The sequence below is a fragment of the Saccharothrix sp. ALI-22-I genome (assembly GCF_001984175.1).
In the GTDB taxonomy this organism is placed as follows: Bacteria; Actinomycetota; Actinomycetes; order Mycobacteriales; family Pseudonocardiaceae; genus Actinosynnema.
Map to the genome: position 1 here is coordinate 1 of NZ_MTQP01000044.1, position 57,103 is coordinate 57,103.

Annotated in this window: 54 protein-coding genes, 2 tRNA genes and 3 pseudogenes (1 of these 59 cut by a window edge); 31 read left to right on the forward strand and 28 right to left on the reverse strand. The window is 70.3% G+C overall.

All coding sequences use genetic code 11. From position 1 onward, the window contains the following. The coding region (locus tag ALI22I_RS06845; protein WP_143532015.1) for an RICIN domain-containing protein at window positions 1-661 on the forward strand (661 nt) is incomplete at its 5' end. A gap of 245 nt (window positions 662-906) precedes the next feature. Next, on the forward strand, window positions 907-1,125 hold the full coding sequence (locus tag ALI22I_RS06850) for a hypothetical protein (RefSeq protein WP_238598165.1): 219 nt from the start codon (window positions 907-909) through the stop codon (window positions 1,123-1,125). 393 nt (window positions 1,126-1,518) lie between these two features. Here the strand turns inward: ALI22I_RS06850 and ALI22I_RS06855 are convergent, their stop codons facing one another. From ALI22I_RS06855 to ALI22I_RS06865, 3 genes are read right to left on the reverse strand one after another with little or no spacing between them, the layout of a single operon-like run. After that, window positions 1,519-2,517 carry an ABC transporter permease subunit gene (locus ALI22I_RS06855; protein WP_077004656.1) on the reverse strand — a complete coding sequence of 333 codons (999 nt, stop codon included), beginning with the start codon at window positions 2,515-2,517 and terminating at the stop codon, window positions 1,519-1,521. After that, a complete protein-coding gene (locus tag ALI22I_RS06860) occupies window positions 2,514-3,395 on the reverse strand; it encodes an ABC transporter ATP-binding protein (protein WP_083751508.1) in 882 nt (293 codons plus the stop codon). The genes ALI22I_RS06855 and ALI22I_RS06860 overlap by 4 nt, the downstream gene beginning before the upstream one ends. 5 nt (window positions 3,396-3,400) lie before the next feature. Next, window positions 3,401-3,793 (reverse strand): GntR family transcriptional regulator, encoded by a 393-nt coding sequence (locus tag ALI22I_RS06865; protein ID WP_238598166.1) that lies wholly within the window; start codon window positions 3,791-3,793, stop codon window positions 3,401-3,403. A gap of 227 nt (window positions 3,794-4,020) precedes the next feature. Between ALI22I_RS06865 and ALI22I_RS06870 the strand changes: the two genes are divergently transcribed. Further along, complete coding sequence (locus ALI22I_RS06870) at window positions 4,021-4,617, forward strand: TetR/AcrR family transcriptional regulator (RefSeq protein ID WP_077004659.1); 597 nt, start codon at window positions 4,021-4,023, stop codon at window positions 4,615-4,617. Between the two features lie 201 nt (window positions 4,618-4,818). Here ALI22I_RS06870 and ALI22I_RS06875 read toward each other — a convergent pair whose 3' ends face one another. Further along, entirely contained in the window at window positions 4,819-6,018 is a 1,200-nt protein-coding gene (locus tag ALI22I_RS06875; protein WP_179118132.1) for a glycosyltransferase family 87 protein, read from the reverse strand. A gap of 358 nt (window positions 6,019-6,376) precedes the next feature. After that, window positions 6,377-6,709 carry a carbohydrate ABC transporter permease gene (locus ALI22I_RS48810; protein ID WP_077004661.1) on the reverse strand — a complete coding sequence of 111 codons (333 nt, stop codon included), beginning with the start codon at window positions 6,707-6,709 and terminating at the stop codon, window positions 6,377-6,379. A 118-nt stretch (window positions 6,710-6,827) separates the two neighbouring features. Here ALI22I_RS48810 and ALI22I_RS48815 point away from each other — a divergent pair, with 118 nt between their 5' ends. The 6 genes from ALI22I_RS48815 (at window position 6,828) to ALI22I_RS52190 (ending at window position 11,506) form a co-directional block, all read left to right on the forward strand. Continuing rightward, on the forward strand, window positions 6,828-7,112 hold the full coding sequence (locus ALI22I_RS48815) for a hypothetical protein (protein WP_143532016.1): 285 nt from the start codon (window positions 6,828-6,830) through the stop codon (window positions 7,110-7,112). A 284-nt stretch (window positions 7,113-7,396) separates the two neighbouring features. Next, the gene (locus ALI22I_RS48820) at window positions 7,397-7,585 is read left to right on the forward strand and encodes a hypothetical protein (protein ID WP_143532017.1); all 189 of its coding nucleotides are present in this window, start codon (window positions 7,397-7,399) and stop codon (window positions 7,583-7,585) included. Continuing rightward, window positions 7,582-9,924 (forward strand): ATP-binding protein, encoded by a 2,343-nt coding sequence (locus ALI22I_RS06890; RefSeq protein WP_077004663.1) that lies wholly within the window; start codon window positions 7,582-7,584, stop codon window positions 9,922-9,924. The genes ALI22I_RS48820 and ALI22I_RS06890 overlap by 4 nt, the downstream gene beginning before the upstream one ends. A gap of 41 nt (window positions 9,925-9,965) precedes the next feature. Next, on the forward strand, window positions 9,966-10,190 hold the full coding sequence (locus ALI22I_RS06895) for a hypothetical protein (RefSeq protein ID WP_077004664.1): 225 nt from the start codon (window positions 9,966-9,968) through the stop codon (window positions 10,188-10,190). A 67-nt stretch (window positions 10,191-10,257) separates the two neighbouring features. Continuing rightward, window positions 10,258-11,292: a LacI family DNA-binding transcriptional regulator gene (locus ALI22I_RS06900; RefSeq protein WP_179118133.1), complete on the forward strand. Its 1,035-nt coding sequence runs from the start codon at window positions 10,258-10,260 to the stop codon at window positions 11,290-11,292. 25 nt (window positions 11,293-11,317) lie between these two features. Next, on the forward strand, window positions 11,318-11,506 hold the full coding sequence (locus ALI22I_RS52190) for a hypothetical protein (RefSeq protein WP_077004665.1): 189 nt from the start codon (window positions 11,318-11,320) through the stop codon (window positions 11,504-11,506). On the opposite strand, the gene ALI22I_RS06910 is transcribed toward ALI22I_RS52190, so the two are convergent. The 4 genes from ALI22I_RS06910 to ALI22I_RS06925 form a co-directional block, all read right to left on the reverse strand. Next, a complete protein-coding gene (locus tag ALI22I_RS06910) occupies window positions 11,488-11,961 on the reverse strand; it encodes a hypothetical protein (protein ID WP_179118134.1) in 474 nt (157 codons plus the stop codon). The two genes, ALI22I_RS52190 and ALI22I_RS06910, sit on opposite strands and share 19 nt — an antisense overlap. An 84-nt stretch (window positions 11,962-12,045) precedes the next feature. Continuing rightward, complete coding sequence (locus ALI22I_RS06915) at window positions 12,046-12,438, reverse strand: GatB/YqeY domain-containing protein (RefSeq protein ID WP_338013470.1); 393 nt, start codon at window positions 12,436-12,438, stop codon at window positions 12,046-12,048. A 172-nt stretch (window positions 12,439-12,610) separates the two neighbouring features. After that, a complete protein-coding gene (locus ALI22I_RS06920; protein WP_077004667.1) occupies window positions 12,611-13,282 on the reverse strand; it encodes an expansin EXLX1 family cellulose-binding protein in 672 nt (223 codons plus the stop codon). Between the two features lie 159 nt (window positions 13,283-13,441). After that, on the reverse strand, window positions 13,442-14,317 hold the full coding sequence (locus ALI22I_RS06925) for a hypothetical protein (RefSeq protein ID WP_143532018.1): 876 nt from the start codon (window positions 14,315-14,317) through the stop codon (window positions 13,442-13,444). A gap of 333 nt (window positions 14,318-14,650) precedes the next feature. On the opposite strand from ALI22I_RS06925, the gene ALI22I_RS06930 reads away from it, so the two are divergent. Continuing rightward, window positions 14,651-17,440: an AfsR/SARP family transcriptional regulator gene (locus tag ALI22I_RS06930; RefSeq protein ID WP_077004668.1), complete on the forward strand. Its 2,790-nt coding sequence runs from the start codon at window positions 14,651-14,653 to the stop codon at window positions 17,438-17,440. Here the strand turns inward: ALI22I_RS06930 and ALI22I_RS06935 are convergent. Continuing rightward, window positions 17,433-18,461, reverse strand: a complete 1,029-nt coding sequence (locus ALI22I_RS06935; protein WP_077004669.1) for an NADP-dependent oxidoreductase — start codon at window positions 18,459-18,461, stop codon at window positions 17,433-17,435. The genes ALI22I_RS06930 and ALI22I_RS06935 overlap by 8 nt on opposite strands. A 141-nt stretch (window positions 18,462-18,602) precedes the next feature. Here ALI22I_RS06935 and ALI22I_RS06940 point away from each other — a divergent pair, with 141 nt between their 5' ends. Then, complete coding sequence (locus tag ALI22I_RS06940; RefSeq protein ID WP_077004670.1) at window positions 18,603-19,490, forward strand: helix-turn-helix domain-containing protein; 888 nt, start codon at window positions 18,603-18,605, stop codon at window positions 19,488-19,490. Between the two features lie 152 nt (window positions 19,491-19,642). Here the strand turns inward: ALI22I_RS06940 and ALI22I_RS47465 are convergent. Beyond that, a pseudogene (locus tag ALI22I_RS47465) lies at window positions 19,643-20,268 on the reverse strand (alpha/beta hydrolase). Between ALI22I_RS47465 and ALI22I_RS55040 the strand changes: the two are divergent. The 5 genes and pseudogenes from ALI22I_RS55040 to ALI22I_RS06970 form a co-directional block, all read left to right on the forward strand. Beyond that, window positions 20,219-20,712: pseudogene (locus tag ALI22I_RS55040) on the forward strand (LuxR C-terminal-related transcriptional regulator); the annotation flags it as partial. The pseudogenes ALI22I_RS47465 and ALI22I_RS55040 overlap by 50 nt on opposite strands. Further along, a pseudogene (locus ALI22I_RS53240) lies at window positions 20,711-20,857 on the forward strand (SAM-dependent methyltransferase); the annotation flags it as partial. The pseudogenes ALI22I_RS55040 and ALI22I_RS53240, both read left to right, overlap by 2 nt. Window positions 20,858-21,030: 173 nt before the next feature. Further along, window positions 21,031-21,726: a response regulator transcription factor gene (locus ALI22I_RS06960; RefSeq protein WP_077004672.1), complete on the forward strand. Its 696-nt coding sequence runs from the start codon at window positions 21,031-21,033 to the stop codon at window positions 21,724-21,726. Beyond that, a complete protein-coding gene (locus ALI22I_RS06965; protein WP_077004673.1) occupies window positions 21,719-22,846 on the forward strand; it encodes a sensor histidine kinase in 1,128 nt (375 codons plus the stop codon). The genes ALI22I_RS06960 and ALI22I_RS06965 overlap by 8 nt, the downstream gene beginning before the upstream one ends. Window positions 22,847-23,006: 160 nt before the next feature. After that, on the forward strand, window positions 23,007-23,654 hold the full coding sequence (locus tag ALI22I_RS06970; protein WP_077004674.1) for a hypothetical protein: 648 nt from the start codon (window positions 23,007-23,009) through the stop codon (window positions 23,652-23,654). 130 nt (window positions 23,655-23,784) lie between these two features. Here the strand turns inward: ALI22I_RS06970 and ALI22I_RS06975 are convergent, their stop codons facing one another. Beyond that, on the reverse strand, window positions 23,785-24,345 hold the full coding sequence (locus ALI22I_RS06975; RefSeq protein ID WP_077004675.1) for a hypothetical protein: 561 nt from the start codon (window positions 24,343-24,345) through the stop codon (window positions 23,785-23,787). A gap of 288 nt (window positions 24,346-24,633) precedes the next feature. Next, window positions 24,634-24,912, reverse strand: coding sequence for a hypothetical protein (locus ALI22I_RS48825; RefSeq protein ID WP_143532019.1), 279 nt, complete (start codon window positions 24,910-24,912; stop codon window positions 24,634-24,636). A 125-nt stretch (window positions 24,913-25,037) separates the two neighbouring features. On the opposite strand from ALI22I_RS48825, the gene ALI22I_RS06980 reads away from it, so the two are divergent. The 5 genes from ALI22I_RS06980 to ALI22I_RS07005 all read left to right on the forward strand — a co-directional run bounded on the left by ALI22I_RS06980 (window position 25,038) and on the right by ALI22I_RS07005 (window position 29,609). Beyond that, entirely contained in the window at window positions 25,038-25,694 is a 657-nt protein-coding gene (locus tag ALI22I_RS06980; RefSeq protein ID WP_238598168.1) for a DUF1062 domain-containing protein, read from the forward strand. A gap of 125 nt (window positions 25,695-25,819) precedes the next feature. After that, entirely contained in the window at window positions 25,820-26,818 is a 999-nt protein-coding gene (locus tag ALI22I_RS06985; RefSeq protein ID WP_077004676.1) for an NAD(P)-dependent alcohol dehydrogenase, read from the forward strand. Between the two features lie 84 nt (window positions 26,819-26,902). Further along, window positions 26,903-26,976, forward strand: a tRNA-Ala gene (locus ALI22I_RS06990). Between the two features lie 243 nt (window positions 26,977-27,219). Beyond that, window positions 27,220-28,446, forward strand: coding sequence for an SDR family NAD(P)-dependent oxidoreductase (locus ALI22I_RS07000; RefSeq protein ID WP_238598169.1), 1,227 nt, complete (start codon window positions 27,220-27,222; stop codon window positions 28,444-28,446). A gap of 5 nt (window positions 28,447-28,451) precedes the next feature. Continuing rightward, window positions 28,452-29,609, forward strand: a complete 1,158-nt coding sequence (locus tag ALI22I_RS07005) for a ribonuclease inhibitor (protein ID WP_077004677.1) — start codon at window positions 28,452-28,454, stop codon at window positions 29,607-29,609. Here the strand turns inward: ALI22I_RS07005 and ALI22I_RS07010 are convergent. Then, window positions 29,585-31,444, reverse strand: coding sequence for an AAA family ATPase (locus ALI22I_RS07010; protein WP_077004678.1), 1,860 nt, complete (start codon window positions 31,442-31,444; stop codon window positions 29,585-29,587). The genes ALI22I_RS07005 and ALI22I_RS07010 overlap by 25 nt on opposite strands. After that, window positions 31,441-32,790, reverse strand: coding sequence for a vWA domain-containing protein (locus ALI22I_RS07015; protein WP_238598170.1), 1,350 nt, complete (start codon window positions 32,788-32,790; stop codon window positions 31,441-31,443). Before ALI22I_RS07015 ends, ALI22I_RS07010 begins: the two co-directional genes overlap by 4 nt. Before the next feature lie 103 nt (window positions 32,791-32,893). On the opposite strand from ALI22I_RS07015, the gene ALI22I_RS07020 reads away from it, so the two are divergent. Continuing rightward, window positions 32,894-32,969 (forward strand) — tRNA-Cys (locus ALI22I_RS07020). Window position 32,970: 1 nt separating this feature from the next. On the opposite strand, the gene ALI22I_RS07025 is transcribed toward ALI22I_RS07020, so the two are convergent. After that, window positions 32,971-33,807 carry a hypothetical protein gene (locus ALI22I_RS07025; protein WP_202970823.1) on the reverse strand — a complete coding sequence of 279 codons (837 nt, stop codon included), beginning with the start codon at window positions 33,805-33,807 and terminating at the stop codon, window positions 32,971-32,973. A 269-nt stretch (window positions 33,808-34,076) separates the two neighbouring features. Here ALI22I_RS07025 and ALI22I_RS07030 point away from each other — a divergent pair, with 269 nt between their 5' ends. Together ALI22I_RS07030 and ALI22I_RS07035 are read left to right on the forward strand one after the other, a co-directional pair. Then, complete coding sequence (locus tag ALI22I_RS07030) at window positions 34,077-35,459, forward strand: FAD-binding oxidoreductase (RefSeq protein ID WP_077004681.1); 1,383 nt, start codon at window positions 34,077-34,079, stop codon at window positions 35,457-35,459. A gap of 263 nt (window positions 35,460-35,722) precedes the next feature. After that, window positions 35,723-36,487, forward strand: a complete 765-nt coding sequence (locus ALI22I_RS07035) for a DUF4184 family protein (RefSeq protein ID WP_077004682.1) — start codon at window positions 35,723-35,725, stop codon at window positions 36,485-36,487. A 150-nt stretch (window positions 36,488-36,637) separates the two neighbouring features. On the opposite strand, the gene ALI22I_RS48830 is transcribed toward ALI22I_RS07035, so the two are convergent. The 8 genes from ALI22I_RS48830 to ALI22I_RS07065 all read right to left on the reverse strand — a co-directional run bounded on the left by ALI22I_RS48830 (window position 36,638) and on the right by ALI22I_RS07065 (window position 43,477). Next, a complete protein-coding gene (locus ALI22I_RS48830) occupies window positions 36,638-36,844 on the reverse strand; it encodes a hypothetical protein (protein ID WP_143532020.1) in 207 nt (68 codons plus the stop codon). Window positions 36,845-37,279: 435 nt separating this feature from the next. After that, window positions 37,280-38,164 (reverse strand): alpha/beta hydrolase, encoded by an 885-nt coding sequence (locus tag ALI22I_RS07040; RefSeq protein WP_238598171.1) that lies wholly within the window; start codon window positions 38,162-38,164, stop codon window positions 37,280-37,282. Between the two features lie 128 nt (window positions 38,165-38,292). After that, window positions 38,293-38,835, reverse strand: a complete 543-nt coding sequence (locus ALI22I_RS07045) for a hypothetical protein (RefSeq protein WP_202970825.1) — start codon at window positions 38,833-38,835, stop codon at window positions 38,293-38,295. After that, window positions 38,832-39,122 (reverse strand): hypothetical protein, encoded by a 291-nt coding sequence (locus ALI22I_RS52195; RefSeq protein WP_202970827.1) that lies wholly within the window; start codon window positions 39,120-39,122, stop codon window positions 38,832-38,834. Before ALI22I_RS52195 ends, ALI22I_RS07045 begins: the two co-directional genes overlap by 4 nt. Before the next feature lie 51 nt (window positions 39,123-39,173). Further along, window positions 39,174-40,529, reverse strand: a complete 1,356-nt coding sequence (locus ALI22I_RS07050) for a hypothetical protein (protein ID WP_143532021.1) — start codon at window positions 40,527-40,529, stop codon at window positions 39,174-39,176. 130 nt (window positions 40,530-40,659) lie between these two features. Then, window positions 40,660-41,775 carry a Gfo/Idh/MocA family protein gene (locus ALI22I_RS07055; RefSeq protein ID WP_077004685.1) on the reverse strand — a complete coding sequence of 372 codons (1,116 nt, stop codon included), beginning with the start codon at window positions 41,773-41,775 and terminating at the stop codon, window positions 40,660-40,662. Beyond that, window positions 41,772-42,542, reverse strand: a complete 771-nt coding sequence (locus ALI22I_RS07060; protein ID WP_077004686.1) for a cupin domain-containing protein — start codon at window positions 42,540-42,542, stop codon at window positions 41,772-41,774. Before ALI22I_RS07060 ends, ALI22I_RS07055 begins: the two co-directional genes overlap by 4 nt. Then, the gene (locus ALI22I_RS07065) at window positions 42,539-43,477 is read right to left on the reverse strand and encodes a PmoA family protein (protein ID WP_077004687.1); all 939 of its coding nucleotides are present in this window, start codon (window positions 43,475-43,477) and stop codon (window positions 42,539-42,541) included. Before ALI22I_RS07065 ends, ALI22I_RS07060 begins: the two co-directional genes overlap by 4 nt. A 347-nt stretch (window positions 43,478-43,824) precedes the next feature. Here ALI22I_RS07065 and ALI22I_RS07070 point away from each other — a divergent pair, with 347 nt between their 5' ends. From ALI22I_RS07070 to ALI22I_RS07080, 3 genes are all read left to right on the forward strand, one after another. Continuing rightward, window positions 43,825-44,931 (forward strand): zinc-binding dehydrogenase, encoded by a 1,107-nt coding sequence (locus ALI22I_RS07070; RefSeq protein ID WP_143532022.1) that lies wholly within the window; start codon window positions 43,825-43,827, stop codon window positions 44,929-44,931. Between the two features lie 321 nt (window positions 44,932-45,252). Then, on the forward strand, window positions 45,253-46,263 hold the full coding sequence (locus tag ALI22I_RS07075; RefSeq protein WP_077004688.1) for a LacI family DNA-binding transcriptional regulator: 1,011 nt from the start codon (window positions 45,253-45,255) through the stop codon (window positions 46,261-46,263). Window positions 46,264-46,419: 156 nt separating this feature from the next. Then, the gene (locus tag ALI22I_RS07080; protein ID WP_077004689.1) at window positions 46,420-48,258 is read left to right on the forward strand and encodes an RICIN domain-containing protein; all 1,839 of its coding nucleotides are present in this window, start codon (window positions 46,420-46,422) and stop codon (window positions 48,256-48,258) included. Between the two features lie 238 nt (window positions 48,259-48,496). Here ALI22I_RS07080 and ALI22I_RS07085 read toward each other — a convergent pair whose 3' ends face one another. After that, on the reverse strand, window positions 48,497-50,209 hold the full coding sequence (locus tag ALI22I_RS07085) for an RICIN domain-containing protein (RefSeq protein ID WP_143532023.1): 1,713 nt from the start codon (window positions 50,207-50,209) through the stop codon (window positions 48,497-48,499). Between the two features lie 419 nt (window positions 50,210-50,628). Here ALI22I_RS07085 and ALI22I_RS54510 point away from each other — a divergent pair, with 419 nt between their 5' ends. Both ALI22I_RS54510 and ALI22I_RS07090 read left to right on the forward strand, forming a co-directional pair. Continuing rightward, window positions 50,629-50,751, forward strand: a complete 123-nt coding sequence (locus ALI22I_RS54510; RefSeq protein WP_274522760.1) for a hypothetical protein — start codon at window positions 50,629-50,631, stop codon at window positions 50,749-50,751. Window positions 50,752-50,826: 75 nt separating this feature from the next. Continuing rightward, on the forward strand, window positions 50,827-51,642 hold the full coding sequence (locus ALI22I_RS07090) for an SAM-dependent methyltransferase (RefSeq protein WP_077004727.1): 816 nt from the start codon (window positions 50,827-50,829) through the stop codon (window positions 51,640-51,642). Window positions 51,643-51,797: 155 nt separating this feature from the next. Here the strand turns inward: ALI22I_RS07090 and ALI22I_RS07095 are convergent, their stop codons facing one another. From ALI22I_RS07095 to ALI22I_RS07105, 3 genes are read right to left on the reverse strand one after another with little or no spacing between them, the layout of a single operon-like run. Then, window positions 51,798-52,976: a cytochrome P450 gene (locus ALI22I_RS07095; protein WP_143532024.1), complete on the reverse strand. Its 1,179-nt coding sequence runs from the start codon at window positions 52,974-52,976 to the stop codon at window positions 51,798-51,800. Further along, window positions 52,973-54,148, reverse strand: a complete 1,176-nt coding sequence (locus ALI22I_RS07100) for a cytochrome P450 (RefSeq protein ID WP_077004691.1) — start codon at window positions 54,146-54,148, stop codon at window positions 52,973-52,975. Before ALI22I_RS07100 ends, ALI22I_RS07095 begins: the two co-directional genes overlap by 4 nt. 4 nt (window positions 54,149-54,152) lie before the next feature. Continuing rightward, entirely contained in the window at window positions 54,153-55,523 is a 1,371-nt protein-coding gene (locus ALI22I_RS07105) for a glutamate decarboxylase (protein WP_077004692.1), read from the reverse strand. Between the two features lie 899 nt (window positions 55,524-56,422). On the opposite strand from ALI22I_RS07105, the gene ALI22I_RS07110 reads away from it, so the two are divergent. Both ALI22I_RS07110 and ALI22I_RS07115 read left to right on the forward strand, forming a co-directional pair. Continuing rightward, entirely contained in the window at window positions 56,423-56,935 is a 513-nt protein-coding gene (locus ALI22I_RS07110) for a hypothetical protein (RefSeq protein WP_077004693.1), read from the forward strand. 74 nt (window positions 56,936-57,009) lie between these two features. Next, window positions 57,010-57,103 carry the beginning of a DUF2231 domain-containing protein gene (locus ALI22I_RS07115; protein WP_077004694.1) on the forward strand. It continues 464 nt past the right edge of the window, so the window shows 94 of its 558 coding nt (coding positions 1-94); its start codon is at window positions 57,010-57,012; the stop codon falls past the right edge of the window.

Consider the following 57,103-nt stretch of genomic DNA (forward strand, 5'->3'; position numbering starts at 1 on the left):
CGGCATCGCCGCCATCACCTACGGTCCGGCCGTCCTGGCCGGCAACTACGGCAACCGGACGCTGTCCGCGCTCCCGTCGCTCAACGTCGGCTCCATCACCCGCACGAGCACCTCGGCGTTGGCGTTCACCGCGACCGCGAACGGCGAGACGGTCAACCTCGGCCCGTTCCACGACGCCCACGGCTACAACTACACCGTCTACTGGAACACCGGCGGCAGCAACGGTTCGGGCAGTCACCGGCTGGTCAACGTCGGCACCGGCATGGTCCTGGGCGTCAAGGACATGTCCACTTCGGACGGCGGGCTGGCCGTGCAGTGGCACGACAACGGCACCGCCGACCACAACTGGCAGCTGGTCACCGACGGCGGCAACGTGAGGCTGCGCAACGTCCACAGCGGCAAGGTGCTCGGCGTGGAGAACATGTCCACCGCCGACAACGCCCGCGTCCTGCAGTGGTCCGACACCGGCACCGCGGACCACAAGTGGACCCTGGTCGACAACGGCGACGGCACGCACAAGATCCGCAACGTCAACAGCGGCAAGCTGCTCGGCATCCTCAACGGCTCCACCAGCGCGGGCGCCCAGGTCGTGCAGGACTCCGACAACGGCTCCGCCGACAACCGCTGGCGCCTGGTGCCCAACAGCACCTCCAGCGTGTAGAACACCGGGCCGGACACGGGCGTCGCACCGGCTCACTGGTGGTCGTCGCTCTCGACACCACCCGCTCGGCCGTCTCGGTGCCCGTGTCAACGGCGGTGCCTTCAGTCGGGCGGCAGGGGGGACGAACAGGGGGACGGGGCGCTCGGTCACGACAGCGCCACCGATCCGGGTGGCTGGAACTCCAGCCGAAGTGGTGTCCGAGAGGGTTGGCCCGCGGAACCGCGGGATGGTCCGACGCTCGGACGGTGTTCGATCCGGTCCGGCTCGCTGTCCACGGGGCGCACGTCGTCGTCAACGACATCTCGGCGGAGGCCGCCGGGGAGACGTTGGCCGAACTGGTCGCCGCCGGCGGTTCGGCGGAGGTCGCGGTGGGCGACGTGCTGGGCGAGCTCGCCGTGGACCCGGCTCTGGCTCTCGATGAATCGCTGCGCCATGAACGCCAGAGCGCGGGACGCGCCGGCTGAGCAGGTCGACCACGGACCCTGGTGCCCGGAGTTGTGCCCGGTCCTCGACCAGGTGCTCGACACCGCGGCGCAACTGCTGCCCGAGGTGGGCCCTACCCGGAGATGAGTTCGTCCGTGGTGTGCGGGCGTAGCAGTAGGCAGTCCAAGGCGATGTCGTTGCCGTCGGTGCAGCCGACCCGTTGATCTCCGCGAGCCCTTGCTCGTGCCCGTGCTCGGCAAGCCCGCGGCGGGCCCTCCCCGGACTGCGCGGCCCGATGACTCGCCGGGCCCCAAGCGGGACGGGGTCGAACCGCGACCGGTGCCGGGGTTTCCGGCACCACCCGGTGGTGATGGCCTTGCGCAACGCTCGGACGCGCCTGCCCGATCACGGACAGCCGCGTCCGAGCTGCGCACTCAGCTGATGCGGCGGGTCCAGTGCAGGGCGAACCACGTCAGCAGCGCGGCCAGCGCCAGGTAGAGGGCGGTCTCGGTCCACTGGAGGGTCCAGAAGCGGCTGTCCGGCTGGTGGGTGACGCGCCCCTGGTACCCCTCAGCGGCCAGGCGGTCGAAGCACGCCTCGTTCCTTTCGCGGAAGTCCGGCCCAGGCGGCTGCGGGTTGTCCAGGCCGCCCGGGAACAGGCACTCGAACATCCAGGCGGGGGAGGCGACCGGATTGCCCGCCCGGTCAAGGGTCTGCTGCTCCAGCACCCAGGAGTGTTCGGGGACGGGCATGAGGAGTTCCAGCGGGGGGCCGGTGCCGGCGAAGTAGAAGGTCGTGTCGTCCGCGGAGAACTGCTGGACCTGCTGCTCCGGCGGCAGCAGGTTGGGGCGGACCAGGCTCAGGGCCGTGACCTGGAAGACGGTGAAGAGCACGAGTGTGACCGCCATGGCCGGAACCGTGCGGCGCAGCAGGGCGCTCATGGCCACGCCCAGGGCGAAGGCGAAGACGGCGTAGGCGATGGGGACGACGCCCCGTGCGCCGAAGATCATGGGTTCGATCCGCAGGGCGGCGGGGCCGTTCTCGGTGGCGATGGCGTCGACGGGGCCGGCCCACCAGCTCACCAGCAGGCTGAACAGTCCGGTGGCGACCACCGCGGCCAGGGCGACCACCGCCGTCTTGGCGATCAGCCAGCGGGTGCGGGTGACGCTCTGGTTCCACACCAGTCGGTGGGTCCCGTTCTCCACCTCGCGGCTGACCAGCGGCGCTCCCCAGAACGCCCCGATGATGGCGGGGAACACGTGGAGGGCGACGATGCCCAGGTAGTAGTAGGTGCTGTCGTCGGTGGTCAGTCCGGGGCCCGCCGCCGTGACGACCGGCCTGCCGACGGTCAGCAGCACGGCGGCGACGGCGGCGAGCAGGGCGCCCACGGCGATGGCGGAGAGGCGGAACTGGCGCAGTGTCAACCAGGTCACCGGAGCACCTCCAGGGCGGGGCGGGGAGTCGCGGGAGCGGGTGAGTCCAGGTAGGCGAGGACGAGGTCTTCGAGACTGACCTTGCCCACGGTCCAGGCGGGGTCGATGATCGGCGACTCGGTGCGCACGAGCAACGTGGTCTGCCGGTCGGTGTGGACGGCGGTGACGACGTGCTGGTCGGCGGGCAGGGTCGCGGGGTCGCGGCGCGGGCCGGTGAGCCGGTGGTGGGTGTCGAGCAGGTCGTCGATCTCCCCGGCGAGCACCACGCGGGAGTCGACGAGGGTGACGAGGTGGTCGCAGACCCGTTCGACGTCGGTGATCAGGTGCGACGAGAGGACGACGCCGACGCCGTGCTCGGCGACGGTCTCCATGAGGTCCTGGAGGAACCCGCGACGGGCCAGCGGGTCGAGTGCGGCGACGGGTTCGTCGAGCAGCAGCACCTCGGGACGTTTGGCGATGCCGATGGTCAGGGCGAGCTGGGCCCGCTGGCCGCCGGAGAGTCGCCCCGCCCGCTGTGACGGGTCGAGGCCGAGGCGTTCGACACGCCCGCGGGCGAGGTCGGCGTCCCAGCCGGGGTTGAGCCGGGCGCCCAGGCGCAAGTGCTCGGCGACGGTCAGACCCGCGTAGGTGGGGGTGTCCTGGGACACGAAGCCGACCTTGGCCAGTTGGGCGGGGCCGCTGCCCGGCCGGCCGTCGCACACCTCGATCTCGCCCGTGGTGGGGGTGGTCATGCCGGCGGCGAGGCCGAGCAGGGTGGACTTGCCCGCGCCGTTGGGGCCCACCAGGCCGACGACACGCCCCGCGGGGATCTCCAGCGTGCAGTCCGACAACGCCCAGCGCTGCCGGTACTTCTTGCCCAGTCCTCGGGCTCGCAACATCGCGGTCACGCCGTGTCCTCCGTTGCCGTGGTCCGGAAGGTGTTCGCGATCAGCGCCTCGATGCCCTCGTCGTCCAGGCCGGCCAGACGGGCCTTGGTGATCCAGCGCTGAAGGTCCCGGCTCAACGGGCCGAGGACGCCGGGCGCCACACCGGGCAGGGTCGCGCAGACGAAGGTGCCGACGCCCGGACGGGCGGCGACGAGGCCCGCGTGCTCCAGCTCGCGGTACGCCTTGAGCACCGTGTTCGGGTTGATGGCCAACCGCGCGACGACGTCCTTGACCTTCGGCAACTGGTCGCCCTCGCGCAGCAGGCCGAGCCGCAGCGCGTGGCGGACCTGCTGGACTATCTGCTGGTACGGCGACAGGCCGGACCCGCTGTCCAGGTGGAACTCGATCACAACATCCTCCATTTAACTAGCTACCTAGCACTATAGTCACCTATCTGGAGGGCGGGCAACCGGTGAGCGTGTCGGTGTCGGCGGCAGGTCGTCCGTCGAGGTCGTCCGCGCCCCGCTGCGGGGCGGTGGTGCGGTTTGACCGGAGGCTGCCTCCGCTTTATGTTCGACTTCAGGCGGAGGTGGCCTCCGTTTTATCGGCGGCCAGACCGTATGAGGCAGGAGGACATGTGGACGCCAGAGAGCAGCAGGGGCGGCGGGTCCGTGCGGACGTCCAGCGCAACCGTGCGGCCCTCCTGGAAGCGGCGCAGCGCCACTTCCTGAGGTATGGCGTCGGCACGTCCCTGGAGGCGGTGGCCAAGGAGGCGGGCGTCGGGCCTGGCACGTTGTACCGGCACTTCCCCACCCGTGAGGCGCTGCTGGCGGCCGTGCTGCAGACGCGCTCCGAGGAGCTGGTGGCCCGCCAGGCGGACATCGCCCAGCTCGGTGACGCCTCTGAGGCGCTGCGGCAGTGGCTGCGGGCGATGGAGGAGTACTTCAGCGCCTTCAGCGGCCTGCCGGAACCGCTCCTGGCCGCGGCCAGGGCGCAAGAGCCGGACAACCCGCTCACTCTTCCCTGCGACACCCTCATCGCCACCACCGACCAGTACGTGCGGGCCGCGCAACTCGCGGGGCACGTGCGCCTGTCAGTGAAGAGCTACGACCTGTTCCTCGCGGCGATTTCCGTTGCCTGGATCAGCGGCACTGGCGCCACCGACGAGGAGTCGCTCGGCCGTCTCCGCGCACTCGTCGAGAGCGGATACCGCGAGCGGGACGACGAGGCGTAGGCCACCGGCCGCCCCCTCGTGGTCGGTCACCGGGACGCCCGGAGGACCCGTCGGGAATTCCCGGCGGCCGGCAGCCCCGCCCGCACATTCATCACATCTTGCCGCCCTGAGTGCCTGTTCCGAGCTACTGGGGTTGGGCGAGTCGGCGGCTGGTGACGCGGACCATGGCCCAGCGTTCGCTCAATCGCTTCCGGATCATCTTCAGGCGGTATGATCTTTGTTGCTTTGTCGATTCCACCAATGACGACTACGGCGCCATTGGTGAAGCGGTATCGCGGCGACGGCGAGGACAACCGCTGCGGCGTACACGTAGGCGTTTCCGGTCAGCAGGCGCCAGGCGTGCCACGGCACCTTCGGGTCCCACCACCAGTGCGGCGCGAGGACGACGAGCAGCGTTCCCGCAGCGACGGCGGCGATCACGGTCGCGCGTCGCGTGCGCCAAGCGAACACAGCACCGGTCAGCAGGATCGGCACGACCCACACCCAATGGTGCGAGTACGACACCGGGGAAACCAGCAGCGCGCCGAGTGCATTGAGGCCCAGCGCCCACGTCGGCCATCCGGCGGCGAACGCCCGTCGCATACCGATGGCGGTCATGCCGAGCGCCGCGGCCGCGAGCAGCGGCCACAGCACCTCCGGGTCCGCCCCGAACCGCGCCGTCAACACCTTGAGCGACTGGTTCATCTCGTTGGACATGCCGCGGAACTGGGAGGAGTAGAACACCTCGTGCGTCCAGAACTGCACGGAGTGCGGCCGGCTCACCAGGAACCCGATGGCCGTCGCGCACAGGAACGACACGCCGGCGGTGAGCGCGGCCCGGCGGTCGCCGCGCAGCAGGAAGAACAACACGAAGGCCGCGGGCGTCAGCTTTACCGCCGCGGCGATGCCCACCAGCGCGCCGCGCGGCCAGCGCGGCGTGCGGACCAGGCAGTCCGCCACGACCAGCACCATCAACAGCGCGTTGATCTGGCCGAAGTGCAGCGTCTCGCGTACCGGCTCCAGGGCCAGGGTCATCGGCAGCAGCGCGCCGACCAGCAGGGCGGTGGGGCGCACCTCCAGCGCGCGGAGCACCACCACGAGCACGAGTGCCAACGCCGCGACCGTGACGAGGGCGAAGACCACGCCGGCCAACCAGAGGGGCACAACGGCGAACGGTGCCAACACGACGACCGCGAACGGCGGGTAGACGTATGGCAGGTGCCAGCCGTTCTGCAGCCTGGGCAACTCCCCGTACAGGTCACCGCCCTGCCACCACACGTCCACGGCAACCCGGTAGACGTCCAGATCCATGCGATAGGCGCTGACGAGCGCGCCGTCCCGGAACGACAGCAGGACCCACGCGACCACGGCGAGGTTGACCACGGCCAGACCGACGAGCGCAGCCTTTCGTGCGGCGTCCAACTCCGCCTCCTCCCGGTCACGCGATCGAGCGGCGGTCGGCATCTTCGCAAGCCGGTGTCGCGGTCAAGTCGCTGGTGGCGCTGCGGCACATCCAACCGGTACCTACGGCTCGCCGCCGGAGAAGCGGTGATCGCGCCCTGGTGGACGCGCACGCTGACGGCGAGTTGGAGCAGCAAAGCGCCCCCGGCGATGACCAGGGAGTTGAGCAGGTAGTCCCAGATGTGGTTCCGGCCGGCCGCCGCGAAGTTCGCCAGCGACGGGTTGTCCGGCACGACGGACAACTTGGTGGGGTCGGGATTGTCGTCGAACGCCCCGGAGAAGATCGTCAGCAGCGGGCCGCAGAACACGAGCACGGCGCTCACGCACAACAGCACCCGCACGGCCTTCGAGAACCAGGCGGAGCGGTCGTCGGACCACCCGAGTGCGGTGTCGCACCTGCCGGAGACGCTCGTACCTTCTCCTTGGCACGCCGGTAGATCTGCACGATCACGGTCATCACGAAGGTGAGCAGGAACAGCAGCACGGAGCCCGCGGACGCGATCCCGATCTCGTTGCGCTCGAACGCCGTGGTGAACACGCGCGTCATCCACACGTCGGTCGATCCGGCGGGACCGCCGCCGGTGAGCACGTAGACCTCGGTGAACACCCGCATCCCGCGGATCGCGGCCAGCGTCAGCAGGATCGTGACCACGGTTGAGGAACCCCTCGGGCGCCGGGTAGTACAGCAGCCGCCAGATCTCGCCGATGACCGCCGTGGCCGCGACGACCGGCAGGAACACCGCCGACCGCACGAACCACAGGGAGCGGGCGTGGCCCTCCAGCAGCAGGGCGAGCCCGAACCCGGTGATCATCGACCCGAACGTCTGGCCGGCCGCCAGCAGGAACGTGCGGCCGATGGCGTCCTGGAAGCGCTCGTCGGTGACCAGGCGCGTGTAGTTGTCCAGGCCGACGAAGATGTCGCCGAGGAACGGCCGGACCTGGAACAGGCTCAGCCGGATTCCCTCGGCCATCAGACCACAGCTGTGGCTGCCAACAGGGGAACAAGCCTCATCGTCGGACTCCTCGCCCGACCGACGACGACCACACCACGGTAGTCCACAGTGGACGGTGCGGTCATCGTGCACTTCGGGCGGCGGTGGGGTCACGCTACGAGCAAGCGCGTCGGGCGGTCAAGCGCCGACCAGGCGGTCGGACGGGACGGGCTACGGCCCCGCAGCGACAGCGACAGGTGGTCTGGACCGATTCGACCGGCGCAAACAGTGAGGACCGATTCTCGGATGCCTCCGCGTGCTTGACGGGATACTTCGGGCCTGAATACCCCTCCGGACCCAGGTAGACATCGGATCTCTTCGCCGGCGAAGGGGCGTATGTCATGGCAGTGACCGGAAGACTCCTGGCCGGCGCGGCGTCCCTCGCGGAGTGGGACCGGGTGCGAGCCGTCGCCGCGGCCCACGAGACCGGACTGGTCAAGCCCTGGGCACGGACGGTGACGGGTCGGTACGGCGGCGCGACCGCCGCAGTCACGGCCTGCGCCGCGTGGCCTGCGGTATTACCGTACGCGGTATGACGTCCGTCGTTGGGAAGACGATATCGGGTCTTCCCCTGGAGCTGAGCAGCTTCGTCGGCCGTCGGCGTGAGGTGGACGAAGTCCGGCGGCTGCTCGCCACGTCACGCCTTGTGACCCTCACCGGGCCGGGCGGGGTGGGCAAGACACGGCTCGCACTGGCGGCCGGCGCGGCGATGCGCCGCGCGTTCCCGGACGGCGTGGTCCTGGTCGAGTTGGAACAGGTGCGGGCCCCGGCGCTGGTGGCGAACGCGGTATCGGTGGCGGTCGGGCTCCGCGAGCAAGCGGGCCACGCGCCGCTGGAGTTGCTGGTCGAGTACCTGTCCGCGCGCCGGCTCCTGCTGGTGCTGGACAACTCCGAGCACCTGGTCGACGCGGTGGCGGAGCTGACCGGTGTGCTGCTGCAGCGCTGCCGCGAGCTGCGAATCCTCGCGACGAGCCGGGAGTGGCTGGGCATCCAGGGCGAGGTCGTCATGCCGGTGCCGCCGCTGTCGCTGCCGGACCTGAACCGGCCGATCGCGGAGCAGGACCTCGCCCGGGCCGAGGCGGTGACGCTGTTCGGGGAGCGGGCGGCGGCCGTGCGGCCGGGGTTCACGATCGGTGCCGACAACGGGGTCGCGGTGGCCGAGATCTGCCGCAGGCTGGACGGCCTGCCGCTGGCGATCGAACTGGCCGCGGCCCGGGTGCGGGCGCTGTCGGAGACGGACATCCTGGCCCGGTTGTCCAACCAGCTGAACCTGCTGTCCACGCACCTGCGGGGCACGCCCGCGCGCCAGCAGACCCTGCGGTCGTGCATCCAGTGGAGCCACGACCTGTGCTCCCCACAGGAGCGACTGCTGTGGGCGCGGCTGTCGGTGTTCGCGGGCGGGTTCGAGCTCGACGCCATCGAAGACGTCTGCACGGGCGACGGCCTGTCCGTCTACGACGTGCTCGACACGGTGGCCTCCCTGGTGGACAAGTCGATCCTGGTCGGGGAGCAGCACGGCGACGTGATGCGGTACCGGATGCTGGAGACCATCCGCGAGTTCGGCGCCGAACTGCTCCAGCAGCGCGGCGAGCACGACGACCTGCGCGGCCGGCACCGCGACTGGTACCTGCAGCTGGTGGAACGGGCCGACGCCGACTGGGTCAGCTCCCGGCAGGTCGGCTGGTTCGCACGCCTGGACCGCGAGCACGCCAACGTCCAGGCCGCCGTGGACTTCTGCCTGACCCGGCCCGGTGAACTCCAACCCGCGATGCGGATGCTGGTCGCGTTGTTCCACTTCTACTGGTGGGGCCGCGGGTGGGCGCGGGAGGGTCGACTGTGGCTGGCGCGGGTGCTCGACCAGCCCGGCCCGCCGTCCGTCGTGCGGGCCAAGGCCCTGCTCACCGACGGCTCACTCGGGACGGCCGACGGTGACTTCGAGGTCGCCCGGCAGCGCTTGGCGGACGCCAGGGCCATCGCCGCCACCGTGGCCGATCCCTCCATCGAGGCCTTCGCCCACTGGGTCGACGGCAGCTTCGCCCTCTACAGCGGCGATCTGCCGACCGCGATCACGATCTTCGAACGCGGCCTCGCGGCACTGCCACCGGGACACGACCTGCCGCGGCGCCTGGACCTGTTGTTGAGCTATTCGAGCGCGTCGGCGCTGATCGGGGACGTGGACCGCGCCAACGCCTGCTACGAGGAGTCGATGCGCATCACCGAGCCCGCGGGCGAGTGCTTCCACCGCTCGTACGCGCTGTGGACGTTCGGCCTGTTCGCGATGCAGCAGGGCGAAACCCGCCGCGCCACCGAGCTGCAACGCGAGAGCATCCGGCTGCGCAGGGAGGTGCGCGACCTCACCGGACTGGGCTGGTCGTTGGAGTCGTTGGCCTGGACCGAGGCTGCGGTCGAGCCTCCCGAGCGGGTCGCGACGATGCTCGGCGCCGCCGACCGACTCTGGGAGGTCATGGGTCGCCCGCTGCGCACCTACCAGCACATGTACCCCTTGCACGAGAAATGCCGACGCAACGCACAGGAGCGGCTCGGCGACAAGCGCTTCGAGGCCGCGTTCGAACGCGGGCGCGCGATGACCGTGGACGACGCCATCGCGTTCGCCCTCGACGAGCAGCCGGCCACCGCGCCGCCGGACGAAACCCGCGACGTGCTGACCCGCCGCGAGTGGGAGATCGCCGAACTGATCGCCGAAGGCCTGACCAACCGCCAGATCGCCGCCCGCTTGGTGATCTCGGTCCGGACCGCCGAAACCCACGCCGAGCACATCCTGGTCAAGCTCGGGTTCGGCTCCCGCACCCAGGTCGCCGTCTGGGTCGCCCAGCAGCGGTCCGACGCGGAGGGTCCGGCGCCCGGTGAGCACTGAGCGACGCGCTCGCCTACCGGAGGCGGCGCGGCGTCGTCGAGGTGGTCGTCGCCCACTCGCTGGGCACCGTGGTCGCCTTCGAGGCCCTGCACCGCGTCGACCAACCTGTCGACCTGCTGATCACGCTCGGGTCCCCGCTCGGGATGCACGGAGTCCTGGAGAACCACGCGACCGTCGACAACGGTTCCAAGCCCCACGAGGCCACCTACTACTTGGGCAAATCCATCGTCGGCAGTCTGCTCGCCCAGGTGCTGACAGCGGTCTGAACCCGTGTGACACCGCGACGTTGATCTTCAATTGCGGACGTTGTCCCGGTGGGTGAATCATGTGCGGGTGCGAGGAGACGGGCAGGCGTCGAAGGACGCCGGGCGGCGGATCAGTATCGTGGACGTGGCCGCGGCGGCGGGCGTGTCCCGGCAGACCGTCTCGAACGTGCTCAACGGGCACGACTCGTACTACTCGGAGGCCACGTTCGAGCGGGTGACCGCGGCGATGCGGTCGCTGGGCTACCAGCCCAGCCGGGCGGCGCAGACGATGCGGTCGCGGCGGACCATGCAGATCGGCTACCACATCTTCGGCGAGCAGTTGGAGACCATGCAGGGCTTCACCCTGCACTTCCTGCAAGCGCTGGTGAAGGCCGCCGCCGAGGTCGACAACCAGGTACTGGTGTTCACCCACCACCGGGACGACCCGCTCGGCGTGTTCAAGGACCTGGTCGCGCGGCGCACGGTCGATGCGGTGGTCCTGTCGGAGTCGCGGGTGGACGACGAGCGGGCCCGGTTCCTGGCGGACAGCGGCCTGCCGTTCGCCTGCTTCGGCCGCCTCGCGCCCGACCTGCCGCAGCAGTGGGTGGACGTGGACAACGTCGCCGGCGTGCAACCGATCGTGGACCTCCTGGTGGCCGAGGGGCACGAGCGGTTGGCCTACCTGGGGCTCGGCGGCGACGAGTACTGGAAGGTCGAACGCCTGGAAGGCTTCACCGCAGGCCTGGCCCGCCATGGCCTGCGCGTGCCGAAGGCGTCGGTCTACCGGGGCACGGACGCGGGGATTCGCGGGCGGGCCCGTCGGCTGCTGACCGGCAAGAACCCGCCGAGCGCCATCGTCACCGGCAGTGACTCCGTCGGCGCGGTGGTGGTGAACGTGGCGCACTCGCTGGGTCTGAAGGTCGGCTCGGACGTCGCCGTCACCGGGTTCGACGGCGGCTCGCTGGGCCTGGTGACCGAACCGACCCTGACCTGCGCCCGCATCCCGGTCGAGCGGATCTCCCGCGAACTGGTCGCCCGCTGCCTGCGCCAGGTCGAGGGAGGTCCGAACGACGACGTGGGCCTCCTCGTGCCGACGGAGGTCGTGCGCGGCGGCAGCGCCTGACGACCACGCCCGCGTCGAGCCCGAGGTGTTCGCCAAGCCGTTGAGTGACGGGTCGGTCGCGGTGGGCCTGTTCAACCGGGGCAGCGCGAGCGTCTCCATCAGCGCCACCGCCGCCCAGACACTGTGGCCACGTCGTCGCACGGAAGAGGCACACCCCTCACCCCGCCCGTGCGACGGCCTCAGGTTCCCGATGCGTCAGCCGCGCCGCGAGTAGTCCCGCACGGCTCGGGTCAGCGAGCCGTGCAGCTCGATCAGGCGGTCGGGTCGGCCCGCCTCGACGGCTTCGACACCGAGCCGCAACGTCTCCCGTGCACCGCGCAGGAACTCCTTGTCGCGCGCCGACTCCTGCCGCCACGTTCCGTCCGCTTCGGACAGGGCGACGCGGTCGTCCGCTCGCTCAAGCTGTTCGTACAGCGCGCCCTGGGCGAGCGGGGGGATGTCGGGCGCGGGCCGTCCGATGCTCTCCGCGAGCTGCGCGAGGGCCTCGCCGGCGATCGCGGGGAAGACGCGTTCGGTGAACCGCTCGTGGGCCTCGACGGCGAACTGCAGCGTGTACGGGGTCAGTTCGCCGGGGACGCCGGCCAGGCTGGTCCGCGAGTCGCGGATGCCGAAGTCGGCGACCAGCACGTTGCTCTGCTGCGTGAGCACGGTCGCCCAGTGCAGCCACACGCCGTGCACCGGGTCGAGCCGGAGTGCGCGAGATCGACATGCCCTCGACGGAAGGCGCGGCCGAACGGGCGCTGTTCGCGGCGATCACGCGGTGAGGTGGCGGCGCAACACGTCGGCCTCCGCGCGGAGGCGTTCGGCCTGGTCGGCGCGGCCGAGCCGCTCGTACTCGGCCGCGGCGGTCGAGCGCTGGGTCACCTCCGCCGCCACGATCGTGTGCACATCGGCCTCGGTCAGGTGACGCCGCTCGACCTCGGTCGAACCCACGCCGGCGGTCGGGACGACCGGTCGCCGGTCGTCCACCTCGGGCGCTTCGGCGTTCTCTATCGCCGCCAGAGCCGAGCGGAGGGCGGCGATGGCGACGCGGTCGCGGACCTTGATGGCTTCGGTCAGGTCGCGGCGGAGGTTGGTGCGCACCCGGCCCAGGTTCGCCGAGCCGGTGCGGTCGCGCAACAGGATTCCGGTCGCGGGTCGGGCCACACCAGCGGCCCGACCCGCGGAACGTCAGCTCGCGACGCAGGACGGCGTCGGGCAGGGGAGTTCGCCCCTGCCACTGCACGGGTGAAGCCGAACGCGGCGAGCGCGGCACGAGCGCCTTGATCGCCGCTTGGGTTGGTGGGCGAGCGGGATGTGCCGCGTCGCGCGTGAAGGTTCAGCGCTTGGCGAACTGCGCCCTGCCGGGTTGGTCTACGCGGTCGGTGATGGTGATGCCGGTGTCGGTGAGGGTCTGCCCGTAGATGTCCGTGATCCGGATGTCGGAGCCGCAGCCGGCGCCCGACTCGGAGATGAAGTAGTTGTACTGGTACCTCGGCAGCGAGACCCAGCCCGACCCGGCACGAACCTCCAGTTTCGCGACCGGGTTGCGGTGGTTGCGCACCTGGATCCCGCACCACCACTGCGACGATCCCTCTTTGTAGCGATACCTCACCGGCCCGCTGATGTCCGGGCTGACGAGCCTCCACGAGATCGGCACCCGCCCGGCCGTCGGGTTCGCGATCCGGGCGAACGCGGCCTGGCTGAAATCGACGTCCCCCGGCGCGCACTCCGGGCACCGGTCGACGATCTTCACGGTGACCTCGCCGAGCGGACCAGTGGCACGAAGGTAAGCGCCGCACATCGCAGAGTTGTCGTAGTCGGTGTGGTTGAGCGCGGCGATGGCCGTGTCACCGGTCGCCTCGTAGGAGCAGTTGCCGACGCCGGTTGCGCCGTAGAACGTCCCTTCACCGCGGTAGGTGACACCTGGCACGACGGCCGCACTCGCCGGGGTCACGGTGGACACCAGACAACAGATCACCGCGAATACCACGATCGCCGGTCGTCGCATGGAATCGATGGTGGCAGCCGCCCGCTGCGGGACACAGCCACCGAACAGCGCAACGCCCTGACCACACGAGTCTCGACCGGTTCGGGCACTTCGAACCGGTCGAGACTCGCCGACGTCCGCGGTGAGTGCCCCGGAAAGCGGGCACTCACCGCGGACGAATCACACGGCGGCGATCGCGGCGGCGGGGCCGCCGACGTTCACCCACGTCTCGCCGCTCGAATGCATCCAGACCCCGGACTTGTTCGGTGTCAGCCCGAAGATCCTGTTGTTGGCGGCGACGCGGAAGTCGGCACCGGGGCCACCGATCTTGTACCAGTCCGTTCCGGTGCCGCTCCACCGGAAGATGTCACCGGAGTTCGGGTTGGTCGCGAGCAGCGCACCCGCGCCGCCCGCGAGCCACCCGGCCGCTCCGCCGATGTACTCCCAGCTCTCGCCGCCCGTCCAGTGCCAGACGCTGCTCCCGTCGGGGCGCAGCCCGTACAGGCCCGAGTTGTTCGCGACGAACGTCTTGCCCGGCCCGCCCACCTTGGACCAGCTGGTGTTGTTGAACCGGAAGATGTCGCCGTTGCCGGGAGCCGTGGCGAACAGACCGACCGTACTGCCGTAGATCCAGTGAGCGGGGCCCCAGACCTGCTTCCAGGTCTCACCGCTCTGCCACTCCCAGACACTGGACCGGTTGGGGCTCAACCCGTACAGGTGGCGGCCCGACATGGCGAACGTCGTGCCCGGCCCGCCGACCTTGGTCCAATCGTTGGGCGTGCCGTTGTAGCGGAAGATGTCGCCGTTCACCGGCGAGGTGGCGAACACGCCGGCGGACCCCGCGTAGAGGTCGGCGGCAGGGCCGCCGACCTTGCGCCACTCCTGTCCGCCCTGCCACTCCCACACAGCGTCCTTGTTGGCCGACAACGCGTACAGCGAGCCCAGTGCCTGCGGCTGCACCACCGGTTGGGCGAGTGCCTGCGGTGCCGTGAACATGGCCACGAGCAGACTCAGCGCGGTGACCAGCACCGCGAGTGCATTGCGGGTTTTTCGCATGTCATTCCCCCTCTTGAACAATTGGTTCAGCGCCACGGCGCTTGTCCCGATCAGGCGTCTCGTCGGATGCACCCGCCGCTGCACAGCGGAGCGGCGAGCTGGATACATCCGCCTGCACACGTCGCGCCGTCGGCGGCGCTCACCCGGCCCGGTCCGACGGCCATCCCGACCGCGTGAGCATCGCGAGTACCGGTCCCGGCAGCGTCCTCATGTCCCTCCGATCCCGTTCGTCTGTACGGCCCAACGGTGCGCCGGTGCGATTGCCGGGTGTTTGCGAACCGATTGAGGCCGCTGGTCAGCGGCCGTATCGTGGTGTTCGGGGGAGAGAGGCGCATGGCTGTCGAATTCAGGGTGTTGGGCGACGTCTCGATCGAGGTGGACGGAACTCCGGTCGACGCGGGTCCCGCACGGCAACGATCCGTGCTCGCCGTATTGCTGGTGAACGCCAACCAGGTCACGTCGACCGACCGGCTGGTCGACCGGGTCTGGGACGGCCGGCCACCGCGACGCGCCCGCGGCGCGCTCGCCAGTCACATCTCGCGAATCCGCGCGTTGTTGAGCGGCACCGCGTCCATCGAGTCCCGCGCGTCCGGTTACGTCCTGTTCACCGAACCCGGCTCGATCGACCTGCACGAGTTCCGCCGACTGGTCGCGAAGGGGGAGAAGTCCGTCCCCGTGCTGCAACGCGCGCTCGAACTGTGGCGCGGCGAGCCCTTCGCCGGCCTCGACTGCCGCTGGCTGGACGAACTGCGGCCCACGCTGCGTCAAGAGCACCTGGCCGCACAACTGGATCTGGTGGACGCCGAACTCGCCGACGGCCGACACTCCGAGGTGCTGCCCGAGCTGATCGCCCGCGCCCACGAGCACCCGCTGGACGAACGCGTGGCGGGTCAGCTGCTGCTGGGCCTCTACCGCAGTGGCCGGCAGGCCGATGCCCTCCAGCACTACCAGGACGTGCGCGCCCGGCTGGCCCTCGAACTCGGCACCGATCCCGGCCCGGTGCTCCAGCGCCTGCACCAGGACGTTCTGACCGGCGCTCGGCACGCGCCGGTCGTCGTGCCACGTCCGGTGCCACGCCAGCTGCCCGCCGCCCCACGCGGGTTCACCAGCCGCACCGACGAACTGGCCGTGCTGACCGCGGCCCTGGACGACTCGGCGAGACCGGGACACGCCCCGACGGTGGTGGTGTCCGCGCTCGCCGGCATCGGCGGGATCGGCAAGACCTGGCTGGCGCTGCGCTGGGCACATCAGCACTTGGACCGGTTCCCCGACGGGCAGCTGTTCGTCAACCTCCGGGGGTTCGACCCGTCAGGCCGGCCGGTGCCCGCACCCCTGGCGGTGCGCGGCTTCCTGGACGCGCTCGGCGTCGATCCCAACGCGATCCCCCGGGAACCGGATGCCCAATCCGCGCTCTACCGCAGCCTCGTGGCCGACAAGCGGATGCTCATCGTGCTCGACAACGCCGCGAACACCGCCCAGGTCGTTCCGTTGCTGCCCGGTGGCAGCACGTGCACCGTCCTGGTCACCAGCCGCGATTGGCTGACCGGCCTCGTCGCCGCCCACGGTGCGCAACCGCTGCGGCTCGAAGTCCTGCCCGAACCCGACGCCCGGTCACTCCTGGCCGCCCGCATCGACCCCGACCGCCTCACCGCCGAGCCGAATGCCGTCGACGAGCTGCTGCTGCGGTGTGCCGGGCTGCCCCTCGCGCTGAGCATCGTGGCCAGCCGCGCCCAGACGCACCACGAACTGCCGCTGGCGACGATCGCGGCCGAACTCCAGCGTGCCGCCACCCGACTCGGCGCGCTCGACGAGAACGAGTCCGCGACCAGCATCAGAGCCGTGTTGTCCTGGTCCACGACCGCGTTGACGGCACACCAGGCCCGGACGTTCGCACTGCTCGGCGCGGTCCCGATGCCGGACATCAGCCTGGCGGCTGTCGCGAGGCTCATCGACACGACCGCCGACGAGGCTGCAGTCGTACTCCGCTCCCTGGAGCGGGTCTCGTTGGTCCAGCAGCACAGCGCCGGCCGCTACCGCATGCACGATCTCGTCCGGGACTACGCCGCGGAACAGCAGCTGTCCGAGACGGATCGGCGTGCCGCCCTGGTCAGGCTGGTCGACCACTACACCGACACCGTGCGCACCAACTCGCGCTCGGCTTTCCCCTCCCGCTCGGCCTGCGTGCTCGACCCGCCGGAGGCCGAACGCCCCCGTTTCACACCATCCGACCGGACGAGAGCGTGGGCGTGGTACCACCGCGAACGCACGAGTCTGGTCGCCATCGAACAGACCGCCCTGCAACTCGGCCTGCACACCCAGGTCTGGCGACTGGCCTGGCACCTGACCGCGTTCCGGACGTTGCAGGGCCTTTTCGAGGAGAACCTCTCGGCGTGGCAGGACGGATTGGCCGTCGCGACCCGGCTCGGCCGGGCCGACACGCAGTTCTTCACGTTCCTGATGATCGGATACGCCTACCTCACCGTGGGCGAGCACAGCCAGGCACTGGATCACTTCCGGTTGGCCCGGACGTCGGTTGACGAAACCGGGAACCCCGAGGATCGGGGGGAACTCGAAATCGCCTTCTCCATCGTGCTGGGTCACCAGGAAGAACTCAGCCGAGCTCTGGAGCACGCGAGATGTGCCCACCGCCTGCTTGAGGGGAACGAAAATCTTGCGTTAGAGGCGAAGGCGTTGGTCATGGTGGGTTCACTGGCCGCCATGCTGGGCGACCACCAGGAGGGACGCCGGGCACTCGAAGACGCGATCTCGCTGGAAGAACCGCTCGGCGACCTCGACAACCACGCACGAACCTTGCGTTTCCTGGCCGACATCGAGCGCCGGACAGGACGCCGCGAGGAGGCTCTCCGGCTCTACGAGCGCGTCTGCGCAGACAACCGAGAGGCGAACAACGCGTTCGATGAAGCCAACGCGCTGATCTCACTCGGAGAATTGCACCTGGAGTCCGGCAGTGAGACCGAGGCCCGCATCGCCTGGCTGCGTGCCGTGGAACTGCTCAGCGGCCAACACCGCACCACCGAAGCCTGCCAACTCCAGCAGCGACTGGACCCACTGCTCGAACAAAACCCACTGGCCCACCCCTTCGATCGACAGGGCCTTAGTTGATCTTCGCGATCATCTTGCCGGCGACACGGCCCGTGAACATCTCCGGGAACGCGACGGGGATGGTCTCAAGCCCCTCGATGATGTGCGTGCTGTAGTGCAGCTTCTGCTCCGCGACGGCTGGGGCGAGATCCGCGAGGAACTCGGGGTAGCAGTCGTAGAACTCGGTCACGTTGAAGCCGCGAACGGTGAGGGTCTTGTACACGGTGGCCCTCAGCAGGTCCGGCAGGTTGTCCGGTCCCTCGAAGGCACCGGTCCGCGTGATCTGCGACATGACGCCGCCCACGGCGATCTGCGCGCTCCGGTTCAGGTGCGGCAGCAGCGCGGGGAACAGGGCAGCACCCACGTTCTCGTAGACGGTGTCGATGCCACCGGGCACGGCGCGGGCGAGCTGCTCGGCGAAGTCGGGCGCCTTGTAGTCGGCGGTGGCGTCCAGACCGAGATCCTGGAGCAGGTGGCGGGTCTTCTCGGGGCCGCCTGCGATCCCCACGACCCGGTATCCCCGGAGCTTTCCGATCTGAGCCGCGGCCGAGCCGACGGCACCCGCCGCGGCGGTGACGACGAGCGTTCCGCCCGGCTTCGGGGCCAGGATCTTGGTCAAGCCGACCCACGCCGTGAGGCCCGTCACGCCGAGCACGCCGAGGTTCGCCGACAACGGCGCCGCGTCGGGATCGACCACCCGGAGGTCCGACCCGTCGGACACGGCGTAGTCCTGCCAACCGGTGGTGCCGGTGACGCCGGCGACGTGGTCGCCGACGGCGAAAGCGGGATTGTTGCTCTGCTCGACGATGGCGACGGTGAAGCCGAACATCGTGTCGCCGAGCTCGATGGGGGCCTGGTCGCTGTTCGCGTTACCCATCAGGATGCGGTTGAAGGGGTCCAGTGAGACCAGGGTGTTCCGAACGAGCACCTGTCCGTCGCCGGGGACGGGCACGGGGCGCTCCACGATCTCGAAGTCGCTCTCCTTCGGGTTTCCGTGCGGCCGTGCCGCCAGGGTGATCTGTCGATTCACCTGTGAGCGCATGCTTGGTCTTCCTCTCGTGGAGTGGGACGAGTAGTGCCTCACCCAGAGAACGCCGAGTGCCGGGACCGAACCAGTGCTCTTGTGGACCTGGGTAGTGACAGGTCCCCCCAGGTCTGGTTGCAGGCGAGTTACGGTGCTCGTATGGCCGACAAGCCAAACCACTTGGGCGATTACCTCCGTGCCCGCCGCGAGCTCGTCACGCCTGAGCAGGCGGGCCTCGCCGATCTCGGTGGGCGGCGGGTGCCCGGCTTGAGGCGCGAAGAGGTTGCCATGCTCGCCGGTATCAGCGTCGACTACTACCTGCGCCTTGAGCGGGGACGCGACCGCAACCCGTCCGTGCAGGTCCTCCAGTCCATCGCACGCGTCCTCCAGCTCGACGACGAGCACATGACCTACTTGCTGAGCCTCGGCGCGGACAAGCCCCGACGGACGCGACGCAGGCCGCGGACGGAGACGGTGCCGGCCGGCACCGTCAAGCTCCTGCCGACCCTGCCGTATCCCGCGTTCGTCGAGGGGCGCTACTTCGACATCCTGGCCGCCAACGCCATGGCGACCGCGCTGTCGCCGCGCCTGTCGGTCGGGTGCAACCAACTGCTCGACGTGTTCCTCGACCCGGCAGAGCAAACCCTCCACCTGGACTGGGACGGGACCACGGAGTGCTACGTCGCCAGCCTCCGCCAGTCCGTGGGCACCGACACCGAAGACCAGCGCTTCATCGAGCTCATCGGAGAACTCTCCCTCGCGAGCCCGCGCTTCCGCGCCCTGTGGAACCGCCACGACGTGGGCAACCAACGCGGTACTCCGGTCCCGTTCGACCACCCACAGGTGGGCGAGATGCGACTGCACCGCGAGAGGCTCGTGATCAGCGGAACGGACGGCATCACTCTCGTGATCTACCACGCCGAAGCCGGCTCCGCAGACGCCGAAAAGCTGACGCTTCTGGGCTCGTCCGCGCTCACGCCGACCGGGAGCAGCAGCGACGACGGCATCTCGCGGATACGTCACCCCTCAGTCGGACGACACGACTAGAGCTCGCCCAGCGACACCTTCCCATCCGTCACCACGCCGCCCGTCGCGCGGCGTGGTGACCGCCGCCGCGAAGAGAATGGGACGGCGAGGCGGAACTGCCCCGGGAATCCGCTGGGGTGCGGGTTCCCTGGACAGCTGTCACTGTCGCCTGATCAGGCCGGTTCGGCTCCGCAGGCGAGATCGTGCTGCGGGCGCTCACCGGTGACCAGGAAGTTGGTCGCGATGTCGTTGGCGCACTGGTTGTCCAGGAACAGGTACGCCAGGTGGCCGCCCTGGTCGGCCGTCACCATCCGGGCCTGTCGCCGAAGGCCTGCCGCAGCTCCCTGGCGCCGGCCAGCGGCGTGGCCGGGTCACGGAGGTTGTGCAGGATGAGCACGTTCGACGGGCCCTCATCGGTGATCTCCACCTGCGGTTCGACCGGCTCGGACGGCCAGAACGCGCACGGCGTGATGTCGGCCCCGGCGGCGCCGAACATCGGGTAGCGGATCCGGTCGATCGCGACGTTGCGCTGGTAGGTCCGGACTGACTCCGGCCAGTCGGAGTCGTTGCAGATCACGTGCAGCCGGCTGGCCAGGTAGTTGTCGGCGGGCGCTCCGGTCGCGCCGGACGGCTGTTCGCCGGTCCGGGAACCTGTCCTCGACGCCCCGGCCGAACATCCGCGCGAACGAGGAGTCCCAGCCGCCGGGGCCGGTCGCGCTGTCGAACAGGAACCGGTCGCTGCGGTCCGCGAGACCGCCATCCATGCCACCCTGCGGCCCCAGCCGGACGTGCTCGTCATCGACCTGGAGATGCCCGGTGTGGACGGGCTCGGCGCCGTCGCGCAGATCCGCCGCACCCTGCCGAACCAGGTCGTCCTCATGCTCACCCGCCACGCCAGGCCCGGCGTGCTCCGCAAGGCACTGAAGCTCGGCGTCAGGGCTTCGTCAGCAAGTCCGCCGAACCGGCACACATCGCCGCGGTCATCGCCGCCCTGCACGACGGCAGGCGGTGGATCGACTCGGACGTTTCCGCGCTCGCCGTCGTCGACGACTGCCCACTCACCGACCGCGAACTCGGCGTGCTGCGCGCGATCTGTGACGGGTACTCCGTCGCCGACATCGCCACCCAACTCCACCTCGCCGAAGGCACCGTCCGCAACTACCTCTCCAACGCCATGCAGAAAACCCGGACCAGGACCCGGCACGAAGCCGCCCGATACGCACGCGAACACGACTGGCTGTGATGTCATCGCGTCCGCGGTACCGCATTACCTGGAGGACTGGAGCGCACCGTCGGCCGAATTGCGGCCCGTGCTGAGGCCCGGCGGCCGGCTGATCAGTCCCGAGGCCGACTATTTCGCAACCTGCGAGTGGCCCGCGGAGAACACCTTGATACCGGGAATTGGTGTGTATCGCGGGCGTATCGAAAATCGCATACGCCACCGCAACAGTCCTGCGCGTCGTCAGATCAACCTCGACCGGCCCCGGTACCGGGACGCTGAGCCGCCCGCGTGTCCGGTTCGCATATGTCGGCGATATGCCGTGCTGCCTAGGCTCCGGGTATGCGCGTGCTGATCGTGGAGGACGAGCCCTACCTGGCCGAAGCCGTCCGGGACGGTCTCCGGCTGGAAGCGATCGCCGCCGACATCGCCGGCGACGGCAACACCGCCCTGGAACTGCTCAGCGTCAACTCCTACGACCTCGCGGTCCTCGACCGCGACATCCCCGGCCCATCCGGCGACGAGATCGCCCGACGCATCGTCGCCTCCGGCAGCGGCATCCCGATCCTCATGCTCACCGCCGCCGACCGGATCGACGACAAGGCTTCCGGGTTCGAGCTCGGCGCCGACGACTACCTCACCAAACCGTTCGAGCTTCGGGAGCTCGTCATGCGGCTGCGGGCGCTCGACCGCAGACGCGCGCACGCCCGGCCTCCGGTCAGCGAGATCGCGGGCCTCCGGCTGGACCCCTTCCGTCGGGAGGTCTTCCGCGACGGGCGCTACGTCGCGCTCACCCGCAAGCAGTTCGCCGTGCTCGAAGTCCTCGTCGCCGCCGAAGGCGGTGTCGTCAGCGCCGAAGAGTTGCTGGAGCGGGCCTGGGACGAGAACGCCGACCCCTTCACCAACGCCGTCCGCATCACCATCTCCGCCCTGCGCAAACGACTCGGCGAACCATGGCTCATCGCCACGGTGCCCGGCGTCGGCTACCGAATCGACACCGGCATGGACACCACCCATCCTGACAGCACTCATGAATAGACGCCCAGGGCTCAGCGCCCGACTGAAACTCACCATCAGCTACGCCGGATTCCTCCTCCTCACCAGCGCTCTCCTGCTGGCCGTGGTGTGGGTGTTCCTGCTGCGCTACGTACCCGACAACCAACAGGGCCTTCTCGGGATCTCACCCAATCGGTACCTGCTCGTGCGCATCTTCGGCCGCGCCGCGGCCATCGCACTGGCCGTCTTGCTCGTGTTCGGTCTCGTGGGAGGATGGATACTCGCCGGCCGGATGCTCGCACCACTCACACAGATCGCGGACGCGGCACGGATGGCCTCGAACGGATCGCTGTCCCACCGGATCCGGATGGAAGGCCGCAACGACGAGTTCCGCGAACTCGCCGACGTGTTCGACACCATGCTCGAACAACTCGAATCCCACGTCACCGAACAGCAAAGGTTCGCCGCGAACGCCTCCCACGAACTGCGCACCCCGCTGGCGATCTCGCAGACACTCCTCGACGTCGCCCGCAACGACCCCACGCGGGACCAGGACGAGCTCATCGAACGCCTCCACACCGTCAACACGCGGGCGATCGACCTCACCGAGGCGCTCCTGCTGCTCAGCCGCGCCGACCGCAGGAGTTTCACCCGCGAGCCCGTCGACCTCTCCCTCATCGCCGAAGAAGCCACCGAAACGCTGCTTCCCCTCGCCGAACAGCGCCAGATCACACTCGACGTCACCGGCGGGACAACACAGACCGTCGGCTCCGCGGCGCTCATCCTGCGGATGGTGACGAACCTCGTCCAGAACGCCATCGTCCACAACCTCCCAGCCGGCGGCACCGTAACGGTCCACACCGAATCGCAGCACGACACGAGCGTGCTGCGGGTCGAGAACACGGGCCATCCGCTCCCGCCGGAACTGGTACCGATCCTCACCGAACCCTTCCAACGCGGAACAGAACGCATACGCACCGACGAACACGCCGGTGTCGGCCTCGGGCTGGCCATCGTGCACAGCATCGTCCGAGCACACGACGGGACCCTCGACCTCACACCCCGCCCCACCGGCGGTCTCCTCGTCACTATCCGACTTCCCGGCATCCCGCAGGCATCGTCCCGGACCCGTGAACGCGACGATCTCCGGCTGGAGCACTAGCCGCTCGATCATCGCCCACGGCCGAACGTCCTCGTCCATAAACGGATTCCGCCCGATGAGGCCGCGAGGCGGTGGTTCCGGCCGGTGTGGAAGAATTGCGAACCATGACGAAACTGCTTGGGGCCCACGCCGACGCCGTTCTGCGTTCGTTCCGGGTCTGATGGCGGGCGGGCAGACTGCGCGGTGGATCGACGCCACCCGCCTTCCTGAAGACATCGTGGCATTAATCGACGCTCTCGGTCCCGGCGAGGACCTGCTCATCAAGCGGGACGGCAAGTCGATCGCGACGATATCCAGTACAACCGGCACGTTCCATGCCGGAATCGTCGATCCCGGGAGCCGAGGCGACCAGGCCGCCGAACGCTCATCGTTAGCCTACGAGAACGTGACCGTCGTGGCCACCGCGATGAAGTTGTCGGCATCGGCTCGGGCATCGCTGTCCGCCCAGCTCGGCCCCGACTACATAGTGCTGGACATGAACTCGGCCCCCAAGAGCGTCGACGTACTGCTGATCCCGCCGGTCAGCCCACAGCTGATCGGAAACCTCCGATCGATGTTTCCGAAGGCCCGGGTGGTCATAGCGGAAATCGAGGACAAAGAACTCGGAGTCAGCTACCAAGGCCCGGTCCGCCGCCTCCTCAACGCCGGCGCCGACGTTTACGTCCCACCCAGCACGATCCCCCGCCTGGCTGAGCAACTGGACCGAACTATGGTCCATCTGCGCCAGATCACCGGCAACGCCGGCAACACCTCGACACCATTGATAATCGAATCGTCGCAAGACCACAATGCCTCCGAAGACGAATAACACGCTCGCGACCCGTTGAATCACCACCCAAAAGTCGGCCACACGTTCTGAACTGCGCCGGACAGCCGACCGGCGATCTCGTCGTTACGCGCCGGTTGGACGACCTGCGCCGAAGTGGGCGGCGCGCGTCCTAGAACGTGGGTGGCCGGGTTGCTTCCGGAAGCAGGCTGTCCAAGGCCTCCTCGCGTCGGCGCTGTCGTTCCCGCACCGCGTCCACCGGGTCGCGTCGAAACGTCCGCGCCCGCGCCGTGGTCTGTTCGCGGGCCCGTTGGCCCGCCTCGCCCAGCGGTCCGCGTACCCGTGGAGCGGCTGTCTCCGCGGTGCGACGGTGGATGCGCCACCACCGACCCAACGACATGCCCGCCACGGGCGGGGCGGCGCGATCGGTCGAGCCGGCCGCGGTGTCGCCGTCGTCGAACCACGCCCGCAGCCGCTTCTGGAGGAATTCGTGCGGCTCGTCGGTTTCGCGCCACTCGGTCTGCAACGTCCCGGACGGGGTCAGGTCGACCGCACGGAGCACGGCGTCGACACACCAACCGGCCTCGAACCACGGCGACAGGACCTGACCGAGTTCCCGCCGATCAGCACCGGGCCAGCCGGCACGCAGGCACAACGACTCGACCGCCGTCACGACGTCCTGGTCGCTGCTCGGAACGACGCGGCCCGGCCAGTGTTGCGGATGAATGAACACGGCACGATCCCCTCATCCCCGCGCAGCGGCCGGACAGTCCTCGATTCCCGGGATTCCCCGTGACGAGCGCACGGACGGCGACGCGCAGCCCGACATCCATATTGGACGGTCCGCGCCGCTCCACGCGGTTGCCGGCCCCGACACGCCGCGATGTCCCACGATCGGGCAGACCAGAGCCGACCGAAGGCATGTCCGCCGGCTCTCGGCAGCCCATGACCATCGCGGACAGCGGATGACCGCTGCCGGCCGAGGCGAACCGGGGAGCGGGTGAACAGCTCGACCACCCCGTCAGGCGACGTCTCGTGACAAGGCGTGACCGACGTCGTCCACGGCGACCGCTTCCACATCACCAAGATGGACCCCGACCGCCACCCACGTGTCCGAGTGACCGACCGCGGCCTCCTGGAAAACCTGTTGCCTGGCGGCCCATTGGTTGAACATCATGGCGGGCATGGAGTCGTAATCAGTGGCGCACGTGCGGAATGAAGACGGGTTCGAGTCGCTCCCGCCTCTCTTCGACGTGCCGCGCGAAGCCCGCACCTTGTGATCAGTGCGGGCTTCTTTCACGCGACGTGATGTGCGACGTCGCGTCAGCCGGCGTGCTGCGCTTTCAGACGCCGGCCGTACGCCACTGGATCCGGGGGGCAGTTCACGGCGCCGCAAAGCGCTGACTGGTGCCTCCTCCACAAGTCTTGGAGTTCGCCGAAGCCATGAACGATTTTCGCAGTACCCGTGTGCCCGCTGACGGTGGCGGATCTGGCATCGACCGGAAAGCGCTGTGGGTGGTCAGGGAGCTGGGTCTGCCCGCCATCGTCAAAGCATGCGTGTCGTGCAGGTCCACGCGTCACCATCCCACCGGGAAGTTCCGTGTGAACGCGAACGGCAAGCTCCTCGACGTCTGGATGCTGATCTGCTGCGAGACGTGCGGCCGCACGTCGAAGATCCCCGTCCACGAGCGCATCCACGTGCAGGCACTCGAACACCAGCGGCTGCTGATGTTCGAGAACAACGATCCGGCCATGGTGCGACAGCTGGCCATGGACGCGGCGCTGGCCGGCAAGGCCGCATACCGGCTCGACTGGAGCGGCACGTGGGAGCTGGAAACCGACATGCCGTTCTACGAACTCGATCGCGAGGAGCCGGCGTCGATCGAGGTCGTCATCAGATTCGAACTCCCGGCGCCCATCCGAGTCGGGAAGCTGCTCACGGCCGGGTTCGGCCTGAGCCGATCCGCCGTGCGAGGCATGGTCGATTCCGGGCGCATCCGCCTGCCCATGGCCATCGACGCGAAGGCCCGCGAAGACTTCACCCTCTTCGTCATCGGATCGTCTGTGACACCAGACTCGTGAACCTGGCCCCTAGGGCTTATCCCGGATGTCCGCACCGAGGTCGCCCGCTTATCGTCGTCGCCAGTGCCGACGCTTCCGGCAGGCCGGCCGTTCACACAGCGAACCGCGTCGTCACGGAGGCTTCGATGAAGGCGATCGTCCAGGACCGGTACGGCTCATCCGACGTCCTGCGGTTCGAGGACGTCGACACGCCGACGCCCGGCGACAACGAGGTGCTGGTGCGGGTGCACGCGGCGTCGGTCAACGCGTACGACTGGCACGTCATGCGGGGCGACCCGCGCATCGCCCGCCTGATGGCGCCGCGCATGTTCGGGCTCTCCGGTCCCAAGGCGAAGATCCGGGGCCGTGACTTCGCGGGCCGGGTCGAGGCGGTGGGCAGACGAGTGGCGCGGTTCCAGCCCGGTGACGAGGTGTTCGGCGACCTCGGCTCCGGCGACGGGGCGTTCGCCGAGTACGTGTGCGTCGCGGACGACACGGTGGAGCCGAAACCGGCCAACCTGACGTTCGAGCAGGCCGCCGCGATACCGGTGGCGGGCACCACCGCCCTGATGGGTGTGCGCGACCTGGGCCGGGCGCGGCCCGGACAGCAGTTCCTGATCAACGGCGCGTCGGGCGGCGTGGGGACGTTCGCGGTGCAGATCGCCAAGTCGTTCGGCGCGGAGGTGACCGCGGTGTGCAGCACGCGCAACGCCGACCTGCTCCTGTCGATCGGCGCGGACCACGTCGTCGACTACACGAAAGAGGACTTCACCGGGAACGGGAAGCGCTACGACGTCGTCTTCGACTTGGTGGCGAACCGCTCACTGGCCGACCTCCGGCGGGCGCTGACACCCGAGGGAACGCTCGTCCTGTCCGGTGGCGGAGTGTCCGACGGCGGCAGTCTCTTCGGGCCGGTCGGCCTCTCGGTCAAGGGCCTGCTGATGTCCCGCTTCGTCCGCCACCGCATCCTCGCGCTCAGCGTGGAGATCAACCGGGACAACCTGGCGACGCTGCGCGAACTGGCCGAGTCCGAAATGGTCACCCCGGTCGTCGACCGGACCTACTCGTTGTCCGAGACCCCGGAGGCGATCCGGTACCTCGAACTGGACCACGCGCGGGCCAAGGTCGTCATCACGGTCGACTAGGGGGACGCGCACCTGACCCGCCACGGACAGCCGAGCCCGCTGGACTCTTCGGCGCACGTCCGGCGATAGGATGCCGCCCAATGCCCGGGTCGTAGCGCAGAGGCAGTCGCTCCGCACTCGCAGCGCGGATCACGCCGGTTCGAATCCGGCCGCCCGGGCAGGCTGTCCGGCCCCGTAGCGCAGAGGCAGGCGCGCCGCCCCTCACGGCGGTCACGCGGGTTCGAATCCTGCCGGCCACACGACTACGGAGACGGGCGGGATGGACGAGGACGAGCAGGCGGCGTTCCACGCGGCCGTCTCCAGGCTGCGCGCCCTGCCCGCCGATGACCCGGTGCGCCTGCGCGCGGAGCGGGTCGCGGAGTCGTTCGTCCGGGACGGCAAGCAGCGGCGCAGGAAGGCCCGTGACGCCGGGCGCGCGGCAGCCGACGCCGCGGTTCGACGCCACGACCGCCACCGGCGCCATCGAGCGCCGCGAAGACGCCCCGCTGCACGTCGAGCCGGCCGCGACGGCACGTCCGCTCGCCCGTCCCCGCCGCTGTTACGTCTGCAAGGCGGGTTACCGGGTGGCCGACGCGTTCTACCACCGACTGTGCCCGGCCTGCGCGGCGGAGAACGCCGAGCGCCGAGCCGCGTGCACGGACCTGGCCGGACGCCGTGCGCTGCTCACCGGCGGCCGGGTGAAGATCGGCTTCCACCTCGCGCTGATGATGCTGCGCGACGGTGCGGAACTGATCGTCACCACGCGCTTCCCGCACGACGCGGTGCGGCGCTTCCGGGCGGTGCCGGGCAGCGAGGCGTGGCTGGACAGGCTGTCGGTCGTGGGCATCGACCTGTGCGACCCGCGCCAGGTGCTCGGCCTGTGCGAGTCGCTGCGGGAGGAGGGCAGGCCGCTCGACATCCTGGTCAACAACGCGGCCCAGACCGTGCGCCGACCGCCCGAGTCGTACGCGGCCCTGGTCGACGGCGAGACCGGCGCGTTGCCCGCGAACGCCCGCCTCGCACCGGGTTTCCGCCCGATGCCCGCGCTGGGGGCCGTCCGCCACGCGCTCGCCCTCGTGCCGTCCGCGGTGAACGGCAGCGAGGTGAACGGCAGCGAGGTGGACGGGACCGAGGTGGACGAGGCCGGGCTGCTGCCCGACACCGCGCCCGTCAACTCCTGGTCGCTGCGCATCGGAGAGCTGGATCCGACCGAAGTGCTGGAAACGCAGCTGGTCAACGCGCTCGCGCCGACCCTGCTGTGCGACCGCCTGCTGCCCCTGCTGCTGGCGTCCCCGTTCCCGCGTCGCTACGTCGTCAACGTCTCGGCCGTCGAGGGCCGGTTCGCGGTGCGGAACAAGACCGCCCGGCACCCGCACACCAACATGGCCAAGGCCGCGCTCAACATGCTGACCCGCACCAGCGGCCCCGACCTGGCCCGGCAGGGCGTGTACATGTGCGCGGTGGACACCGGGTGGATCACCGACGAGAACCCGGCGCCGAAGAAGACCCGGCTCGCCGAGCGCGGTTTCCGCACGCCGCTGGACGTGGTCGACGGCTCCGCGCGCGTCTACGACCCGATCGTGCGGGGCGAGGCGGGCGCGCCGGTCGCCGGCGTTCTGCTCAAGGACTACCGCGAGGTGGAGTGGTGAGCCCGATGGAACCGCGCCCGGCGGGCGACCTCGAACCGCTGCTGTCGTGGCTGCGCACCGGTGGCACGACGGACCGGCGGCTGGACTTCCCGTCCGGGACCGCGCTCCCGGACGGTCGCCTGGACCTGTGCAAGCAGGCGCTCGGGCCGACCGGGGCGAGGCTGGTCGCCGACGCGCTGCGCCCCGGTGTGGTCCGGCACCTGCTGCTGGGAACCGACGGGCTCGGCGACGATGGCGCGGCAGCGGTGGCGGGCCGGGCCGTCGAGCGCGAGGTGGAGACGCTGTACCTGGGTTGCAACGGGATCACCGCGGGTGGCGCCTGCGACATCGCGGACAACCTGCGCGCGTCCCCGCAAGCGGCCCGGGTCACCGGGATCTGGCTCAAGCGCAACCCGCTCGACGCCGGCGCGGGGGAGGCCGCGGCGGGGATCGTCGAGTCCGCCCGTTCGCTGCGCACCCTGGACCTGGTCCAGACCGGCATGGCTGCGGCGGGCCTGGCCGTCCTGGTGGACGCGCTGGTCACCGCCGCCGCGTCCGGGCGTCGGGTCGAACGCCTCTACGTCGGCGGCAACCCGCTCGGACCGGAGGGCGCGGCGCACCTGGCCGCGCTCCTGCGAGCCGACGCGATCAGCGAGCTGTACGTGTCCGCGGCGCGGCTCGGTGACCGGGGCGCGGAGACCATCGCGGACGCGCTCGTGCCGGGCGGGCGGCTGCGGCGGCTCTCCGTCGCGAGCAACGGCATCGGACCGGGCGCCGCCGCCCGGCTCGTGGTCGCGGCCGTGGCGGCCGGCGTCGAGGTGTGCGATCTCGGCCGGGTGAAGGCGGCGGGAGTCCTCGGTGCGCGGGACAACCGGCTGGACGAGGCCGCCGCGTCCGCGATCGCCGACGCGCTGGCGCAACGGCCGCACCGCTTGCGGCACCTCGTTCTCAGCGACACGGGGATGCGCGGCCGCGAGGCCCACCGGCTGCTCGACGGCGCGCTGCGGGCGGGCACGCCGACGCGTTTCCTGCTGGGCAAGGGTATCGCCACCAGTGTCCGGCGCAGGTTGGACGCGTTGAGCGCGGACATCCCGCTCCGCCCCGCACCGCACCCCGACGTGTCCGCGGTGCGCAGCGTGCACCGGCAGCCGCCGCCCGGTCAGTCACCACCCGGTCGGCTCTGACGCGGCATCCGCGCGAACGTCTCGACCCAGAACCGCTGCCGGTCCTCGGCGACACCCACCAGGTAGGTCGCCCGCAGCTTCGGCGGCAGCAGCGCGACCAGCCGGGTCACCACCTTGCGATTCCTGCGCAGCTGCGACAGTTCGGCGTTGGCGAGCACCTGGTGGACCACGTCGCTGTCGTTCGTGCCCTCGCCGGACACCTCGCGCGACCGCCGCAGCCTGGCCTCCCACGCGTCGACGTGCCGCGCCAGCTCGCCGAGGCCGGTGACCGCCCGGTTCGCCAGCCGGTCGACCAGCGCGGTGAGCGGGACGGGCGCGTACTCGCCGTCACCGAGGTAGATCGTGGCCATCTCCAGCGGCAGGCCGCGCTCGTGCAGCTTCACCAGCCGCTCGATGGTGCGTTTCGTGATCCACGCCCGGCCGTCGTCGTCGATGTCGTGCTTCCACCACTCCAGCACGGTCTCGGCGACCCCGCCGTAGGTGCTGATCAGCCACTCGTTGGCGGGGATGTCGTCCGGCTCGACGGTGAGCGACGCGGTGAACCGGGTCGCCTGCGCGATGTTGTTGCGGGCCACCAGGAGTTTGCGGCCGAGGTGGTACGGCGGGTTCTGGATCGCGACCTGGGCGCGGAGGTTCTCGATCCGCCGGCCGGCCAGCGACCACTCCTGCGTGATCTCCATCAGCTTGGCGAACGCCGCCTTGTCCTTGGGCCGGTTGTACTCGTCCCACACGATCGCCTTCGGCTCGCCGCCGGTGAACTGCCTGGCCATCAGGTTCTCCAACGCGCCGTCGGCGGTCGGGATCGGCGCGCAGAGGTCCTCGACGTTGGTCACCGGCAGCGAGAAGTACAGCGGCTCCCGGCCGAGTTCCCCGCGGATCGTCTGGCGCACCAACTCGGTCTTGCCGCAGCCGGGCGGCCCTTGCAGCAGCACGCTCCACCGGTTGCGCAGCGCCGCCCGCAGCACCCGCCGCACGGGGTCCGGGATCGTGGCCGGGTTCGGCACGCCGAGCGCGGTGGCGATCCGGTCGAGGACCTCCGCGGTGCGGTCCCGGTTGCGGCTGCGGTTCGCGCGGGGCTCCACCAGCCGCAACCGCTCCCCGTTGACCAGCGGCAACCCCCAGCGCAGCGGGAACCCCTCGCGGGCGTTGGCGAGGACGTGGTCGATGGTGCGCGGCGACAGCAGTTCGCGCAGCGCCGGGTCGAGCGAGTTCCAGACGGCGAACACCTCGCGCAGGTTCCAGTCGCGGTACTTCGCCGCCAGAGTCGTGCGCCACGCGGTGTCGTTCGCGGTGATGCGGACGGTGACCATCCGGTCGAGGATCGCCAGATCACTGCGGCGGGCCGAGGTCTCGGCCAGGGACTCGTTGTCGCTGAGGAACACGCCGACGCAGCCGAGTGCCCGCAGGTCGTGCTCGCCCAGCGTCCAGTTGCAGGCGATCTGCATCAGCTGCGACTGGATGGTCTCGCCCGCCTGCAACGAGTCGTCGATCAGCAGGACGAACCGCCTGCCCGGCTTCAGCTGGCTCATGACCAGTTGCCGCAGCACGAGCTCACCGGTGGCCGCGTCGCGCACCGGCGCGTTGATCAGCAGGTCGTCGGGCGTGAGGTTGGCCGCGGGCACGAACACCAGCTCGGTGTCCGGGTAGGCCTCGGCGATGTGCGAGAAGAACGTGGCCGTCTTGCCGATGCCGTGCGCGCCGAACACCTGCCCGGTCTGCCCGATGTCGATCATCGCGTCGATGAACGCGGACAGCCGCGAGCCGCCGGTCCAGCCCGCGGGCGGCACGGGGTAGGTCGCGTTGGGCCGCCACGGTCTGCGCGTGGTGTCGCTCATCTGCCTGCCGTCCTGGTCACTGGCCGCACCCGGTGGCAGGCCATCGGTGGGTTGTGGGCGTCCGGCCAGTCGTCGCCGCCCTCAGTGATCAGCCAGATCCACTTGTCGGGCTCGGCCGGTGTCACGTGCGGGGCGTGACCGTCGGTCAGGACGACGACCGCGTCGGCCCGCTCCTCGAACGGCACGCCGTCCAGCGCGGTGCGTCCCTCGACGTAGTCCACGACGGCCTGGAAGCTCGTGCCGCCGCCACCGCGCACGACCTGACCGGGTTCGAACGGCATCACCACGGCGTCGAACGACAGCCAGTGCGCCTCGACGCCCTCGATGCGGCCGACCAGGTCGGTCATCCACCCGACCACGCCGGACGGCATCGAGCCGGACGTGTCGTAGGCGATCACCAGCACCTTGTCGCGCTCCGGGCCCCGGTGCGACAGCACGGGGTCGTGCCCGAGCGCGGCCAGCACCGCGCCCCGCTTCCTCGGGTACACCAGCCGCTCGGCCTGGCGCAGCTTGGACGCCAGCACGTCGACCAGCCACCGCTGCCACCAGTCGACCACGCCGGTCCGCGCGGTCGTGCCGCGCAATGCGCCCACGCCGAGAGCGCCCCAGATCCGGGCGGCCCGCTCGGACGCGCTCGCGGTGCGGTCCAGCAGGTCGAGCAGTTCCGCCTCGGCACTCGCGTGCCCTCGGCGGGCGGCGAGCAGGGAGTTGAGCAGCGCCGAGGTCACGGTCGTGTCGACCGCCTGCTGATCGGCCGGAACGCGTCCGGGTATCAGGTGGACGCACAGGGACGCGGGCACCGGCGGGTTGCGCATGCGCTTGAGCTCCCGGTACACGACCATGTCGGTGTCCAGGAACTCGTCGTAGGTCAGCGGCTGAAGCCCCTGCCCGGTGACGTCGGCGACGTAGCCGGCGTGGACCTCTCCCGGGTCGACGCCGACCGGCCGCCCGTCGAGCCGGGGCAGTGACGTGCGGTGCAACCGGACCATGGCCACGTGGTTGATCGACACCTCCGCCGCGATGGCGAACACCGGGTCCTCGCGCAGCTCCGGTTCCGCGAACAGGTGGCGGTGCACCAGGTGGCGCGCCTCGTGGAACAGCACGAACTTGACGCCGTCGAGCCCGATGCCGACGAAGAAGTCGGGGTTGTAGAGCAGCAAGCACGTCCCGTCGCCGGAGGCGACGACGGCCGCGGTGTCGATCGCCGTGGTCGCGATCTGGTGGCGGCACTTGGAGAACAGCCAGGACGCCACCGCGGACTCGGTCAGCCCGAAGTCCAGCAGTGCCGCCTCCTTGAGCCGCTCGGCCTCGGCGACGACCGACGGCTCGGCCGGTCGCCAGGCCACCAGCGCCTGCCGGTCGGCCAGGTCGACGACGTGCCGATTCCCACTGCGCTGGCTGATGGCCCCTCCTCCGACTACCCGTCCGCTGTTGCCCTACGATCGACGCGACGGGTCGTAGCGCAGGGGCAGTCGCATCGCATTGCAAATGCGGAACACGCTGGTTCGAATCCAGCCGCCCGTCACCTAGAGACCGGCGACCGCACCGCAGGTGCGCACCAGTTCCGGTGCCGTGCCGGTGAACGTCGGCAGCACCTGGGCCAGCACCGCCCACGCTTCCGGGTTCGCCCCGAGTTCACGGCGGACGAGCGGCGCGAGGAACTCCGCGGCCTCACGGGTGCGTTCGGGGAACAGGGTCGTGCCGACGTGGAGCACGTCGAGCACGGACCGCGCGGGCGTCCAGCGTTCGACGTACTCGCGCGGGTAGCCGACGATGCCCGCCTGCCTGAGCCGGTGGGTGAACTTCGGGTGCGACCCGAACTGCGCGCGCACCTCCGGCGGGCAGTCGATCCGGATCGACAGCGCCCACCGCGCGTACCCCGGCAGCGGTTCCACGCGGTCCGCGTCGGCGATCTCGGGCCAGTCGGCCCTGCTCACCGCACCCGCCGCCACCCGTGCCGCTGCCATGGACCGCGCCCGCCGAAGCCCGCCGACCAGCCCGTACGGGCTCACCGCGAGTTCCGGTTCGCGGTGGGAGCAGTCGGCCTTGTCGCACGTCCCCACCACCGGCAGCGGTCCGCGGGCCGTGCCGAAGGGTGTTCCGCGGAGGACGTCGCGCTTGACCGCGTCGGTGATGTCGGCGTGGTGGTACACCAGCGCGTTCGTGGCGGGGTCGTCCCGCTCCAGCATCCACAGCAGCGTCGACTGCGGCGCTTGGAGCCGATGGAGCTGCGACGCCGACCACTGCGCGGGATTCGCCTCGGGCTCGCCGATCCCGAGCCGCCGCTGCACCGTCGCGGCGTCGTCCGGTTCGATCAGCGAGAGCAGGAAGTGCGCCCCCCGGACGTTGTTCCCTCTGTCCACGTGCGGGATTGTCGCATGGTGACTCATTGCGCCCACGCCGTTTCATCCACGGTGGCCTCTTTGCTCACCGGGGAAAGCAGGTAGGGGTCGACATCACCTTCGACGACGGTGTGCTCGTAACCGGAACTCTGCGTGGACCCCGCTCGTCCGGGACGTCCGGCGTTCTCCGTGGACCAGCCGGGTTCAGGAGCGGGCGGCTCGGTGGAACTTGGCCCGTTCGGTGGATTGGCACGTCAGGCGGCGGCGGGACCATGGGGCGGGGGGCAACCATGGAATTCGGCCGCAGGACCTTCATCCAGGCAACCGGACTCGTGGCGCTGGGTGCGTGGGAGCACGATTGGGACCGGCTGCGCCGTGCGCTCACCGGCAGGCTGGTTCTCCCCGGCGACGACGCCTACGACACCGTGCGCCGGCCGTACAACAGGGTGTACGCGCACCGCAGGCCGGCGGCAGTCGCGCTGTGCGCCGACGAATCCGATGTCGCACGGTGCCTCGACTTCGCCGCACGCCAACGGATTCCCGTCGCCGCCCGCAGCGGTGGGCACAGCTATGCCGGCTACTCCGTGCCCGAGGGCGGACTCGTCATCGACCTGGCCGCACTGCGCGGTATCCGGATCGACCACCGCGGCCGGGCGCACGTCGGCGCCGGCACCCGGATGATCGACCTGTACGACGAGTTGGCCCGGGCGGGCAGACTGCTGCCCGCCGGGTCGTGCCCCACCGTCGGCATCGGCGGGCTCGCGCTGGGCGGCGGGATCAGCGTCGTGGGCCGCAAGTACGGCCTGACGTGCGACCGCCTGCTCGCCGCGCGGGTGGTGACACCGGACAGCCGGCTGCGCCCGACCGACCCGCACACCGAGCCCGACCTGTTCTGGGCGCTGCGCGGAGGCGGAGGCGGCAACTTCGGTGTCGTCACGTCCTTCACGTTCGACACCGCCCCGGCCCCGGACGTGGTCGTGTTCACCCTGAACTTCCCGGCGGGCGCGGCGACCGACGTGCTCGGCGCGTGGCAGGACTGGATGGTGGGCACGCCGGACGGGCTGTGGACGGCGTGCAACGTCGTGGCCGGCAGCCCGCCCGGCACCGGCGTCGTCGGCACCTGGATCGGGCCCGAACGCGAGTTGGTGCCGCTGCTCGACCGGCTCACCGCGAAGGTCTCGCCGACCGGCCGCACGGTCGTGCCGATGGACTACGGCACCGCCATGCGGTACTTCGCCGGCTGCCTGCCCGCGTGCCAACCGACCGACGGCACGCCGTTCGTGGCCTCGTCCAGGATGCTGAACCGGCCGGTCGACCCGGCGCGGGTCGTCACCCTGCTGGCGGGGCGGCGGGCGGGCCGGGCCCAGTTCGACTCGTTCGGCGGCGCGATCGGGCGCGTGCGGCCGGAAGCCACCGCGTTCCCGCACCGCCGGGCCGTCGCCAGCGCCCAGGCGTTCGTGGACGTCATCGACGTCAGCGAGGCCGAGGCCCGCCGCACCGTGGCCGACCTGCGCGACGGGTTGGGCCACGACACCGGCTACGTCAACTACATCGACCCCGACATGCCGGACTGGCGAACCGCCTACTACGGCCGCAACCTCCCCCGCCTGAGCCGCGTCGCGCGCCGCTACGACCCGGACCGCGTGCTGGCGTTCCCCCAAGGGCTCGCCTAGTAGCTCTTGTCACGGAAACGTCCTCCTGATGCGCTGTGGGGCTTGGTGTCCCATCGCAGGAGGACGTTCATGGGCAACGGTAGCGGTGTGTCCCGGGGGTGATCGCAACCGCAATGCCCGGCTGATCACTCGGCTCGTCACAGTCGTGGTGTCCGTGGTGTCACCGGCCTCGATGCCGATTAGGATTCGGCGATCGGGCCGAAGGTGTCCGTCCGTGGTCGAGCGTTGCGGCCGTGCACCTTCGAGGAACGGGAGTCGTCGGCGTGCCGTTCACGTTCGCCCATCCGGCCGCGGTGCTGCCGCTGCGGGGATTCCTGTGGTTCCCCGGGTTGGTGGTGGGCTCGGTGGCTCCCGACGTCGCCTATTACCTGCCGGTGCCCGGCGGCCCGGGCAGCACCCATTCGGTCACCGGCCTCTTCGGAATCGACCTCCTGCTCGGGGTTCTGCTGTTGCTCATCGGGGTTCTGGTTCTCGCGCCGCTGCTGGCCCTGTCCTCCGAAGGGTGGCGCGCCCGCGTCACCCCGCCGGATCTCGTCGCCCGGTTGCGCACCTGGCGGGCGCGCATCATCGCGGTCGGGTCGTTGATCGTGGGTGCCGCGACCCACCTCGCCTGGGACGCCGTCACCCACACCGACGGTGCCGCGGTGCGGCATTGGCCGGTGCTGCGCCTGTCGGTCGTCGGCCCTCATCGCCTGTACAACGTGATCGGCTATGTCTCCTCGCTCGGTGGCCTGCTGCTGCTCGGTATCGTCGTTTTGCGCTGGTATCGCCGCGCCCCACACGGCAACGGGGAACACTGGCGAGCACTGTCGAGGGGAATCCGCAGCTGGGTTCTCGGCGGGATCGCGGTCGCCGCGGCCGCCGGTTCGGGTATCGCGCTCGCCGATCCGGTGAGCCAGGTCAGTGCCTACGACTGGGTACGCCGGTTGTTGGTCGGCGGCGTTCAAGGCACCGGGCTGGCGCTCGCGCTCTACGTGCTTTGCTGGCACCTCGCCCGTCAGTTCGGCATGCCGCGTGAGCGCATGTGACCTTGTACACGGCTTCCCCAGCCTGACAGCAGAACGTCCGTGCCGGCAGAAGAGGTTGCTCCGCAACGCCCGAGCCACACCCGAGACCGGCTTCGCCACCGACTCGCCCATCCGCACCTGGACCCGTTATCAAGGCTGCGTGCCGCGCCACTAGCCCGTTGCCAGCGCGTGGATGTCGGCGGCGATCCCTGGCAGCGGCGCGGTGTCACCGATCGAGGCGAACCAGTCCCACAGTTCGAGCGCGTGGTAAAGCCGGTAGAGCCCGATTCTGGCCATTGCGCGGGCCGGCAGCGGCCTGTAGCCGTCGAGCAGCCCGGCACGTAGACGTGCACCTCCTTGGCCTGCTTCCAGCGCCACTGGTCGGCATACTGCTTGACGATCACCGGATCGGCATCTGCGAACCGCACCTCGTGCACCGCGCTGAGCTGTCCACCGGTCCGCGGCACGACCTCGGTGACGACCCCACCGAGTGCCGAGACCGCTGCCACAGCCGAAGTGAGCACAACCGGAAGCTACCCAGCGCGGGACACGCGGGCGAGGGCATTTCAGACGGCCGCTGCCGGCCGAACACGGCATCGGCCTGTCGCCCAGCCAGGTCTACCGGCTGGTGACCGAACGGCCCGAACGGCGATGCCGTCAGTGGTCGAGACGCAACACCACAACGTCGAACTCGGCGAAGTCAGACTGCACTACGTCCTCGCAGGTGGCGCTCACCTGTCGCCGTGACGTCCTTTTCGGACGCCTGCGTTTCGCCGGGCTCGCTTCCTGGGGTGATCACCTGAGTTTCAAGGTTCAGGGGCTGAGCGCGGTGCGCAGGGTGGAAGCCATCAGCTCGATGGCTTCCACACCGGCCTGTGCCGGGCCGGCGTGCGTGAAGTAGTGGTCGACGCCGGTGAAGACGCGGTGGGTGACCTGGACGCCTGCGGCGTCGAGGGCTTTGGCGTAGGCGTCGCCCTCGTCGCGGAGGCGGTCGTGTTCGGCGGTGATGACCAGGGCGGGCGGCAGTCCTGCGAGGTCGTCGGCCAGGCCGGGTGAGACGAGGGGGTGGGTGTAGTCGGCGGGGTCCGGGGTGTAGGCGGCGCGGAAGATCCGCATGATTTGGGGGGTGAGCAGTGGTTTGGCGATGGGGGAGAACTTGGTGGCGGGGTCGGCGAGTTGGTCGAGTGGTGCGGAGTCGAGGATCTGGAGCCGGGGCGAGAAGGTGCCGCGGTCGCGGGCCGTACGGCAGACCGCGGCGGTGAGGTTGGCCCCGGCGCTGTGTCCGCCGACGGCGAGTCGGGAGCCGTCCCAGTCGTTGGTGTGGCCGTTCTCGGCTACCCAGGCGGTGACGTCGTAGGCCTGGGTGGTGGCGGCGGGGAACGGGTGCTGCGGGGCGACGGCGTAGTCCACGTTGATCACGACACAGCCGGCTTTCGCGGCGATGTAGCGGCAGATGTGGTCGTCCTGCTCGGGCCGGCCGACGACGAAGCCGCCGCCGTGGAAGTTGACGTAGACGGGCGCGGGGACGGGGGGAGTGTCGGTGGTGGCGGTCGGTCGGTAGACGGTGCAGGTCACCGGTCCCGCTCCGGTCGGCACGCGGAGGGTCTCGGTGTGCTTCGGGATGTCGGTGAAGCGCAGGTCCTTGTGTACGCGGGAGATCATGCCGCCGAGCAGCAGTTGGATCCCTCTGGCCTGCACCCTGTGTCCAAATGACATCGTCTGTCCCGTCTCACGGCCGCGGCGCGGAATCATCAGGTTTCCTGACAATAGAGGTTCGGGCTGCGTCGCGCCACGGTGAGCGCACCACGTCCGGCTTCCTTCGGAGGTCACTCCGGTAGCGGGTAGGCGCCGGCGGCGATGTCCTCGAAGAGCGTCGGGCCGGTCGGTGTCCAGCCGAGCAGTTCCCGGGTGCGGGTGCTCGACGCGGGGAGGTCCGCGCCGAAGAAGCGCCCGATCCAGCCGAAATGGGTCTCGGCGTCCTCCGGTGCGACCGACACCGTGTCCATGCCCAAGTGGTCGCCGATGGCGGCGGCGATGTCGCGGGAGGGGAGGCCGTTCTCGGCCACCGCGTGCACCCGTGATCCCGCCGGGGCCTTCTCCAGTGCGAGCCGGACCATCCGCGCGGCGTCGGAGCGGTGTACGGCCGGCCAGCGGGTCGAGCCGTCGCCGGGGTAGCCGGCCGCGCCGCGCTCCTTGGCGATCTTCGTCAGGGTCGCGACGAAGCCGGGGTCGCCCATGCCGTGCACGGTCGGGGGGAAGCGCGGCGCCACCGGTCGGACCCCGCGGTCGGCGTACGCCAGGGCCAGGTTCTCGCTGCCGCCGCGTAGCGAGTCGGGACCGTGGTGCAGTGACGCGTCGTCCTCGGTCAACGGGCGCCCGAGGCCATCCCGGAGGCGAGCAGGAACGGCCGGTCGCTGCCCTCGATCGTGTCCAGCACCCGCCGGACGGCGGCGTGTTCGCTGCGGCCGGCGCCGGCGTAGTCGGTGAAGTCGTGCTTGAAGGCGAGGTGGATGACACCGTCGGCGGCCGCTGCTGCCGAGGCCAGGCTGTCGAGGTCGTCGAGGCTGCCCCGGTGGGCCCCGGCCTGGACGACCGCGTCCGCCGTCGAGTGGGTGATCTCGTTGTGCGACGCGGGGGTCGACTCGTCACGAGGCACGGTCAAAGGAGACCACGCCACAACCCCGGACGCGAGACCGGACAGGCGGCGTCACCGTCGCACGGTGGCGGTGGCGTAGCCGTCCGGGTACCAGCCCCAGTAGTCCTTGTACCGCACGGTGAACTTGGTGGTGCCGAACGGCAGCGCGTAGGTCAGGGAGTGGGGTCCGCCGTCGGCCATCGGACCCCGCCAGAACTCCCGCTCCGGCCCGCCGTTGGTGGACGCGGTGATCCACCAGAAGTCGTTCTCGCCGGTCGGGCTGGTCCAGTCGACCGTGATGTACGCGGTGGACCGGTTTCCGCCGGTGCCGGGGGCGGCCGTCACGGAGAGGTCGCTGACCGGCGCGTTCGGCGGGCGTGCCGGGCCGAAGGAGTGCAGTAGCTGCACGTCCTGGTACACGTCGTCGTAGCTGACCGCCCAGGCCCGGGTGCCGTTGCGGTTGACCAGCAGGGTGCCGTCCCACAGCGTGTCGTCGATGTGGAAGTCGACGGCGTACTTCGGGGTCGTGCCGTCCCGGTCGTAGAGGTAGACGTCCGGGTCGCCGTTGCCGGTGTTCGCCTTGCCGATCGCGACCGTCGAGCCGTCACCCGACCACGCCGCGTCGGCAGGGTAGGCGCCGCTGGGGTACACCAGCGCGTCGGACAGGTCCGGGACCCGGTAGGCGCGGTGCTCGTACGGGTTGCCCACGGTCTGCACCACCTGCGTGCCGTCCGGGCTGAGGGCGTAGTCGCGCAGATTGCTCCCGGTGTCGTCGCGACGGGCGACGATCCTCGGTGTCGCACCGGAGACGTCGATGACGTAGGTGGTCACCGGCGAGTACCCGGTGTCACCGGCCACCAGCAGTCCGGGCGCGCCCGGGCTCGCGTCGATGACCGGCCGGTAGTCCGGTCCCCCGGTGTACACCACGGGCGCGGTACCCGGCTGCGACCACACCAGCAGCCCGCCGGAGCCGATCCCGCAGTCCACGAACCCGCCGACGACCTTGCCGCCGCTCGGTTCGACGGTGTAGACGCACGCGCCGTCCGGTGCGGGGTAGGTCGCGCTGACCGTCAGCGTGTCGGCGTCCAGCGCGGTCACCCCCGCGAAACCCCGCGCCGCGAGCAGGGTGCCGCGGTCGTCGCTGAGCGCCAGGTCGGAGAGGTCGGTGACCGCGGACACCTGCGTGACGAGCCGCCCGTCGAGATCCGTGACGACCAGCGGGTGGCCGCCGCCGACCCCCTGCGCCACGTACAGCCGGCCGCGGTCCTCGTCCAGTTCGATCGCCCGGAGGTCCGCCACGGGTAGCTGCGCACCGACGCTCTTCAGGACGTCGACACCGTCTGCGGCGGCCTCCGCGGTCACGTTCGCAGGCGTCAACAGGCCCATCGTCAACCCGACCACAACCGCGCCGATACCCAACCCGCGCATCACGACCCCTCCCCGTGCTCCGCCCAGACCCCGGCGAGGAGGATAGCCATGATCAGTTCCGCCCGGTAACCCCGAGATGGTCAGGTCGTCACGCGGAACGTGACGTCGCCGCGTTCGGTCGAAGTGGTGATCACCCCGGCGACCGGCCGTCGAGCGCCGTCGCGGTCAGCCAGGGTGCGCCGTCACCGGCCATGCTGCCGTAGAACGGGTTGCCCTCGGTGATCTCGCCCCGGCCGACCACCCGCCCGGTGAACGCGGAGGCGTAGACGGCGGCCACGAACTCCATGGTCACCCGCGTGTCGGCGGTGGAGATCGGTGGCGTCTCGCCGGCGTCGAGGGCGTCGAGCACGGCGGCGAACTGGGCGGTGTGACCGCTGGGCGTGTCCGGCGGATCGCCCGCCCACGCCGAGGTGACGTCAGGGGCGCCGGGTGCGGCGGTCACCCGCCAGTGGGCGTCCGAGTAGCCGTAGAGGTGCTCCAGGTCCACGGTGGCCCGTTCGAAGTCGAAGCGCAGCTGGCTGGTCTGGCGCGGCGAGACCACCGAGTTGACCACGGTGGCCACCGCGCCGGAGTCGAACCGCACGAGCGCGGCGGACACGTCCTCGGTGTCGGTCGGCCGGGCCTGGCGGGCGGCGACCGCCGTGACGCTGGTCCACTGGCCCAGGATCGACAGCAGCAGGTCGAACTGGTGGATGCCGTGCCCCATCGTCGGCCCGCCACCCTCCAGCTCCCAACTCCCCCGCCACGGGACCGCGAAGTAGTCGTCGTCGCGGAACCACAGGGTGTTCGCCGACGCCAGCAGCGGCCTGCCCAACGTGCCCTCGGCCAGCAGGCGCCGCAACCGGACCGCCCCGGAGCCGAACCGGTGTTGGAACACGGTGGCCACCGGCACCCCGGCTGCGGCCTCGGCGACCCGCAGGCGGTCGAGTTCGGCCAGCGACAGCACCGGCGGCTTCTCGACCACGGGCGACGCGCCGGCCGCCAGGCACTCCAGCGCGAGCGGCAGGTGGGAACCCGGTGGCGTGCACAGGTGGACCAGGTCGGGCCGTTGCGCGTCGAGCAGGTCGGCCAGGCTCGGGTAGGTGGGCACGTCCCACGTCGCGGCGAAGGCCGACGCCCGGTCGGGCTCGATGTCGACGGCCCCGACGAGGCGGGCTCGGCCGGCCGACCGCGCGACCGCCTCGGCGTGGGCCGTGGCGATCGCGCCCGTGCCGACGATCGCGCAGGTGTAGGTGCGAGTTGTCACGAAGGGTGCTCCTCGTCGGCTGCCGGTCCGAGTCCTGTGGGCTTGGCGTACGGCACGGCGTTGGCCACGTCGTGGGGGCGCAGGCGTCCGCACATGCCGAACACCCGTGCCGGTTCGGGTGCCTGGAACACGGCCGCCCGTTCGAGGTGCCCGGCCACGCCGACGGCCAGGTCGGTCGTCACGGCGAGGCCGGTCTCGGCCTGGCCGAGCGGGCCGTCGCGCACGATCGCCGCCCAGGTCCCGGCACGACCCCGGACCAGCGCGGCCGCCGCGGCGTGGAACTCCCGCAGCGGGGTCTGGTCCCCGCCGCGGATCGCGTCCCGGATGCGGGTGAAACCCTCCACCGCGAGATCGCGGCGCCTGCGGGCGTCGGCGGCGCGTTCGGCCTCCGTCGCCCGGTGCGGCAGGGTCGCCGCGGCGCGGTAGCGGTCCGGGTCGGCGACGACGTCGGGCGGGAACGTCATGACCGCGTCACCGGCCTCGGGCAGTCCGGCGTTGTCCATCAGCACGACCACCTGGAGGCCGCCGTGGTTGACGGCGCGGTGGATGGTGCCGGGGGTGAACCAGACGACCGAACCGCGGCCGAGCGGGATCTCGCGGCAGCGGTCGAGGTTCACCGCGTGCAGTTCGCCCTCCCCGCCCACGACCACGTAGCACTCGGTCGAGGCGAGGTGCATGTGCGGGCTGCCGCCGACGACACCGTCGGGAGCGGCGTCGTCGTAGACGTCGAGGAAGGACAACGACGTCCCGCCGGGGAACGTGCTCACGCGGACTCCTCCCGCCGCGTCGGGTCGCCTGCGTGACGCATGACGTCCCGCACGGACCCGGCCAGGGACTTCGCGTCCTCCGCGCCGCCGTCTGCCACCCCGGTGCCGTAGCTGAACCGCACGGTGTCGCCGTCGGCGACGACGAGCTCCTCGCTGAAGAACGGCGCCGGGTTGAGGCAGGCGAAGTCCTCGGAGCGGGTGAACCAGCGCGGCGGGTGGTGCGGGTTGTCCTCGTGGTCGACCACGAGGACCAGGGACTCCGCGTCGTCGCCGTCGTGACGACCCGCGAAGGCCATCCACTCGGCGCGGTGGCCGCGCAACTCGTCGCCGCCCACGCCGTCGGGCGTGACGACGTTCCCGCCCGTGAACGAGCGCGGACCGCGCCAGAACAACCCGCCGTACCCGGCGTTCTCCCGGCCGCGGGTGGTCGGCGAACCGAAGGCGATCTCCTGGCCGGAGGTGTTGGTCATCGCGGTGTCGAAGGTCAGCGCCCAGGCCGCGTCCGACAGCAGGGTGGCGGTGATCGTCCGGCGTTCGGTGATGACGGTGTGCCCGGACTGGGTGATCCAGTCCAACTCGTGGGCGAACCAGGCGGTGTCCCCTTCAACGCCGATGTCGACCAGGCGGCGGTGCTGCTGGGTGCCGTTGTTGTCCAACTGCACGTAGGACCGTCCGTGGACGTAGGTCGGACCACCCCAGAAGTTCTCGTCGCCGACGTTCGGCAACGACCAGGCGATGCCCTTGTGCCAGACGTGGTCGTGCGGCCGGAACAGGCTCACCAGCCGTCCGGCCCGGGTGCGGACCGGGTGCAGGAACGGTTTGGGCGACTCCAGCCTCGGGGTGTCGGGCACGTAGACGTAGCGGACGAGGTCGACTGCCCCGTCACCTATGGTCAGGGAAGACCCGACGTCGTGTCGGACCGCGAGTGCGCTCAAAGGTCCTTCTCCTCGCAACGGTTTCGAATGCGGCGACGGCGGGTGCAGCCGACTCTCGGCGTGCGCGTGTATGGAAAGCGCTTTCCGAGGCAGTATCGAACGCCGCCGGAAGACTCGTCAAGGTGGACCCGCGGTCACCGGCGCCGCTCGGGCGCTCCCGCTGTCTGCGGCGTGCGGAGTGGCGCTGCGCAGTAAGGCGACGGCGACCGTCCTGACCTGACGCGCGGAACCCGGTTGGTGCTCAGGTTTCACGTGTGGGGACGATGGTCGAGTCCCGAAGGATTTGCCCCAGATCCAGGTCGTGCGCCCGCGTGGGGACAGCGCGCCGTCAGTGAACAGGAGCCGCTGTGATCTCCGCCGTCGTCATGCCCGGACCCGACGCACCGCTCGAACTCCGCTCGTTCGCCCGCCCCGAACTGGAGCCGGGCGCGGTCCTGTTGCAGACCCTCGGGAGCGAGGTGTGCGGTACCGACGCGCACCTGTGGAAGGGACAGCTCGCGGGCGTGCCGTACCCGATCATTCCCGGCCATGTCAGCGTGGGACGGATCAGCGCGCTGGGCCCGGTCGACGCCACGGGCGAGGCCGCCCGGGACGTGTCCGGAGCCCCGCTGCGGGTCGGGCAGATCGTGACGTTCCTCGACGTGTACGGGACGTGCGGGCGCTGCTGGTACTGCACCGTCGGCCACGCCACCACCCGCTGTCCGGAGCGGAAGGTGTACGGGGTCACGCTCTCTGCCGACGACGGACTGCTCGGCGGCTGGGCGGAGTACATCCACCTGAAGCCGGGCGTCCACGTGATCCCGTTGCCCGATGAGCTGGACTGGCGCGCGTTCCTCTCCGGAGGCTGCGGCATGCCGACCGCTCTGCACGCCGTGACGCTCGGTGAGATCGCCTTCGGCGACACGGTCGTGGTTCAGGGCGCAGGACCTGTCGGGCTGTGCGCTGCCGTCCTCGCCCAGCTGCGCGGTGCCGGATCGGTGATCGTCATCGGAGGGCCTGAGGTCAGACTGGACGCGGCGACCCGGTTCGGCGCCGACACCGTCATCGACATCGGCACGACGACTCCGGACGAGCGGATCGCGGCAGTTCGGGAAGCGACCGGAGGACGCGGCGCGGACGTCACCATCGAGGCGACCGGGGTGCCCTCGGCGGTGCCCGAGGGCATGCGGCTCACCCGGGACGCGGGGCGGTACGTGATCGTCGGGCAGTACACCGACGCCGGTGAGACGACGTTCAACCCGCACCTGGACCTGAACCAGAAGCACCTGGACATCCGTGGCTGCTGGGGTAGCGACGTGGGGCACGTGTACCGAGCGGTCCGGGTCATGGCCCGGTACGGGCGGATCTTCCCGTGGACCGACCTCATCAGCAAGGAGTACCGCCTCGATGAGGCACAGGCCGCGCTGGAGGACGTCGCCGCCCAACGCGTGGTGAAAGCGCTCATCGTGCCCTGATCCGGCCCTCGCGCCGCCGGCGACTCGGCTTACCGGCGGCGTGAACCGAGTCATGTCGACGCACGTGTTGTCCCTTCGGTTGATTCGAAGTGGGCGGCGTAGGTGCAGCCCAGCGACAACGGCTCACGGACGCCGCCGTCCGGAATGCGTGACGGGAGAACGGATCACCGCGAGCGCGGCGCCCGTTGAACGTCGAGCGCTCCGGGCCGCGCTATGAGCGGCCCGGGGTTGTGCTGTGGGCTTGGGCCCGACCCACAGGTCGAACCGGTTCGACTTGCGACGTATCATCGGTGACCTGTTGAACCGGTTGAACGGAGCCGCATGAACATCGGTGAGATCGCCAAACGGGCGGGCGTGTCGCGCAGCACGGTGTCCTACGCGCTGAGCGGGAAGCGGCCGGTGTCGACGGCGACCGCGCGGCGGATCAACGAAGTCATCGACCAGCTGGGCTACCGGCCCAACGCCAGTGCGCGCGCGCTCGCCGAGGGGCGTACCCGCACGTTGAGCCTGGTGATACCGCCTGCCGGCAGGCGGCTCACCGATGTGCAGCTCGGCTTCGTCGCCAGCGTGGTGGAGGCGGCGGCCACCTACGACCTCGACGTGCTGCTGTCGCCCAGCGGCGGGGACCACGACCGGTCGTTCGAGCGGATCGTCACCGGGCGCCGGGTGGACGGCGTGATCCTGATGGAGATCCTGTTGGAAGACGCGCGGGTGGCGCGGCTGGAGCAGGCCGCGCTGCCGTTCGTGACGATCGGTCACGTCGAGCGCCCGGGCGCGTCCTGGTGGGTCGACGTGGACTACGAGGCGTTGATCAGGCGCTGTGTGCACCACCTGGCCGATCTCGGCCACGAGCACGTGGTGCTGGTCAGCCGGTCCGACGAGCTGGTGGCCGCCGGTTACGGTCCCGCGCTGCGTGCCACGGCCGGTTTCCTGGACGTCGCGGAGCAGCGGGGCCTGACCGGGCACGTGGTGTGCTGCGCCGACGAACCCGGTGCGGGCCAGGCGTGCTTCGAGGAGATCCGCCGGAACCGGCCGGAGGTCACCGCCCTGGTGACGATCAACGAGGCGGCGTTGCCGGGGCTCCAGCGGGCGTTGCACCACAGCGGACTGCACGTGCCCCGGGACCTGTCGATCACCGGCGTCATCGCCAAACGCCTGGCGGAGGACTTCAGCCCGCCGCTGACCGCCGCCGACGTGCCGGCCGAGGAGATGGCCCGGCTCGCCGTCGACCTGCTGGTCGAACGGATCGCCGACCCGGACGCGACGTCCCGGCACGCCCTGCTGGAGCCGGTCGTCTCCCTGCGGTCGAGCACGGGAGCCCGGCCGCGCTAGCCGGCCATCGAATCGATTCGACGGCCGGAAGCCGTTGCTTTGCATCACCTGTGTCACGTACGGTTTGCCACCAGTCGAACCGGTTCGACCTGTATCCGCCGATCCGGGTCCTCATGGTTCAACGGCGAACTTTCCTCCTCCCCCAAGGAGTCACGCGTGGACACGACACCTGACCGGCGGCGCAAGCGCCGTCGCGGCCCCGCCACCCTGCTCGCGATCGGTGCTCTGGTCGCCGCATCCCTCGTCATGACGATGACGCCCGCCCAGGCCGGGGACGAGTCGATCGCCGTCGACTTCTCCGTCGCGGGTGGCTCCCCGACCTACCGGGCCTCCGGGTGGATCTACGGCATGACCGAGGACGCGGCGGGACCCGCGGACCACTTCTACCGCGACCTGAAGTTCCGCTACATGCGCGCCGGCGGGGCGCAGCTCGACGGCCCCGGTGGCTGGGTCTCCGGCAAGTACGACCGCCGGTGGAACGCGACCCGTGCGCAGATGGAGCGCACCCGGTCGTTGGGCGGCGAGTTCGTCCTGCTGCCCCACGACCTGTGGGGCGCGGACAGCTACCCGATCTCCCGCTTCCCCGGCGACAACGGCGACTGGACCGACTACGAGAACTTCCTCACCCGTCTGATCAACGACGTGCGGGCGACGGGTATCCCGGTGCAGTGGGACCTCTGGAACGAACCCAACATCACGCCCTTCTGGAACCGCCCGCAGTCCCAGTACTTCGAGCTGTGGCGGCGCACGTACCAGCGCGTGCGGGCCGCGTTCCCGCAGCAGTTGATCGTGGGTCCGAGCTGCGCGTGCGTGCCGACGACCACGGGGGCGTTCTGGAACCAGTACCTGGACTTCATCAAGGCCAACAACGTGATCCCGGACATCATCAGCTGGCACTCGCTGCCGGGCGACCCGGTGGCGAACGTGGCGGCGGCGAACACCACGCTCGGCTCGCGCGGCATCCCGCACCCGCGCCCGTACCAGATCAACGAGTACGGCGCGACGAACGAGCAGAACCCCGGTGACGGCTCCTGGTACATCGCACGCCTGGAACGGGCGGGGGCCGACGGCCTGCGCGCCAACTGGGCGAGCGCGGGGAACCTGCACAACGACCTCGGCAACCTGCTCGTCCGGAACTCGGCGGGGCAGCACCAGCCGAAGGGCGAGTGGTGGGTCTACCGCTTCTACGGCTCGCAAACCGGGCAGATCGTCAACGTCGTCCCCAGCCAGTCCTACGACGCGTTCACCACGAAAGCGCCCGGCGTCGCGAAGATCCTGGTCGGCGGTGGCGGCACGACGGGCAACATCGCGGTGAACCTGCGGCGGCTGGACACCACGAGCGGCATCGTGCAGAACAACCAGGTGCGCGTTGTCGCCCAACGCATCCCGAACAACGGTGGCGGCGCGGTGCAGGGCCCGGTCACCATCCAGAACTCCGTGGTGACCCTGTCCGGCAACGGCGCCACGGTCAACCTGCCGCACACCAACGTCGATGACGCGTTCACCATCACGCTCCTGCCGCCGTCGAGCAGCGGAGTCGCGTCCGTGGCCGTCGCCCAGCACTCGCAGCAGTGCCTGGACAACAGGAACCTGAGCACCGCCGACGGCAACCCGCAGCAGCAGTACTACTGCGAGGGCGGCGACCAGCAGTTGTGGAACTTCCGCCCGGTGTCCGGGGTGGCCAACACCTACACCGTCGTCAACCAGCAGACCGGCAAGTGCCTCGACGTCAACGGCTCGTCCACCGCCGACGGTGCCGCCGTCCACCAGTGGACCTGCGCGAGTGGGGCCCAGAACCAGCAGTTCGCGCTGCGGAAGGTCACCTACTCGGGCAACGACGCCCACGACTACCAACTCGTGGCCCGGCACAGCGGCAAGTGCGTCGACGTCAGCCAGATCTCCACGGCCGCACGCGCCCCGATCCACCAGTGGACCTGCAACCCCGCCGGTCAGAGCAGCCCGCTCAACCAGACCTGGCGGCTCTTGGGCTTCTAGCGGTCATCAGGTACCCGACCGCTCGGTCGGAAGGTGGCGGCGCTGTGCGTCGCCACCTTCCGACCACGGCCAAGCCGGCGTTCACCGAAGATCAGTCCACGAGTTCAGGGGTGCGGACGGGTGGCTCAGCCGTGGGCACGTCGGGAACCGGCTGTCCGGAGAGCACCAGCCGGGCCCGGTCGTGGTCCAGGGTGCCGTTCCACTTGGCGATGACCAGTGTGGCGTCGCTGTCGCCGTCCTAGCCGAAGGACACCACGAGGCGGCCGTCCGAGGCGTAGGACCACTTCAGGGCGCCGGCGTAGGAGGAGCACCGGGAGCCGTTCGTGCCGGACCAGAACTGGTTCGTGCCGTCCGGTGTGGGGACGAGCTTGTCGTTGGTGCCGCTGCTGCTGCGGCACGAGGTGTTGTTGCGGAACACCGAGGTGCCGCCGTCGAACGAGAAGTTGCGTTCGTCGTTGTCGATGCTGATGTTGTCCGACACCTGCATCGTGCCCAGGTTGCGGTTGTAGGTGAACCCGTGCTTGCCGTTGTCGTAGGCGATGTTGCGGCGGATGGTGTGGTTGACGCCGATGTCCTCGCCGCCGAGCTTGTAGCCGTTGCGGTCACCGTTGCCGGCCTGGCCGCCGTTGCTGAGGGTGCCGTTCTTGTAGGCCAGCGAGTCCTCGATGGTGACCGCGCCGATGGGGCCGGTGTCGGTCTTGGTGTAGAGGTCCCAGCCGTCGTCGATGTTGTTGTGGGCGACGGCGTAGCGGAAGACGTTGCCGGGGCCGGAGGTGAGCTTGGCGGCGAAGCCGTCGGCGTCCTCGCCGTCGGAGTCGGCGTTGTCGTGCGATTCCGCGCTCAGGATGAGGTTGTTGGCCGGCCACTGCTCCTTGGGGGTGGTGGAGAGCATCCGGGAGAGCTGCAGGCCGGTGTCGCGGTTGAAGCGCGTGATCGTGCGTTCGAAGATGTTGTTGCTGCCGCCGACGAAGATCCCGTTGTCACCGGCACGCTCGACGACGATGCCCTTGACGTGCCAGTAGTTGCCGTTCACGGCGAGGCCGCGGTTGGCCGGGTCCTCGGCCTGGGCGGAGAAGTTCAGCACCGGGGTCTCACCCGGGTAGGCGAACAGTTTCGTGCGGTTGCCCGAGGTGCCGCTGTTGCCCTGCGGGACGGTGACGGTCTGCGAGAACGCGTAGGTGCCGCCGCGCATCGAGATCGTCCCGCCGGGGGTGATGCGGCTGATCGCGGAGGTGAGCGTCGTCGGGTTCGCCACGGTTCCGGCCGCGCTGTCGGTGCCGTTGGGCGCCACGTACAGCGCGCCCGACGGCGGCGTGCCGGTGGTCGTGGTGGTGACCGCCGTCGTCGTGGTGGTCGTGGTCGTGCTGGTGGGGGTGGTGGTCGAGGTCGGGCCGCCGGTGACCGGTGTGAAGGTCCACTGCTTGGTGGCGGCGCTGTCGCAGGAGTTGGTCTGCACCAGGGCTCCGGCCGTGGTGGAGTTGTCCGTGGTGTTCGCGCACTTGCCGCCGTTGGTGTTGACCACGCGGTAGTTGCTGCCGCTCGCGGTCAACGTCCAGGTCTGGGCGGCGGCGCCGGTGCACGCCTCCTGCTGGATCGGCTTGCCCGCACTGGTCGACGCGTCGCGGACGCCGACGCACAGGCCGCTGCCGACCGACGTGATCCGGTACCCGCCGCTGACCGCCGTCAGCGTCCACTGCTGGTTGCCGCCGCTGACGCACGTCGCCTGCTGGAGTTGCGCGCCGGCCTGGCCCGAGCCGGCGAGACAGTGCCCGCTGGCCGCGTTCTTCACCGTGTACGTTCCCGCGCCGACCGCGGCATCAGCGGGCGCGACGTTCGGCCACACGGCGAGCGTGACCGCCAGCGCCGCCACGGCAGCCGCCGCGATCAATCCCCTGCGAAGGCCACGCGGTCGTAACGACCGCGTGGCGGCAGGCTGTTCAGGGTTGCTCATGACAGCTCCAAGACGCCGGTGAAATGGAGGGAAAGCTTTCCGGCGGATGTTAGGAGGCAATCAATCGCGCGGTCAACGGCGGTTTTTCGGGGGGCTGTCCCATACCGGGTATCGAATATGTCGAACGTCGAGGTCGCCGACGTCGGAGTTGATCACGAACCGGTCTTCGACCTTCGGTCGGTGAATGCGGTCAATCATACTTGTGAACAAAATGGACCCGTGCTGGTCACGCATGTGAACAATCTTGCCGGTTCCGCTCCGGTCGGCGAGGAAATGATTCATGTATGAGAAACCGCGTTGATCGTCAAGGTGAACCCGACCGGCTTGACATCGCGTTCGTCGGTCTGTTAGTGGACTTTGGGTTTGCGTTCCGTCGCCGAGCACGATTCCGGTGACGCTGAGGCCGTTACGGGTCTCACGTGAGGGGAAGACCGTCGGCAGGCGGCCTCGTGGACGGGGATGATCCGGCGGGCCTGGCCGCCGACGAGCAGGCAGTACAGCAGCGGGCCCACGCCGAGTCGCCCCGCGCGGCGACGAACTGATCGACTCCGCGACCTCGGTGTCGCACTCGGCCCACTACGGTGGGTGCGCCGAACCGCTGTCCGAAGGAGGAGTTCATGGCAGACAACGGGGATTGGGTGCCCGGCGGGCTCGACACGAGCAAGCCGTCGGGCGCGCGGGTGTACGACTACCTGCTCGGCGGGGGCCACAACTTCGACGCCGACCGGGTCGCCGGCGGGCGCGTGATCTCGGTGCTGCCGCAGGCGCGGAAGATCGCCGCGTCCAACCGGGCGTTCATGCGCCGCGCGGTCCGCTTCATGATCGGACAAGGTGTCACGCGGTTCCTGGACCTCGGCTCCGGCATCCCGACGGTGGGCAACGTCCACGAGATCGCCCGGCACGTCGATCCCTCCGCTCGGGTGGTGTACGTGGACTTCGAGGAGGTCGCGGTGGCGCACAGCCTGCTGATGCTGCGCGACGACCCGCTGTCCGACGTGGTCCAGGCCGACCTGACCGAGCCCGACCGGGTGCTGGGCGCGGAGCCGGTGCGGCGTCTGCTCGACGATGGCGAACCGGTGGGACTGCTGATGGTGGCGGTGCACCACTTCGTGCCGGACGCGAAGGACCCGGCGGGGCTGGTGGCCCGCTACGCCGAGCGGATGCCCCCGGGCAGCCTGGTCGCGATCTCGCACCTGACCGGCGACCACGATCCGGAGGAGATGGAGCAGGTCCGCCAGACCATGGCGAACAGCCCGAGCCCGATGTACTTCCGCCCCTACGACGAAGTCATGGCGCTGTTCGCGTCGCTGGACGTCGTGGAGCCGGGCGTGGTCGACGCGCCGTCCTGGCACCCGGAGGACGGTCTGCACGATCTCGAACTCGCCACCGTGCGGGGTGTCTACGCCGGGGTGGGCCGCGTCCGATCGAGGTGAGCACGGGGCCCGACCACGGGCACCGGCCCCGTGCTGGTGCGCGGGGCCGGTGCCCGTGGTCGGCCGGTCGGTGGACCGGCTTGCGGTGCCGTGCCGGGTGGTGGGTTACGCCGTCCGGCGCGACGCCGCCACACCGACCGGTTGACTCGGCGTGGTCACCAGACGACGTCGAGCGGGCCGGGTAGGCGCAGCTTCCAGCCGTGTGGTGCCGGCCGCCAGTCGGGTGCGGGCCGCACGCCCGGCAGCCGGTCCAGCAGCACGTCCAGCGACGTGCGGGCGGTGGCCATGACGAACGCGAACGCCGGGCACCCGTGCGGCCCCGCGCCGAACCCCAGGTTCGTCCGGACATCGCGGTGCACGTCGAACCGGTCCGGGTCGTCGAACACGCGCTCGTCCCGGTTCGCCGACGCCACGCTCACCGACAGCATCGCCCCGGCCGGGACGTCCGCGCCGCCGAGCGTCACCGCACGGGTGGTCCGCCTGGTCACGTTGCCCAGCGGCGGAGTCCACCGCAGTGCTTCGTTGACCGCGGCGCCGACGAGCCACCGGTCGTCCGACACCTCGGCGAGCACGCCTCGGTCGGCGAGCAGGGCCCTCAACGTCCAGGCACCGACCCAGCCCGCCTGCAACTGTGCTTGCGCGAGCTGTTTGATCACCGGCAGCACGTCCGCGTCGGACCGGGGTTCGCCGGTGGGGCGGTGGGCGTGGACCGCGTGCGACAGCACCGAACGGTCCGGCGCGGCCCGCACCCGTGCCAGCGCGCGCGTGAGGACGTCGTCCATATCCGCCATCGCGGATGCCACCGCGGTCTCCTTTGCCGGGTCACGGCTGAAGTTGGTGAGCGCGTCGATGAGCGCGATGCCCCACCACCGCAGCCGGCCGGCATCCGCGATGTCCACACCGGACAGTTCGGCGTGCGACAGCGTGGCGACGGGCTCGAAGTACGCCGACACCAGCTCCGCGTGCCCGGCCGGGGCCAGCTCGGCGATGATCTTCTCCGCCCACGGCCGGACGATGGCGTCCACGTGGTCGTTGACGCGGTGCGGCGCGTAGTCCGGTTCGATCGCGTTGCGCAGGTCCTGGTGCGCGGCGCCGTTCCGGTTCATCAGCGGAGGCCCGCCGCAGAGCCGGACGACGGGCGCGGCCGGGATGTCCGTGGTGAACGTCCCCGGGTCGGCGAGCACCCGCTGGACGTCGTCCCAGCGCGTCACGAGCCACTGGTCCACCTCCGGCAGCAGCGACACGGGCTGTTCCTCCCGCAGCCGCGCGTACACCGGGTACGGGTCGGCGTCGAGTTCCGCGAGCAGGGAGTTCTCCGTCGTCGATCCGGTCATGACGCCCTCCTCGCCGCCGCGTCCCACACCGCGTCGAGCGCTCCCGGCAGCCGCAGCTTCCAGCCGTGCGGCGCCGCGCGCCAACCCGGTGCCGGCCGCACACCGGGCATCCGCTCGAACAGCACGTCCAGTGCCGTGCGTGCCACGGCGGTGACCAGCGGGTGCGCCGGGCAGTCGTGCGGCCCGACGCCGAACCCGAGGTGCATGCGGACGTCGCGGTGCAGGTCGAACCGGTCCGGTTCGGTGAACTCCGCCTCGTCCCGGTTGGCCGAGGCGATGGCCGCCGCGATCATGCTGCCCGCCGGGATCTCCCGCCCGCCCAGCGTCACCGCCCGCGTCGTGCGCCTGCCCAGCACGCCGACCGGACCGCTCCACCGCAGCGCCTCGTACACCGCCGCGCCGAGCAGCGCCCGGTCGGCGCGGACCGCGGCGAGCTGGTCCGGCGCGGACCACAACGCCACCAGCGTCCAGCCCGCCAGCCAGCCGGGCTCGATCACGCTCAGCGCGATGTGCTTGAGCACGGGCAGCACGTCGGCATCAGTGCGGGCGTCGCCACGCCGGTTCGCGTGCAGCAGGTGGGAGATCACCGACCCGTCCGGTTGCTCCCGCAGCCGCTGGACGACCGCGGTCACGGCCGCGTCGTCGGCCATCACCTCGGCCGCGTCGGCGTCCACCGCCGGATCGCGCCCGAAGTTGTTCGCCACCTTCGTCAGCGCTCTTCCCCAGCGGCGCAACGTGTCCGCACCGGCGGGGCCGACCCCGAGCAGCATGGCCTCGGCGATCGCCGCGACCGGCTCGAAGTAGTCCGCGGCCAGGTCGGAGCAGCCGGACGGGAACACGTCGTCGGCGACTTCGTGGGCGACGGGCCGGACGATCGTGTCCACGTAGTCGTTCACCCGGTGGGCGTCGTAGTCGTGCCGGAACGCCTCCCGCACGTCCTGGTGCGACTCGCCCTCCCGCAACAGCATGGGCGTCCCGCCGCACAGGCCGTGCATCGGCGACGCCGGCTGGTCCGTGGTGAACCGCTCCGCGTCCGTCAGGACCGTGCGCACGTCGTGCCAGCCGGTCACCAGCCATTGGCGTGCCTCCGGTACCCAACTCACCGGCTCCTCCCTGCGCAGCCGCGCGTAGGCGGGGTAAGGGTCGGTCTCCAACTCCGAGATCGTGACCACGGCGTCAGTCCGTGAACGACGGCGCCGTCGCATCGGGCAGCGGGAACGGGTGGCTCGACAGCCGTTCACTGTGCTTGGCGAGGCTCTCCAGGAACTTCGCCGCGAGGTCGAGCGTGAACCCCTGCCTGCACACGACGCGGAGCACGTGCACGTGCTCCAGGTTCGGCGGCAGGCTGTACGCGGGCACGTGCCAGCCGTCGCTCTTGAGCGCCTCGGACAGGTGGTACACGGTGAAGCCCACGTCCTCCGGGTCGCGCAGGCGGAACGCCACCACCGGCAGGTCCTCGCCGTCGCTGATGACCTCGAACGGCCCGACGGCCTGGACGCCCTTCGCGACCTGCCGCGCGACCTCCTGGCACCGCTGCGCGATCATCTGGTAGCCGGCCAGCCCGTTGCGCAGGAACTGGTAGTACTGCGCGATCACGCCGGACGCCGGCCGGGAGAAGTTCAGCGTGAACGTCGGGTGGTGGCCGCCGAGCACGTTGCAGTCGAAGATGAGCGACTCGGGCAGGTACTCGGGATCGCGCCACAGGCACCAACCGGAGCCCGGGAAGACGAGGCCGAACTTGTGGCCGGACGCGTTGATCGACACCACCCTCGGCAGTGCGAAGTCCCAGGCGAAGTCGACGTCGAGGAACGGCGCGACGAACCCGCCGCTGGCCGCGTCGACGTGCAGGGGCACGTCGACGCCCCGGTCGGCCGCCACGCCGTCGAGCGCGGCCGCGATCTCCGCGACCGGGTCGTAGCGCCCGTCCTGCGTGCTGCCGAGCACCGCGACGACGCCGATCGTGTTCTCGTCCACCGCCTCGGCGGTGAGCGCCGGGTCGAGGGTCGTGCGGCCCTCCGCGAGTGGCACCATCCGCGCTTCCACGTCCCAGAAGTTGCAGAACTTCGGCCAGCAGACGTGGACGTGGCTGCCGAACACCATGTTGGGCCGGCCGGTGCCGCCCCGCTCCCGCCAGCGGCGCAGCATGGCCAGACCGGCGAGCATGGCCGCCTCCGAGCTGCCGCTCGTGGAGCAGCCGATGAACCGGCCGTCGTCCTCGTGCCACAGGTTCGCCAGCGCGTTGATGCACTCCTGCTCGATATCGGAGCTGGCCGGGTACTCCTCGCGGTTCATCAGGTTGATCGAGGCGGTGTCCGCGTAGATCCGCTCCAGCTCCGGCTCGGCGGCCGTCGTGCAGAACGTGGCGAGGTTGAGGGCCGCCCGGCCGTCGAGCAACAGCCTCGACTGCACGATGCCCGCCGCCACGCTCGCGGGCATCGGGTTCTCCGGAAGCCGGCCCTTCGGGATGACCTCCTCGTCGATCCGCTGTGCGAAGACGGGAGCGATCTGCAAATCCTGCTCATCGGTGATCACGCGCTGCAGGCTCATGGCGACCTCATTCTTCAGGACTTCCGAGGGACGGCATGAGGTTTATCGCAGCATTCGCGGCACAGTTACCCGCCTCTCGGGTGAATTGAGCCTGACCTGTTCGGGTGTGAATCATTGGATCGCAGGCTCTCGGTCGGACGGGTGGTCGCAGGCCGAAATCGTCTGCCGTTCACCTGGGAATACGGCACGAAAGAGTGAATGCCACTGGTTCGGTAGCGGAATGTGGCGAATCGCCTGGCGCCGCTACTGCATTCCGGCGGGGTTGCTGCGCCGGCAGGCTGACGCGCGCAGAGTCACCGAGCCTCGTGCGACCAGGCGGATTTTCGGGTCATGCGGAGGGATATGCGGATCGCGTGACACTCGGCCCTGCGAGAAGGCCAGGATGCCCGGCCGAACGGGACGAGCACCGCCGGGACGAGGTGGGTGCGGACCCTTTCGTGAGACAACATCGGGTCGAGTGCGCAGGCCTACAAAGTCACGGTGGCCGGTGACGACCACATGACCGACTACGGCGCGTGGCTGGCGTGCGAGAACGGCGCCAAGGCGGGGGAGAACCGGTACGACGACACGCCGCGGTACCTGCGGTGCGGCCGCGACCTGGCCGAGTACTCGCACCAGAACTTCTCCTACCAGCCGTACATGCTCGCGGCGCTGAAGCTCATCTCCTACGAGTCCCCGGCGTGGGACCCCGGCAACCCGTACCGCCACTTGCACAACCAGGCCCCCGGGGTCACCTTCGACTGGACTCACCCTGACCGAGGACTTCGAGGGGTTCACCTTCACCCGCTTCGACGGCACGACCGCGACCGTGTGATCGACCGCGGCCGGCTGTGTCGCGGTGTCCGGCCGAACAGCGGCTGCGGGAGTGGTGTCGAGGGCCGGCGGGTACCTCCTGGGTTGTGGACGACTTTCTGGGCATCTACCTCAGGGACCAGCTCGCGATGGGCGTGTTGTGGCGGGAGTTGGCGCGGCGCGCCGAGCGCAACAACCGCGGCACCGAACTCGGCGAGGCGCTGGCCCGGGTTTCGACGGGGATCGCGGAGGACGTCGAGACGTTCCGATCGATCATGCGTCGGGTCGGGGCGCGCACCAATCCGGTCAAGACCGGGCTGGCGGTCGGTGCGGAACGTCTGGGACGGCTGAAGCGCAATGGTCGGCTGGTGTCGTATTCGCCGCTGAGCCGGTTCGAGGAGCTGGAGATCCTCACGATGGGGATCGACGGCAAGAAGCAGCTCTGGACAACCCTGCGTGACCTCGCCGGCCTCAAGGCACGCCTGCCCGATATCGACTTCGACCACCTGATCGACCGAGCCGCGCATCAACGTGCCGACCTCGAACCCTTCCGGACGCGCGCCGGTACCGACGCATTCGCCACGGCAATTGCGAAAGCGCCGCCGAAAACCGGACCGTGAGCGGGCACCGAAAGTGAAGTCGTCGGGTTGCCGCTCCGGTGGTTCACCGTGTCGGCGCAGGGTATCCAGGGCCCGTGGTCGTACGTCGGGCACTGCACGCCGCCGAGTCGGTCCGCGCCGTCGACGCTCCGGCCGGCGCGATCGCGCGGGCGGTGCGTCGGGTGCTGG

Coding starts and splice junctions, on each gene's coding strand:
- ALI22I_RS06890 (WP_077004663.1), top strand. CDS start 7,582: ATGACGTCCGTCGTTGGGAAGACGATATCGGGTCTTCCCCTGGAGCTG.
- ALI22I_RS06860 (WP_083751508.1), bottom strand. CDS start 3,395: ATGTTGCGAGCCCGAGGACTGGGCAAGAAGTACCGGCAGCGCTGGGCG.
- ALI22I_RS06960 (WP_077004672.1), top strand. CDS start 21,031: ATGCGCGTGCTGATCGTGGAGGACGAGCCCTACCTGGCCGAAGCCGTC.
- ALI22I_RS06965 (WP_077004673.1), top strand. CDS start 21,719: ATGAATAGACGCCCAGGGCTCAGCGCCCGACTGAAACTCACCATCAGC.
- ALI22I_RS07005 (WP_077004677.1), top strand. CDS start 28,452: ATGGAACCGCGCCCGGCGGGCGACCTCGAACCGCTGCTGTCGTGGCTG.
- ALI22I_RS06940 (WP_077004670.1), top strand. CDS start 18,603: ATGGCCGACAAGCCAAACCACTTGGGCGATTACCTCCGTGCCCGCCGC.
- ALI22I_RS07050 (WP_143532021.1), bottom strand. CDS start 40,529: ATGCGCGGGTTGGGTATCGGCGCGGTTGTGGTCGGGTTGACGATGGGC.
- ALI22I_RS06930 (WP_077004668.1), top strand. CDS start 14,651: ATGGCTGTCGAATTCAGGGTGTTGGGCGACGTCTCGATCGAGGTGGAC.
- ALI22I_RS06920 (WP_077004667.1), bottom strand. CDS start 13,282: ATGCGACGACCGGCGATCGTGGTATTCGCGGTGATCTGTTGTCTGGTG.
- ALI22I_RS06935 (WP_077004669.1), bottom strand. CDS start 18,461: ATGCGCTCACAGGTGAATCGACAGATCACCCTGGCGGCACGGCCGCAC.
- ALI22I_RS07090 (WP_077004727.1), top strand. CDS start 50,827: ATGGCAGACAACGGGGATTGGGTGCCCGGCGGGCTCGACACGAGCAAG.
- ALI22I_RS07010 (WP_077004678.1), bottom strand. CDS start 31,444: ATGAGCGACACCACGCGCAGACCGTGGCGGCCCAACGCGACCTACCCC.
- ALI22I_RS07085 (WP_143532023.1), bottom strand. CDS start 50,209: ATGAGCAACCCTGAACAGCCTGCCGCCACGCGGTCGTTACGACCGCGT.
- ALI22I_RS06970 (WP_077004674.1), top strand. CDS start 23,007: ATGGCGGGCGGGCAGACTGCGCGGTGGATCGACGCCACCCGCCTTCCT.
- ALI22I_RS06925 (WP_143532018.1), bottom strand. CDS start 14,317: ATGCGAAAAACCCGCAATGCACTCGCGGTGCTGGTCACCGCGCTGAGT.
- ALI22I_RS07095 (WP_143532024.1), bottom strand. CDS start 52,976: ATGACCGGATCGACGACGGAGAACTCCCTGCTCGCGGAACTCGACGCC.
- ALI22I_RS07105 (WP_077004692.1), bottom strand. CDS start 55,523: ATGAGCCTGCAGCGCGTGATCACCGATGAGCAGGATTTGCAGATCGCT.
- ALI22I_RS07030 (WP_077004681.1), top strand. CDS start 34,077: ATGGAATTCGGCCGCAGGACCTTCATCCAGGCAACCGGACTCGTGGCG.
- ALI22I_RS07075 (WP_077004688.1), top strand. CDS start 45,253: ATGAACATCGGTGAGATCGCCAAACGGGCGGGCGTGTCGCGCAGCACG.
- ALI22I_RS06985 (WP_077004676.1), top strand. CDS start 25,820: ATGAAGGCGATCGTCCAGGACCGGTACGGCTCATCCGACGTCCTGCGG.